Here is a 57,671-nt window from a genome sequence, read left to right on the forward strand (position 1 = left end):
GTGAATAGAAATCTTCAAAAGCCACCGAAGCGTTCTCGTGCAGTGCCCGATGGAATTCACGCTCAAAAGTGCTGCCGACGGCCTCTTTGAATTCCTCCCAGACATTCTTGCCGAGAAGAATGGAACGGTTCTGCTCCAATAGCGTTTCGGCTTCTTTATTGAGATAGGTAAAGCGCCACTCGCGGTCGAGGGTGAAAAAAGCGTCGGTAATACTTTCCAGGATTCTTTGAGTGCGTTGCTTTGAGTTGGAAAGCTCCAGGGTTGCAGCCTGCTGATCTTTAATTGCGGATAGCAATTCTTTATTTGCCTGCCTTATAGCGTCGATCTTTTCCCTGTTTACCGCGAGCATAAATACAACCATGGCAGTCAGAATGCTTACCACAATCCCGCCGAGCAATACGAGCCAAGGTTCCTGGCTGGCGACGGCATGCTCAAACTGGGGACGCGAGGTGACGTCGATCGTCCATGTCTGGCCATAAACCGGAATGGTGATTGTTTTTCTGAATTGCGGTATGGAACTTTGCACGGGCTGATTCTTGCTACTATCGAAAAGCGGAAAATCCTGTGCAACTGATTGGGTGTCAAAGATTCTTATGTCAAGATCATCAAGTTCGGCGCGAAGAACGGCTCCTATGAAATCATCCATCCTGAACGGCGCATAGACATAGCCAACAAGCGACGCGCGCCTTTGTTCAAGCGTTTCCGGCAAATTTCCGCGCCCATAGTAGGGCGTATACATAAGAACCCCTTCCTGTCCATCCGCTTCGGTTTCCTGCACAAGTCTTATCTTGCCGGAGAGCGTGGTCTCTCCGGAATCGCGTGCACGCGACATGGCAGCACGCCGGACGGGATGTGAATACATGTCATATCCCAGTGCCCGCATATTCTTGCCGGAGAACGGTTCCAGATAAACGATAGAGGTGTACTCTTCTCGAGGTGACTCGGGCCAAACCCTGTACGTGGGAAAGCCTTCCGCGCGAATGGAGGCAAGATGCGCGTGCATTTCATCTGGACGAATGGATTTCGCAAACCCGAGACCCAGAATTGCCGGATTATTCCCTAAACGTAATGTACTCACATACTTGCGCCATTCATCGCGAGTAACGAATTCAGAAGCGAGCAGGTGCCCCAAGGCGCCTTTCAGTACTTGATCATAGCTTGAGAAGCTGGTCTGGATCTGTGAGATAACATCGGCCAGCCGGTTATCAAACCGATTGTTTGCATCGCGCTCCTGTAAATCCCTGACAACCGACCAACTCACTAGCGTGAGGGACAAAAAGACCGCGAATGTCAAAGCGGCAACTATGGTCCGTGACGGGAGGCTGTAGGAAGGAAAATTATGCTTGTAAGTAGTAATTTTGCGTCTCCAATTAAGCGAGCGCAGCATTATCAGCCTGTAAATTTTTGTATGCGCGGCAGGCAGCTCATAGCTTATATCGCCGTTGTCAGCAGTGACTTCTATGGATAAGCATTGATCGTGATCTTAACTCCGCTCCGCAAAATTTTCCGCGGAGCAGAGCCCCATTTTTGCTAATGCAGGGCTTATTCCCATATGGCGGGCAGCAAAGTAACGAACCTCCCTATAATAAACAATTCGTTTAATAAAATAAACATATTGTTTATTTCGTTTACTATAAGAGATGAAAAGAGAGAAAGACAGAAAGCAGATCAAAGTTATTTGATGCGCCGGATGGAATGTTCGATTGCGCGAAGTCTTTATGGTAAAAGCAGGTATCAGCGTCGCTTCGTTTCTTGGTACCCTAATATTCCGAATCAACGAGTTATGATGCTCATACAGGCTGAGCGCAAAGTATGTGATAGAATTTTTCGCAAGCACCAAGCATTTATCATTATCAGATTCTGCTACGCGTTGGTGCCAACTGCTAAAATGCCGGTAGTTAATAAGACGCGAGGCAGTCTATCCAGTAAAAGTAAATCAAAGCGCCCGGATGGTGAAATTGGTAGACACAAGGGACTTAAAATCCCTCGGGCTTAATCGCCCATGCCGGTTCGATTCCGGCTCCGGGCACCAAAACAGCATTTCAATAAGTCTCAAGACATACCAAAAACCCAGTAAATATGGGGATAAGCGTTAATAGTTAGTGTCAAGTCGTATCAAATAATATCTTGACATACCGTCACCATTGGCGGTATCTTTGACGGTAGAGCACATACCGACAGACTTAGATACCGTCATGCCTCTTTCTGATCCTGCTGTACGCAATGCAAAGCTAGCCGTCAAGCCATATAAGTTAACCGATGGCGAAGGGCTCTATTTGCTTATCAATAATGTGGGAAAGTATTGGCGGTATGACTATCGCTTCCAAGGTAAGCGAAAGACCCTCGCATTTGGAGTGTACCCGGTCATTACCTTGGCCGACGCGAGAGATAGAAGGAACCAAGCGCGTAAATTAGTTGCGAATGGCGGCGATCCGGCAGCGATCAAACAGGCAAAAAAGCTGAAGGAAAAACAACTCGCGGCCAGTACCTTCGAGGCCGTAGCGCGGGAATGGCACGAAAAGCAGTCCGTCAAATGGGTACCCAAGAATTCCGCCAGAACAATCAGCGTACTCGAGCGGAATATCTTTCCCTATATCGGCAGCACTCCAATATCGCAAGTGACGGCAGCAACTTTGCTGAGCGCAGTTCAGAAAATAGAAAAGCGCGGCAACATCGAAACCGCTCATAGAGCGATGCAGATTTCTGGCCAGATATTCCGTTATGCCATTGCTACTGGCCGGGCTCAAGCTGACTTAAGTCTGGTATTAAAAGGCGCACTCACGCCCGTAAGAGAAACCCACCACGCCAGCATTACTGATCCCAAAAAGATAAGAGATTTACTGCTCGCTCTCGAAGGCTATAGCGGATCGTTTATTACGCTATCAGCACTTAAATTAGCGCCATTGCTTTTTGTACGTCCCGGAGAGCTCCGTCATGCTGAATGGTCAGAGATAGATTTAAACGCAGCTGAGTGGCGTATAGCGGCCGGCAAGATGAAAATGAAAGCCGTTCACTTAGTGCCATTGTGTAAACAGGCTTTGGCCGTATTGCGGGAGTTGAAACCTCTGACAGGGGAGGGCAGGTACGTTTTTCCGGGTGTTAGAAGCTATGCCAGACCAATGAGTGAAAACACGGTTAACGCAGCTCTACGGCGCCTTGGCTACGAGAAAACCGAAATGACAGGGCATGGATTCAGAAGCATGGCCTCGACGATCCTACATGAGCAGGGCTGGCCGCATGAGGCAATAGAAAGGCAACTGGCGCATGCTGAGCGCAACAAGGTAAGCGCAGCTTATAACTACGCCGAGCATTTACCAAAACGCAGAGAGATGATGCAGGCTTGGGCCGATTATTTGGATGGGCTCAAGGCTGGAAGGAGTAACACCGTGGCCTGACGGACTTCAGGCAATAGCGGGGTGTAAAGTGTTACGAGCACCAAACACCCCTCACCACAACGCAACCTATACAGGAGGTACACATCATGGCTAAGGCCAATTCTACAGCACTGCCCGTCCTAAAACCAATACGCAACTTAATGCCCATAAGTCTATGGGCTGGCTCTGGCGGCCTGAACTATGCTTTTGAAGACACTGAAGAGGCGATACGCAGCTCCGGTCTTGTCCCATCGTGGATGCCATTCCCCAACGCAGGCGTACGCTCATGCGTTAGGAGAAATAAGCCCTACTTCGTAAAGTTGTCAAGACTGAAGGAAAACCGAATTAGGCTATGGATTTCAGCAGATTTGGTTACTTCTTCAGACAAGGGATTTCGTAATTTTCTTGGATCATTGCTGGCCGATACCCGCCTTACTCTGGTGAAGGGAGAGTCAGTATGAAACCCGCACTCAAAGGCGCACCCACGCCAACTGCAACTGAAAACGAAACAGCAATGAAGGATGCCGATCGGGGCCTAATTGCATTAGAGGCCACTTGGAGAATCTCTGCTTTAGTGACATTGATGAGAAGTGCGCTCGACAATGATGAATGTACCGACGACGTCGTGTGGGCAACCAAAGAGGTATTGAAGGGAGTCGCACAACTCAATAACGTAATTATGACTGCAATTGACGATCCTAATGAAACCAATGAGGACCTGAGGGCAAGAGTAAATTAACCCAGAAATAACCGCCTCGGTTTCAAGCCACCCCTAGCCCGGCCAAGCGAAAAGCGGAAACCTTCACCGCCTGGGGTGGCAGCTTATTGAAGGACGCTTCGAAGGAGCGCTTATGAAATATCCGGATTGGGTACCAGCGGCTGTTGTGGAAATGCATTCTGATTTATGTAAATCCAGAGATCATTTTCGGTCTCAAGATCATGATAGAGAGGATCTGGAGAGTTACGCCAAAAGTGATAGATATGGATGTTGGGCAGACTATGAAAAATCTTTGACACTACAAATCGCCGTTCTCGAAAGGATATTAACTCGTCCAGAAATGAAATCAGTTTGGGAATGGATCAATGAAAAAAATTGCTCACTCCCACTCGAAACTCGCGAAGGAATTGTGGGTGGGTTCTTGATGGATATTCAAGCATGGGATAAATCATCAAAGGCTCCGGCAACAGATAGAGATGCAGAATTTAAAGAAATTGCAAATCACGCAAGAAAACTTTCTCGGTTGCTACGGAAATACCGTGGTGAGGGTGGGCCAACTTTTAATTATTTCAGCGCTTTGATTCCCAGGAAATACGACAAAGGATTAAAACAAATATTGCATCCAGATTTAGCAGCAAAGACTGAAGATAAACCGGAAATGCTTCGATTCCTTTGGCACCACTTATTACCGCCAATCGATGAAGTAATCAGCGGTATTTCTCGGTCCATAAAGGAAGGCGATAGCAAACTATCGCGTAATTTTCCCAGAAAGATAGCGGCACCCACAGCCTTTAGAACATATCTGATTTATGGCGTTATTGATCGTTTTTATGGGCAAACAGGCGAGATTCCACTAACCCTTATTGCAACCTTTATGAGTGCTGCACTCGATGATGATTCAATCACGGTCGACACAATCAGCAAGAGCGAAGCCATGAAGAAAATAAAGCGGGGGAAGATTCTAGGAAAATATCACTGAAATGTTCCAATAAATTTATTAATTAACTAGTTAAAGTCGTTTCTTGGCAACTAACGAGCAATCAGAACACACCAGGTCACTTCATAAGGAAAGACAGAGATGATTAAGAATAATTCCTCGAACTTTGGAAAACTACCAGCCTCTGGCTACATCCGCCAGTCGCAACTAATACCGGCCATTGTGCCATTTTCTTCCGCTACCCTCTGGCGCAAAGTCAAAAAAGGCGAGTTTCCAAGGCCTGTAAAACTATCTGAACGCATCACGGCATGGGACGTGAATTCTATCCGTGCCTGGCTTGAATCAAAATCAGCGCGAGGGGATTGATGGCTACAAAACAAAACGCCCCGGCGGCAACCGAGGCGATAGGTAAAACAAAACTGAACCCGAATTATAAACGAATTCCCGCTTACGGAAAACAGTTTATGGAAATGCGGCGATCGGGAAAAGTCCCTTCCAAGCGTGTCATGGTTACCTTCGATTGGGATCTGGCACAAGCCTATCCACGCATCGTACTTGCAGACGATACGCCGGCAGATCAGTTGAACTTCAGCTATCTCGCCGGCCTGCCGGTGCAAGTGATCTACCGCCGCAAGGACTCACATCGTGTAAGCGGTGTGATCGATTCAATCCTTCAGGTTAACCCTTCCTGCCTCGCCACCTTTGCCATTGATCTGGTAGGAACCGGCGACGCGGTAACGCTCATAAAAGCTTACGAGCGCACTCACACAGAGGTGGCCGCATGAGTTTAGACCCCTATCAATCCATTGACGCAACTCCTGAGGCGCAAGCGGCTTTTAATGAAGCTATGCAGGATAGCGTGCCTGATGAAAGCGAAGCGGACGTAATCAAACGACTTGCGACCATGAACCCGCTGGACTATGACAGGGCCCGGAAGAGTTGCGCTGAGAAATTAGGGGTAAAAGAAACCGCACTTGATAAAGCTGTATCCATGGCTCGCAAGGAAAAGGATGGGCAGCCGGCGATGTTCAACGAGGTAGAGCCGTGGCATAGCACCGTTGACGCAGATGAAGTGTTATCTGAACTTTCCGATGCCTTCCAGCGCTATGCCGTGTTGCCTCCGCACGCAGCTGATGCGCTGGCCTTGTGGTGCGCTTTCACGTGGTTTTGTGAGGTTTCGCATATCGCTCCGTTACTGGTACTTCGCAGTCCGGAAAAAGGCTGCGGGAAATCCACCGTGCTGAGCATCGTTAAAAGGCTTGTCTTCAGACCATGGGTTCTATCGGGAATTAGTGCTGCTGTGCTGTATAGGGTGGCGGATAAATATCGCCCCACCGTACTGATAGACGAAGGGGACACATTCCTGAATGCCGAGAACCAAGAGTTACACGGCATTATCAATAGCGGTTACAGCCAGGATGCTCCTTATTTCTGGCGATGCGTAGGAGACGATCACGAACCGAAGGGGTTTTATGTATTCAGTCCCAAAGCAATAGCGTTTATTGGACATACCCGGGATACCCTGCACGACCGTGCGGTTGAAATCGAGTTACGCAGAAAGTTGGGGCATGAAAAGGTGGCCCGATTACGTCATGCAGATGGCGGCGAACTCGATATCCTGGCTCAAAAATTAGCCCGGCTGTCTGCAGATCATCTTTACGCTTACGCGGCTATCCGTCCCACAATGCCGGAAAGCCTGCCAGACAGACAAGCAGACAATTGGGAGCCCCTGACAGCCATTGCGCACCTTGCCGGAAGCGAGTGGGTGCAGCGCGCTACAGCAGCTGCTTTGACCCTGACCGGCACGAAACAGGAATCCGCCCAGGCCTCAGTAGGTGTTGAATTGCTTGCTGATATTCAGAACGTATTTCAGAGCAAGCGCATAGACAAGATCCGCACGACCGAACTGGTCAACGAGCTCTGTAACGATCCGGAAGCCGGATGGTCGACATATAACCGCGGCAAGCAGATCAGCCCGCGTCAGGTTGCGAAACGACTATCCGAGTTTTCAATAAACCCTAAACCCATCCGTTTCGCTTACGGCGAAGTACAAAAAGGATACGCCAAAGAGCAATTCACGGATGCGTTTTCCCGCTACCTTTCCCACCCTCTGGAAAATGCCATTTTAGCGGTTACAGAGTTACAGCCCAATAATGACGCGGTTCTTAGCGTAACCGATAAAAATGATGTAACCGTTACACAAATCCCATCGGTTACAGCTACATCCAGCATTGACACGGGTTGTAACCGTGTAACCGATAAAACAGGGGATAGAGGCACACGCATAGTGAAAGGGCTAATTAACGAAAAAGCGGAGGTGACGATATGAGCCCTGCAGAAATGATCGATCAGGCAACTTCGGAAGGGTTGAGCCTGACAATTTCCCCTGACGGAAATATCAGGGTCGTCGGCGACCAAAACATCATTGATATATGGAAACCGCTTATCCGGGAACGTAAAGCCGAGATTGTTGAGCTACTCAGGAAGGATTTAAGTAAGCAGCGGGTATTGGAAATGCTCGGAACCGATGCAGGTAAAAAGTATGCGTTTTTGGTAGACGATGCGACGACCGATCCGGTAGGGGTAACGGTAGCGATAAGAGGCATTGCGTTATTCGAGATGCACATCCCGCACGCTCATTACGATGGCCTGGCCCTCCTCCAGGTAATTGAGCAACACAGCATGGAGAAAACGACTTGCGCCAATACCACCCCCTCACCCGAGGCAAAAGAACTCAGCCATGTTCCTGGTGAGCTGAAAAGGAAGGCCGCGTGAACTCACAGCACAGAATTAACACAACACCGCTCAAAAGCGGAAAGGAAAAATAGTATGTTCAACTCACTGGTTCGCATCGAATTGGAAAGTCTTCGATTCCGTCAAGCGCGGCTCAAGGATCTGTTTCAACGTGGAGCCGCCACTGCAGCGGAATTGCGGCAGGTTGAAAAGGACATTGAGAAAATAAAAACTGACGCGGCAAAAGAGACGTCAGCGGCAATTGTGCGTGAGGCCAACCATACGGCCGTGCAATATCACTTTTACAGCGATCCACCCTCTCCCTGGATAGTGAAGAAATGACGAGCCACTGTGGCCAGCCCCTATTCACCCGCCAATGCCAATCCGGAGTTCACTATGACGCAGCAATATATTAGAAAAGCCAGCCTTATCATAGGCGCTGGCTCCGATGCACTTGACCTGTCAAAAATGCAGTTTACTTTCAACGTTCAGGCTGCGGTGATCAGCACGCCAACAACCGCTTTCATCCGCGTATTCAACCTGTCAGGGAAAACCGCCCGCCGCGTCACCGAAGAGGGTGAGCTCATAATCCTCTCTGCTGGCTACGGAGGTAATTTCAATACCATATTCCAAGGCCAGATTACCCAGGCCAGAATCGGGCGCGAGAATGGCACAGATACTTATCTTGATATCACTGCTGCCGATGGGGATCAGATTTATAACTTCGCGGTAGTCAATTTCAGCGTAGCAGCGGGTTCCAATGCTATCGGAAGGCTTCGCATGTTAGCCACTGCAGCTGGTATGCCAGAGGGAACGATCCAGGCGCCAGAGAACGGACCAAAGCTGAGCCGCGGTGTCGTCTACTTCGGCTTGGTGCGTGACTGCCTCCGGCAGGAGTGCGCCTCCATCGGAACGAACTGGTCCATCAATGATGGGAAGCTGGATGTGATTGCGGAGGGCGGCTACAAGGAAGGGGAAATACCGGTTATCACCTCTGCAACCGGGATGATCGGGGTACCAGAACAGAACGGGCTGGGTATTTCCTTCAAGTGTTTACTGAACCCCCACCTGCGGAAAGATGAGCGAGTCCAGATCGATAACGCACTCATCCGTCAATTCGGCTACACGACTTCCAATCTGGAAATAGCTAAGCAGTTCGCATCCATTCCCACATTAACTACCGATGGCATTTATAAAATCCTCTATGTGAATCACTACGGGGACACGCGTGGGAATGACTGGTATTCGGATGTGGTTGCTTCTTCGGATATCAAGAATAAAGCGCAACTTCAATTTATGCCTAAGATTTCATAAAACCACCAAAAGGAATCAATGATGAGACAACATATCACCGCAGCACAAACCAAACTGCAAGAACTTCAAGACCGCCATACCGCTGCTACCGAATTGGCACAGACCACGCTTGATAAAGCAACACGGGTCAAGCGGGAAGCATACGAGCGCCTGCTTCGTGCCCGAGCGAGCGGAGCGGCAGATGTATCCGAGTTGCACATTGCACATGAGAAGGCCACCACTGCCCTGCAGGCCGCCCAGCTTGAAGCCGATACCTCCAGCACAGTTGCGGCAATGCTGGAGCCGCAACTCGAGGACGCCAAGGCTGAATTGACGCAGGCTGAATCTGATCACGCAGCCGCCAGGTTGGATGCTCTAAAGGAAGCTCAACGCGTAGAAAGGGAGCGTTACGCCAAAGCGCAGGAAGAAATGATGGATGCGGATCTTAAGGGGGTGGTTATTCATAACAGACTGGCAAGGTTATTGAGGACAAAAGATGGTTTCTACGACCACGTCTATCACCCCATCTCTTTTGACCGAGAGATGCTCTTAACAAAGGGGAAAATTATTTCCCGTTATGAAGCGGAAATTGAGGTGATCGGAGAATGATGATGAAGCGAAAACACTACTTTAAAGACGCCACAGCACTGCGTTACCTGGAACCACTAAAGCAAACAGTCATAGTGCGCGCAATGGATGCGGTAACTGCCAAAGGTGAATTATTGAAAGCCAATATCGCGAAGATGCGTGAAGCGCGTAAAGGAAAATTTTAATAAGAAAACCAGGTAACTATTCTTCCGGCAGGTGCTCCGCATTGCACCCCGTTAGTCATGAGTGGGTAAACCGTGACAGCCAGTGATAGCGTCAGGATCCTTCGCTGCGTGCTGGTAGCAGACCGAAACCCTCAGCCTCAAAAGCTGGGGGTTTTTCTGCCGAATAAGTACGCAGTTTATGAACACGCAAACCTAGCAACCACGAGGGATAGAGTGCCATTGTGACCGAGTTTCCGTGCAATTTGTACGAACTCGCAGAGATAACGAACTATTTTTGAAAGGGGTATTTATGGCACGTACCTGGACAGCTGAACAGAAAGCCCGGCAGTCGGCTTTAATCCAATCCTGGAAACCTTGGGAAAGCTCTACAGGGCCAAAGACAGACGAGGGCAAGGTAACGGCTTCACAGAACCGCCAGCGCTCGTTAGAGCGTGCCAGACAGGGAGTAATAGAGGCTAGGGAAACGTTACAATCCGCGCAGGCGAGGCTTCAAAAATTAACCCGGCGATGAGCCGTGTCTCACGTCGATGGATGGCATGTCGGCATATTTTCCACAATATTTTTACGGCCTTATGGATGTACTTGAGTAAAAAGACAATCCTCTTGTGGCCCGATATTTGCTTTACAGATCAGGGGCTAGCTCAGGGTCGGCCTCCATCAAGAATCATGCCGTTATGAACGACTATACGACAGTCCCACTTTTGCTAGAAGCACGGTAGCAGCGCTTGATAGACTTCCTGAAAGAACGAGTCGGGGAATTAAAAGGACAGGGATAGTTGGAAATATGAGAAAAACGATAGTCTCTTTATGGTTCATGCTAACCTGCGGCTCAGCGCAGGCAGTTAATGTTTTCTACGCTCCAGTGCCAGATCCCGATACCAATGAAACTCATGTGTTGTATTTAACGAATGAGCATAGCAAAGCATGCCAGGACCCTTATTTTGTAACCCGCCTTGAGACAGTTGACGGGAAACCACTTAAAAGCCAGATCGTTTGCTGGGAATTCGACATTCATACATGGATGCGCATCATCACCGCTGATGGAGAAGTGATAAACATTATGGATATCACAAAGGTGATTCCTGGATCCGAGGGTGAGGCCAATGCAATTCAGAACGCATCTTTAAAGCGATATCAAAATATGCAGATGGAGAGTGCAAATGCAATTCTTATGGAACAAAAAAGAAAAAAAGACATGGTGCGATCTTTGGAAAATGCCAACATTCACCGCTGATTCCGAAAACCACGAACGTCTAAGCAATACCACCCCGCCCTCACCCTACCTTAAACACCTCAATAGCCGTTAAAATTCATGATATTCTCCGGTAATAGTCAATGAGTGACGGTATTTTTGACGGTATTATGTTTATAAGTCAATTAATAAATATATAATTAACATGTGGTTAGATCGTTAATTCGGATGAGGCTCCGGCACCAGAAGATGAATATATAAACATCTATATTCAATAAGTTAAGCGCATTATTGCTTCCCTGTGGTGGTACTTTTGTGGTACTATCCATGAAACTATCGCTTGGGAGCATATTCAAAGTGTCTATCCGCTACGTCTATCAACGGGGTGACACCTACTATTACCAGAGAAAAATACCCCTCGACCTCATAGAGCGTTATGGTGGTACTCAGCTCATCAAGGTAAATCTCAAGACCGCCGATTTAAAGCAGGTAGCGAAACAAGTCGGTGCGCTCAATAAACAGTACGAATCAATTTGGGCCTCACTTCGGGTTAATCACAGCCTGAAGCCCCTGGGTATCCATCAAGCAGCCATTAAGCTACTCTCACAGTATGGCCTGAAGCCCCAGCCAGCCAGCAATGAAGAACCCAATCTTGACCAGTTTATTGATGCCCTTCAACAAAAGCATGAGGGATATGTTCAAGATGATTATGGTAATTGGCAGGAGGTCCCCCCGGAGGATTTCCTAGACCCGGTATCGTTAGAAGCCCTTAGGTTAATCAATGAGGGCTCCACATTCCGGCTCAGTGATGCTCTCAAAGTTTACCTTGATGGTCACAAGAAGAAGAACGATAAGAAATTCAGAGTCTATGTCAGCCGTGTGTGGGATAGGCTCATAGCCATATTAGGTGACAAGGATTTTGAGCAAGTAACACGGGCAGATGCTAATGGGTTTGTTGCCAAGGGCATTGCTGAAGGCTCCAAGACCACCACTGTCGAGCGGCAAGTTAGCGCGATTAGGGCTGTATTCAATGTGGTTATTATTGAAAGAGAGATAGCTAAAGTTAACCCCTTTCTCAGTTTGAGGATAGCTAGTCTCGGCGAGGACTCAAAGGTGAGGGGAACATTCGATAGCAACCAGCTGGCAACCCTGATACGTGAATGTAAGAACAAGGATGATGATGTACGTTGGCTACTCGCTCTACAGATTGACCTGGGGTGCCGCCTTGCTGAAACTACTGGACTTGCGCTATCTGACCTACACCTGAATGAAAGCGTTCCTTACGTTTCCTTTAGGCCCCACCCGTGGAGGTCACTAAAGACCGCATCTAGTAAAAGGAATATTCCACTTGTCGGTGTTTCCCTATGGGCCGCGCAAAGGGTTGTGCAGTCAGCTAAGAAGGGACAACTCTATGCTTTCCCCCGCTACACCAGTGAAACCGAATGTAAGGCTAACAATTCTTCCGCAACTCTCAATAAGTGGATTGGTTCACTAGGCATCGACAAGACCACCCATGAGCTACGTCACACAATGAGGGATAGGCTACGCCATGCACACGCCCCCAAGCCTATCCAGGATGCTGTGGGAGGATGGGGGAGGGAGGATGTAGGTGACACCTATGGCTTGGGTTACGGGCTCGTACACCTCAAGGAGTGGCTTGATAAAGTAGCGTCGGTTGTTATTTAACTGTAACCAAACAACTTAATAAAATACTTGAGTTAATCAATTCAAGGCTATGATCTAAGGCTTGGAATGTGGATAGTTGTTGGTATTATCGTGGTCGTAGTGGTTCTCTACTTCATCCTCTCAGGCAACAAGAAGGGGAAGCACAGAAGTCAGGGGTTAAGCACCCCGCCACCTAAGGAAGCAGCCCAGCTACCTAAGGCTGAGACATCAGATGTTATAGGCTTACTCCTCCCCGTTGAAGAAAGTGATAAACAGGTCTTGAGGTTCTTCAAGGTACCCATCAAGGGCCTCAACCAGACAACAGCAAGGGCAGAGGTAGCCAAACTACAGGCTGACCCTGAGAAGGCAGCAGCATGGGACCAGAGGCCAGCGGAAGCCATACAGAAGGAGTTCTACAAGTTCTTCGGGGTCAAGGTCCCTCGCGGTTTAACCCATATAGCTGCTGCTGATTATATCGGCAAGCACCAGCAGACCCTAGATTCTCAACAGCTTGATGATTGGAGTTCGTACCGGTCCATCCTTGGTGACCTATTAGACAAGGACACCCGTGATTGCTATTACATCAAGAAGCCTTCTGTAGCCACGATTAGGGCAGCGATTGAGGCACTGAGGCAGTCAGGGATGTCCTTAAGTGACTTGGAGGGCGACCTAGAAATTGTCACCCAGAAGCTAATTGAGCTACAGCCAGAATTGGAAAGGTAGTATTAAGGTGCTGGTGTTATGGGGAACCACTAGGGACCAAGTAGTTTTACCACAAATTTACGAGAGGGTACCCTACACGGTTCCGCTAGAGGTTTTCCCCCGTGCCACCAAGCGAGTCCATGAGCTACACTCGAAAACCCCATCGATTCTGCTAGAAGCAGGCAGGAGCACATAATGCCACAGCCTGTTACTGAGCGGTTATCAACCACTGAACTATGGGCCTCCCCTGTTCTATGCTGGTCCCAATGAGCCTCATAATCTGGTCCACATGCACAACATCCTTGCTTCTGTCCCATAGTGCCTTCCAAACTGTCATTACCTTAGAGTAACCTGCCTTATCTTTTGCGTCGTTCCCCGGGTCAGCACTAGAGGCTGTTCTAAACCCCTCGTGAAAAGCGTTAGTTATCGCGCTACCACCGCTTATAGGATAATCACGAATCCCCTCTTCAATAATAGAAAGATGGCGAAGTAGGAACTCTCTCACCAAGGGTGAAAAGGATGAGTCTTCAATTTCTTTTCTAGCTTCCATTACCAAATCCAGCAAGATTTCCAAATCACTGGTGGGGAGTGCAGCCTCTGGTGGAATAATCTCAACACAAAATCTCAGTGAAAGGAGAGTTTCATTTGGTAGTCGGTTTCTATAATTGCCCCACGCAGCATCTAGGTTGGAGACAGAGACGATTCTCCTTATGTTTTCCAGGTGTGGTATGTATAACCCCTTTGAGAAAGGTTTATCAGCCATTAGTCTCTGAATAAGGTTAATCTCATTCCGAATTAATCCTAACTTCTCTTGGACTTCGTGGGGGTCGTCCTTAGATATCTCTATATCAAGCCCAAGTACGGTGGACCAGGCTTGAACCATTGGCATTGACTCAGGGATGGTCTGAATTTTTTCGATAATCACCTGGAGTCTTCTTGCAGAATTCGTATACTCGTCCATTTTCTCTCACAGTAGGGCGTTTCTTGACGGCTTATAAAAGTTACTTTGATATATTTACACAACGGTATATTGCGACTTCACCCTGCGTACCACTGCTGCGACACTAAATAGTTTTGCCATAAATTTATCGAGAGGTACCTTACGTCATGGCGGTGGAGCTTTCCCCCCTTGCCTCCCATTTGAGTCCGTGAACAGCACCAGGACGACCTGCCGCTCATTGCATCCACTATTGAGCAGTTATTAATCATTTATTCTTCAGTGTAATCTTCCATCTTTGCATCTAATGGGAATGTGGCCCTAATGGTTGCTTTCAATTGTTTAACAGCTTCTTCTAATCTGCCGTGTTCCCACAGGACCGTTAGGTGATGATTAGCGTCGAAGTGGGTTGATTCCGTCTTGTTATTGAACACGCTTTTCTCACAGGTATAAATCACAGGCTTTCCTAGACCTTCAGCATGCCCCGCCTCCCAATAGGCGCCATTGTTGTGGTGTGTAAGGTCGGCAATGATGAATCTAGCTTTACGTATTCGGACTCTGAGGTGGTCGTCGATTAACCCTGCTGGCTGACCCTCATCTAGCCGCGTCAGTTCGAAGCCTGTGTTTTTAACTGCTTCTTTGAAATGGTTGAGGTAGATATCATCCAAAACAGGCTCATTAAACTTCATCGCCATGAAAGCGTGTTTGCTATCTGTTTTCCCTTTCTTCAAGTCTAAGTAGGCAGCCCACCCATCAATTGTTAATCTAGCATTGTTAATTGCGACGTAAACATCTTGACCATCAGAGAGAATGCGCCCATCAATGAGGCCGCGATTATGTGCCGCCCCGGCAATGAACCCGAGGTTATTCAAGCTTCTAGCTCCGATTAGAGCGATATGCTCATCACCCAATCCCATATGCTGCCCAGGGGGAAGTGAGTCTCCGAGAAAAAGGATTAAATTATCTAGTTGCTCGGGGGGAGTGGGAAGGTTTGTTTGTGAAACTATTGCCGGAAGGTTATCAGTATTTAAAAGGAAGGCTGGATTTTTACTTGACCTCGTCCTAAGGGCATAGCTCAACTTACTTGAGGCATCTTCATCTTTCGCGAAAATTCCATCAAGGCTATCCAATGCAGAGCTGGTAACTCTATATATGCCGCATCTATTACATGTAACCTGTGATATGGCACCGGATTCTATAACAGCCGCTACTCCCTTACATATTGAGCATTGAGACATGGGAATCCTTATTTTCTGATAGTTGTTTAGCGTGCGATTATCTACCTTATTGCTGAGCTATGCTAGGTTCGCTACAAAGCGGCTTGATAATAAATGGGGGCCCCGCCTATGGTCCTTTGTCCACTTAGGGTATACCCTGCCCTGACTATCGAAAAGCCTCCGAATAGCGTCAGAACAGGATTGTATATTTTCAACTTGACATGAGTTGTGTGAAGGTCTTAGAATTCGTTCTGACACTTTCGCACACTTCAGGAGCTGGTCATGAAAACCCAAAGGATTGGATATACCCGTGTAAGTAGCCTTGATCAAAACGCAGAGAGGCAATTGGACGGGATAGAGCTGGACATTACATTCACTGACAAGGCATCCGGGAAGGACACCAAAAGACCCCAACTTCAGGCTGCACTGAAACACGCTCGTCTAGGGGATACTCTAATAGCGCACTCTATGGATCGGCTAGCGCGCAACTGTGAGGACATGCTGCGGATAGTGCGCGAGTTGAACGATAAGGGCGTATCCGTGGAATTCGTAAAAGAGAATATGACTTTTGCGGCAGGCAAGGACGACCCTCGCAGCACCTTAATGTTTACAATGCTGTCTGCTTTCTCCCAATTTGAACGTTCAATGATTAAGGAAAGGCAGCGCGAGGGGATAGCCATAGCCAAAAGCAAGGGGGTTTACAAAGGAGGGAAACCTAAGTTGACTCAAGAGCAGGTCACGATACTACGTGAGAAAGCAGCAGCAGAAGGTGCTAATAAATCAGAGCTGGCAAAAGAGCTAGGAATAAGCCGTGAAACTCTTTATCAATACCTGAGACAGGAACAAATCTCTGGCGCTTTGTGAATGGAGAATAGCCTAACGGTATTGGACGGTTGCAGGAGCTTTGGAAGTGCTGAGGAATGCCGATTATGAGGTGTGAAACAGGATGAAATAACGCTCGGTGTTTCACGGGATGAGGCAGGCTGATTCAGCAATGGTTACATAGGGTTACAGCAATAAGTGCCTCTATAACCTCACTTACGCAGAAGCCAACAGGGGTGAAGTATATAGATAGTGATACTTATAGTGTAACTACTAGTGCAACCAGTAGTGTAACTACTAGTTAACCTTATGTGAGCTGTGGTGGGTAGTAATGTGATGATAGGTATATCAGTACCCCTACAGTATCCCTATGCAGTACCTCTGGTCCTCCTAAGCTGTCTCTCGCAGGCTGTACCAGAGGAAAGTCATAGAGGACGTGTAGTGCCCCCAAGACTACTACCTACATAGTTACAACCCAACAGAGTTAAACCCCTACAGTTTCCCTACAGAGAGCTGCCTCTGGTCCAACACCCAGTGCCCGCCGTGGAGCACCTAGAGCTAGCCAGAGGGATACTGTAGGCTTGAAAGTCCTCTCTGCCAAGGGGCCACTAGGCTTTGATCCACCCTAGTGTGTAGTGGTGCAGCGGTTATTATTAGTCTCCCGTTTTATATTCATAGTAAGAAGTAACCATCATTCCCTGTGGGGGTTGATTGTTTGGCCTGAGGGCTAATAGCGTTCCCTGTACCACCCTCAGCTTCACAATCAGCCCCCTAGTAAAGCAAGCAGCTACCAGTGTGTGTCTCCTGGCCTGTCTTTCTTACTAGGGGGTTTTTGGTCCACCTTGGGATAGTCACTGCTGAGGTTCTCAGAAGTCTTAAAGGGGTCATAAGACTCATCAGGAAGCCCCAGGTTGACCCATTAGTTAAAGTCTATGGATAGGTAGCCAAGCTCATCCATAATGCACTGTGATGCGCTATAGGTATCTTTCTGTGGATTACCCTCATTCCACGCTGTATAGCCCGTTATCCCCATTGTGTTACTTGAGCAGTGGAGCTATAGTGGGGCTCCTAACGACTAGGGATAAGAATAAGACAATGGATACACCTATTGCACAGCCTAAGCCCCAAGAGCTAAGAGACCTCCTCAAGCGACACTCCCTGGCACGTCATGAAGCCGCGACCCTACTTTATGTGTCTACTTCAGCGTGGCATAAGTGGACCTCAACAGGGGTAGAGCATAGGCAAATCCCCACGGCTATCTATGAGCTACTCCTCCTCAAGCTGGGGGAGCACCCTACTAAGAAACTCGTTGACAAGTAACACAATGGGGTATATTGTGCATCTCACTGGCGCGCATTGGGTGCCCAGATAAACCTCTGGAGGTTATACATCATGACAGTCTCTTTCACTATCGGTAAGTTCATCACCACCTTTGAATGCTGGGGCTTCTCATCTGTTTATGTTCGTGTAGGGTCATTCGAGAGATATTGGGATAGAGACGAACTGTTCTCCCATTAGCCTTCAAACGAAGGGGCGTATAGGGTCACAGGCTTAAGCCTCTAGGTTCTACGCTCCTTTTACTACTGCCCCACCTTCAGTCAAGGGGCCAGTTTTCTCTCCCAGTCCCACGTAGTTCACTTCCTCCCACTCCTGTTTGATTAGCGCCCTCATGCATAGGCTGCATCATGTAGCTATTGCTTCGTTACGTCTATTCACTACAGTCCTCAACTATTTCCTCTTGCTCATTTCACCCCTACGGATGCTCAGATATTGTTGATTACACACGGCACGCTATTACCTTACCCCAAGACTCCCAAAAGTATTTTCATTCACAGTTATCAAAAGTAAACTAATAGGTATCCATTCAATGTCAATTGCAATGACAGCTCTCTCCTCTGCCCTCTCAGCCTTCAAAGAGTTCACTGGGGACCCGGACGTACAGGTCCAAGCAATTCAAACTTTCCTGAAGGTTGCAACAACCTCCAATCCCAGCGTAGACAATATAGCGCGGACTATTGGTCTCAGCCAGTCCACAGCTAGTCGCAATGTTCTGAAACTCTCTGCTGGACCAAGAGCACAGGATGGCTATGGCCTAATCACGGTTGAGCTTGACCCTTACGATGGCCGTAAGCGAATAATCAAACTGAGCGCTAGAGGCCATGAGCTGGTGCGGTTTATTGAAGAAAGGACAATGCCCAAGCTGCGGTCCCACTTCATTCACGAACTACTATTAAATGCATGAGTATCAAGAAAGTAGGTCCTAAGGGTATCTACTGGTGCAGCTTCTATCCTGCGCCAGGGGAGAAACGTGTACGCCAGTCACTCCGTACTACGGACAAGAGAGAAGCGCGGGAACTGGAAGCAAGGCTTATATTGGATGCTAAGGCATGTGCTAAGGCCAAGCGCAAGGATGGTACTACCTTGGCTGAAGCATACCGCCATGCTATGAGAGTACGGGATGACTGGAGGTCCGCTAAGAGACCCGATTCCATTCAGAATGTCTACAATGCTGTAGCTAGTCACTTCGGAGAGAATTGCCCCTTGTCTAAGCTGGATGACGACGCGGTGCTGGATTACGGGGAGGAGCTTTTCGAGGAGGGTCTAGCGCCGAGTACCATCAACAAAAGGTTTTCAATAATCTCCGTACTCTTTGACGAGACCATCAAACGAGACAACTCTAGGGAGGGTATCAGGAGTAGTCTCAGAAGGCCTTACATATCTTATTACAAGGTGAACAATAAGCGTAAGCGGCTAATCACAGTGGAGGAGGAAACACAGGTTATTCAGATATTGAAGGCAAGCGACAGCCCATATGAAACAGCTATGGCTGACCTTGTAGCAGTCCTAGCGGATACCGGGATGCGCCTATCTGAGGCACTCAACCTGAAGCCAGTAGATGTTAACCAGGAACATAAAGCAGTACTGGTAACCAAGACTAAGAATGATGAAGATAGGGCTATACCGCTCACAGCGAGGGCATTTGATATCTTGGTAAGGAGAATCTCTTGTGACCCCATTTTCCACCCCCTAACAAAGAGCGCAGCCTCTCACATATGGCGTAGGGTACGTGCCAAGATGGGATTAGCCAATGAGCCAGAGTTCGTGCTACATGGCTTCAGGCACACCTTCGGGTCCACCCTTGCAAACGCTGGAGTTGATGCTTTCCGTATCCAGAAGGTGATGGGGCATAAAAGCCTGACCACCACCCAGGGGTACGTAAAGGTAACTATGGCTGGCTTAGTGGGCCTCTCAGATATCATGGAGAATCGCACCAAGGGTAAACACTTTGAATCACCCCCGAAGAGTTCATGAAGTAACCAGAATAAGCTCGCTTGCATTGCCCTAGACCGTCTTCTGTCCCCTCGCGTCGCCCCACAGCATCACCCCAGCACCATCCACACTTCCACCATATCCGAGGATACCCCTTAATGCCCCAGCACGTCCGCACCCAAGTAACCACCAGACCAGTACTTAACCCCCTCTCTGCACCCCAGACGCAACAGGTGGTAGCACGACCTACAGACCAGCTAGCAGCACCCATTCAAGACCCTGAGCTACTCGGCCTAGTGCGTGGATTGTCCACGTTCCACCCCGCACTCCAGCAGTACGCTGTAGTCTCCGGTCAAGCAAATGCGGACAGAGATATAAAGGCGGGAGCAGCCGCTAAGCAACAAGGAAAACCGGTAGAGGAGGGTTCGTCCGACTGGTACCGCCACGGGTACCTAATGATGGACGGACAGGTTAAAGGGGACCTAGATGGGAAAGAAGTAACCCAGGCTTACGAAACTGAGTTCGACAAAGACACAGGGAACATTGATGACTTCGTTAGAGACCAGTTCCAGAAGCGCACTAATGGCTTGACGGACCAATCAGCGCTTGAGGGGTATAACCAGACCATTATTCCTCACCTCCAGAAGATTCGTGATGCGCACCTGGAGTATCAAAAAGAAGCTGTGTCCCAGAAGGTGGAGTCTAATGCGTTAGCCAAGCTTGATAATTACATTAGGCCATTCGCCGAGAACGGAGAGCCAATTCCTGATGAGGGGATAGACCAGTTGCGCGGGGACCTTGGTAAATTCTTTGGTGTCACGGGTAAGCGCTACAATGACTTACTCTTCAGTGCCCTAGACCGGTTAGGCAAGGAGGGGAATTACTCCGTGTATGATTCCCTCAAGAAGACCAAGCCAGACGGTACTCCTGGTATGTACTTTATACCGGCTTGGAAGGAGCGAATTGATGCAGCTCAGATTCACTCTCAGAACGTCTACCTAGCCAAGCGTAGTGCCGCAGATGCAGCCCTGAAGAAAGAGAGAGAGGACCGCCAGGATACTGCGTTATATGATGTGTTTATCAAAATGGACACAGACCCCGCAGCCGCCAAAGTGGAATATGCGAGGCTTCGCAGTGAGGGATTATTCAGTCGTGCCTCTGATGTGATTAATTGGGACACCAAGTTTAATGCAGCCTCAAAACGGGAAGCTTCAGCAGAACAGCAGGACCAAGAGGTAACGCTACAGCAGGGCATCTATACGGGAAAGGTTCGTCCTCAACAGATTGTCCAGGCAGACATCACCCCGGCGCAGAAGCGCAGCTTGATTGCCGAGTGGTACCGCGTAAAGAATGATAACCGGCAAGCAGCCGCAGCAGGGCAAACCTCTGCTGATGCCATTTACCGCACTCAGGACTTCCGATCAGGGGAAAGCTATATAGAAACCGTGCTGCGTCCCCAAGCCTCTCCCCTGGACCCTATGGGAATCGGGACGGAATTTGCTCGACAACAAATGGCAGCAGCACGGAGGGAGTTTACTATCCGGTCCCGTGATGTAAAGGCCCCGTATGAGTTGCAGGGGTTGGCCCAAGAAATAGCGACCCGTTACCTGGACCGCAGGAAGGACCCGCGTATTCAGCAGGAGTTGGATATGGCGGGTACCTTGAGGTATTCAACTGTTCAGGAACTTATGGATGCTAGGAAGGCTGGTCTCATAACCGACCACGTAGAGCTTGAGAACCACATAAGATATTTCAAGGCTGTCCAGGCACAGCAAACCAGCAAGTAAAATAGATAGACTAGTATCAGTAATATTTTTGGGGTCTCCAGGTTTTCCTGCATATGCGGAAAGTTTGAGGGACCCCTTTTTTTGCGTACTTCGTATTTCCTCATGGTAGAGTTTCAGGTAGACACGTGGGGGCCTCTCAGGAGGGCTATGGCTGAGTTATCTCTAGTGCACCTAGGGCAGAGTAGCCAAATCTTAAGTGAATCGACTGGAGGGCATTGTAATGGCTTTTCTGAGGATTCGCATAAAATCACCTCTAAAAAGTAGCTATTTGTTACCCTTCCCGAGTAGCATAGTTAATAAATAGGTTGTATATCAAGAGCTAATATAAAAAGGACTAACAATAATGAAAACCTTATCTCTCTTCCTTATCCCTTTCGCACTCCTTTCCCCATCCCTTGCCGTGTCCCAAGTCAACTGCACAACTTTTATTGGCGGTGAAGTCACTTGTACGGGTCTTGGCGGGTATCAGGCCCAAGGGAGACAATACTTAGGAGGAGTGGAGAGCTGGTATGACAATAGGGGGGCTACTGCGGCTGTTCGGCATGGTCCGTTTGGTAGCACCAGCATTGATACCACTAATTCGAGTGCCGCCGTATTGATCAATGCACGTCCTGGTCCGTTGTTATCCTCCACAAAGGGGGTCCACACCAGTGAAGCACTAAGGAGGTCAATCAGTAGTCACACACTCCCTCCCGCTAGTGATACCTACGGCCATGGGCATTCCGAGCCAGTACCAGACAAAGCTAGTCTCCCTAAAACGCCGGAAGAGTATAGGTTAAGTGTTCTCTGGATGAAGGCTGTGAGTGACAAGAACTTTGAGAAGGCTGAAACACTAAAGAAACTTCTGTGGGATGAACAATTTGCAAATGCTTCCCCAGTCGGTAGAGTGGAAATGTTTGAGAAGGCAAGGGTGGAGGAGAGATTAGAAGCACTTGCCGCTATGGATAGATTAGAGAAACGTTTAAGAGCAGATGGTAGCCCTGTAAAACTCGCAAACCTAATTAGATTTAAAGAAATAGCCCGTAAGTCTCATGCGGAAGAAGATGCTAAGCTGGACGAAGCCCTCAAGCTGCTAAAGCAAAGAGCTGAAGCTGACCGAACGCTAGCAATCCTTGATGATGAGTTAGGCCGTATGTTGGCAGAAGAAGGTATCCAAGCTAAAGGTAAGGCAAAATGAAAGCCCCCGCACTGATACTCTATTCACTACTGCTAGCTTCCCCAGTGGCGCTATCACAGCAGACCAACTGCACCAAGCATATAGGTGGAGTTATCTCCTGCACGGGACCCAATGGTTACCGAGCGGAAGCCCGTGAGCACATCAATGGGCAGGCCAGCTACTACGACTCAACTGGGGCTGTGGGCACTGTGACTAAGATTACCAACGGTGGAGTCAATGTGAGTCCATCAGTGGTGGGTAGGAGTGCACCTCCTCCTGGGGTTATGCCATACGTGGCACCTGATGGTGGTCTCAATGTAGGGTCCCGCATGGTGGAGCCTAGTCATGCCCTTAGGGGACTTGGGTTCTAACGACTATTAACCACCAGTATTCCAAGCTAGATGCCCCAGCGTACAAATGATTTCCAGCAGTTAATTGCAATGATTTACAGCCTGATTGTTGCGGACAACGGCACAGTAACGGAATCTGCCATGGTGCTCGATAAAGATTCGGAGACATTACGAGAGGTAGACATTCTCATTGCACACCGCCATGCAAATCATGACTTTCGGGTGATGATTGAGTGCCGTGATCGAAGTAGAAAAGACACCGTTGCATGGATCGATGAACTAATTGGTAAAGCGAACTCTTTACAGGTTGACAAAGTGGTAGCAGTCTCCAAAGAGGGGTTCACCATAAGTGCTACAAAGAAAGCAGCTAAGAATGGTATTGTGACATTATCACTCGAAGACGCTTTAGAAACGGATTGGTCTGAATTTCCGATCAAGCCCGGGATAGCAGCAGTGAGTGTTGAAACCTTCGTGCTTCAAGAACTCTATTATTTCGCACAAACGGAGTTTCGTTCGCTAAAGGAGATTGGCTTAGAATCGACAGCAATCCAAGCGGGAATAGAGTGGGGTTCAGTTAAAGAATTCTGCATCGCACTTTTCCAGCAACAAGCCTCGCACCTTCAAGCGCAAGTTAATAATAGGCGCGCTACTTTATTTAAAACCTTAGAGGATATTAAAAAGGTCTTACTATTAGAATTTGAGGTTGAGACACCTGATTTATTAGTTAAAGGGGCGACAGGAGAACAAATAAGAATTCCACGATTGAAGTTTGTTGTAACTGGCACAAGAGAAGTTGTTGACATGGCTCGTAAGCATCAGAAGTTTAATGGGCTTATGATTTCTACCTGTGAACACGTCTTCCCGGAGGGTTCAGCTATCAAATTGTGTATGGCCCAAGACCCAGAAACTAAACAGCTTCGCGGGCGTTGGCAAATGATTCCAAGCCTCAATAATAACAAGAAAGTAGGCAGTTTCTAGGATTATTTGGCCCCTACATCTGGCACCTACAGGCACCCTGTAACTCGCATGGATGCTAGTGAAAAAGCTGTAGGTATAGCCTCCATCAGCCATCCAATCTAATGCATTTCCCCAAATAGTTTGAAAGCAAATCCCGTGCGGGTTCGGTTCCCACTTTTGTACATCGCCATATCTCGACACTCAACCTACTTGGGACAGAAGGCAAAGCCAGTTTGTGGTACTCTTGTGGTACTTTCTTTAACCTACCACCATAGGAACTAAGATTGGCGCGGCTTTGCGGTGCAAGTTTGAATGCCTTATTCCGGCTCCGGGCACCAGAAGACGGATATATAAACATTTATATCCAATAAGTTAAGCGCATTATTGCTTTCCCCGTGGCGATACTTCTGTGGTACCGCACATGAAAACTGGGTCAACTCCACCCCCGTTGTCGAGCGCGTCAAGAACTACCAGATCATCTTCAGCCTGAGTGAGGCTGATGTCAGGGTTCAGCGTGCGCGCTGCATGGACTGCGGTACGCCATTCTGCAATAGCGGTGGCCCGGTCAATCACATCGTCCCGGACTTCAACGACCCGGTTTATAGAGCCGACTGGAAGAACGGCTGGGCCGTGCTCGACTCCACCAACAATTTCCCCGAGTTCACAGGCCGTATTTGCCCTGCGCCTTGTGAAGCCGCATGCCCGCTCAATATCATGACGCCCGGTGGGGCATCAAAAGTATCGAGCGCGCCATCATCGATCGTGCTTGGGCCGGTGGCCGCGAAAATTAGAGGAGTCTATGAGCTGGTATCGAACTCCATAGCAGCAATGTTCTCAATAGAAAATTCCTTGCGCCAATAAAAGTAATCTATAAATCTGATTTTTTCGTAATTCTCACCTATAGTTTTCTATAAGGAGATTTAAGTGTTGCGCTGAGACTCCTCATGAGGATATCGCGCTTGCCGGGCAGCAAAGTCAACCGCAAATCTCCGGGGCGGCAAGTAACCATATGCGCGGTGATGACGCCTGGATCCGGTTGGATTCGAAATTCGGCAGGTTGGCAGGTACCCTGACGCGACTGTCTAGGCGTTACATAATAATAGTAGATTCATTGACAATTCTTGATCGAAACGGGGAGGTTCCATGAAAAAATATTTCATCAACTGGGTTGCGCTCGCCGCGCTAATCATCGGGTCTTCATATCCGGTGCACGCACAGAATCCAGCTATCGGTCATAGTAAGGCCCCGCTTTTCTCCACTAAGGAGAAAATCGTTTTCAATCTAAATACCAACTTTACGGATTTGTGGAAACATCGAGCAATTCCGAACCGGGAAGTGCCGGAAGATATCAGGGATTTTGAGGCACCCGGGCGTCTTTCATGGACGGATAGCACTGGAAGGCATGATCTTCCTGTAAAGGTGGAGTTGCGAGGAAATACCAGTCAGTCCGCATCCGAGTGCCCGTTCCCGAAAATGAGTCTGAGTTTCGAAAAAAATCAGGCGACGGGTGAAAGAGTTTCAAAGGGAACGCTCTTTGACGGGTTGAGTTCCATTGGAATAGGCACGCATTGCGGCGGCAAGCCGGGGTCCTCGCTGAGGTTCCGCCGGGTTTGGGGAGGCTTGTCGCCGCATCGAGAGGCACTGATCTACAAAGTTCAGGAACATCTTTCCATCCCGGGTTTTCAAGTTTTTCCGGCGAGCTTCAGCTACATTGATACCAGCACCGGCAAAGGACCCGTCGAGCCCCAGCCAAGCGGCTTTGTCGTGAACCGGCCCATGCCGGGCTTTTTTCTGGAGGACATCAAAACATTTGTAAAGCAGGCGGATGGGAAAGAGATTCGTGGGGCGGATGCTCCTTTTCAGGATTCAGATAAGCCCTATATCTTCACAAACATTACCGATGCCCAAAAGGACGCGCGGGCAGCAGGTTCGGTGATTGAGCCGATTGATGCTAAGAGTATTATTCGCATCATGTTTTTTCAATCGCTTGTCGGAAACCGGGACTGGATCATTCGTATCTCCCCGGATGATCTCAGCGCGTCGAGAGGTCTCTGGAATATGAAAGTTGTCGAGGCCGATGGTAAGTGGATTGTTTTTCCCTATGATTACGATTTGGCTGGCTGGGTAAAATCCGAGAATTTCTTTTCGGGATTGCCGGGCTTGGCTGATGCTGATTTCTATAAGCCTGCCGATATTTCTCAGGTTGTGGCCGAACTGAAACAGAAACGTCCCGGCATTGAGGCTTTGGTGGATGAGTTGGCCAGTGAGGACAGGGATGGAGCAAGCAGGATAAAAGAGCATATCAAGGCTTTTTATAATGCATTGGATCGAAGATTTCATTGATTGATGCCATCCGTGCATAAATCATTATGATCACCATTGCGCCGCGAACAATATTGACGAAATCCTGATTTTAGAGGATCGTGTATTTGGGTCGTGGCGCCATGGGTTTAAACGGTTCGCCGTTTGATTTTTTGAGTCACGTAATATTCCGCTAGAATATTTGGAGTCAGAGGTCGAGAATGAGGTCCCAGTTCGATGGAAATTGAGAGATTGCTCGGGCCAATTGCGCCAGATTCGCCTTGTGGACCTGATCTTGAGTATGATCCGGATTTCATGGCACTTGAACAAATAAGCCAGGGCAAGCCAGAGCGGCAGACGGGTGAAGTTATTGTTGCCGCGGAAGAACCCAACTGGATTGACGTCAGACAGCGCGCCGAGGCGCTTTTGTTCCGGACTAAAGATTTGCGGGTGGCCGTGCTGTTGACGCGAGCCCTTACTCATAGCGATGGCATGGGCGGACTTGCCTCCGGTTTGGAGTTGTTGCACGGCCTCTTGACTAATTACTGGGAGAATGTTCATCCTGGTATCGATCCCGATGAAGGCCCAATCGCACGTCTTAATGTGCTTGGGTCGCTGGGGAAGTCGCTGCGGGATCCAGATACATTGCTTCGTGATGTTCGTAGCGTGAATTTCGTCAGCACCGGTAGCCATGCACGGCTGTCGGTACGGGACGTTTTGATAATTCAAGGCAAGTTTGACGCCGCGAGCAATGAAGGAGTGCCGACTCAAGCCGAGGCTGAGGAAGTCCTGCGTCTTCCGGAAAACACTTCGTCTGTACAGGCTATGCGCGATGCGCTGGTATCCCTGAATGGGATATATACTTTTCTGAGTGAGAAAGTGGGCTACGATCTCATCCCAGATTTGCAATCGCTACAGGATATGCTCAACACAGTAGTGCAGTTGTGCAGAAGCAATTTGGAAACGAGGGACAGGCTCATGGATGTGGATGGAAGAGCTGTTGCTTCAGCAGACGGGAAAATCGGTAATCCCGTACCGGTGATATCCGGAGAGATTCATAGCCGCGAGGACGTTGTGCGGATGCTGGAAAAGATTTGCGAGTTCATCGAGCGGACTGAACCCGCCAATCCGGCACCTCTATTTATCCGGCGAGGGCAGCGCCTTATGACCAAGAATTTCGTTGAAATTATCCAGGATCTTGCGCCGGACAGTTTGAGCCAGATCAAGCAGATTACCGGCTTTGAACCGAAGAAAGCGTGAATAGCTGCGAAAGAGTCAGCCCAAAATAAAAAAAACGAATTTAAAATGGGTTGGCGGCTTGCATATTGATCAGCAGCGTCTAGAGTTAAAACCATGGTACAGTAAAACTCAGAAAAGAATATGATGCATCGGGGAGTATCAGCATAGTTCTCAATCATCTTTCGAAAGGGGAGTAGGGTTATGGCACAAAGCAGTCAAAAGTTCATCGCGCGTAACCGCGCACCTCGTGTTCAAATCGAGTACGACGTAGAACTCTACGGTGCGGAAAAGAAGATTCAGCTTCCGTTTGTCATGGGCGTTTTCGCCGATTTGTCCGGCAAGCCGGTGGAGCCCTTGCCACCAGTGGCCGACCGAAAATTCCTCGATATTGATGTCGACAACTTCGATGACCGCATGAAGGCCATCAAGCCGCGTGTTGCCTTTCAGATCCCCAATACCCTCACTGGAGAGGGAAATCTCAGCGTCGATATCTCCTTCGAAAGTATGGATGATTTTTCCCCTGCCGCGGTGGCCCGCAAGGTCGATGCCCTCAACAAATTACTCCAGGCACGCCAGCAACTTTCCAATCTTGTCACTTACATGGATGGCAAAACCGGTGCCGAGGAACTGATAGCGAAAGTTCTGAATGATCCCGCCTTGCTCCAGACGCTGGCGGCCAGCAAGAAGCCAGCGGACGAAAGTGGCGCATCCTGAAACTGATTCAACGAGTCCAAGGAAATAGAGGAGAAGATAATGGCGGAAACGCAACAACAGGCCCCAGAGGTCGAAGTCCCAAAGCTGGAGGAAAGCGAGTTTGCTTCATTGTTGCAGAAGGAGTTCAGGCCTAAATCCGAGGAGGCGAAAGGTGCCGTCGAACAGGCCGTCCGTACTCTTGCCGAACAAGCACTTGCGCAGACCCAGCTCATTGGCCGCGATGTGGTCAAGTCGATCGAAGCCATTATTGCCGAGCTTGACCGGAAACTTTCCGAACAGGTGAATCTGATCATTCACCACCAGGATTTTCAGAAGTTGGAGGGCGCATGGCGGGGACTCCACTACCTGATCAACAACACTGAAACCGATGAGATGCTGAAGATACGTTTCATGAACATCTCAAAAAACGATCTGGGCAAGACGCTTAAGCGCTACAAAGGGACCAGTTGGGATCAAAGCCCTCTGTTCAAGAAGATCTATGAAGCGGAGTATGGCCAGTTTGGTGGCGAACCTTTTGGTTGCATGGTGGGTGACTACGCGTTCGACCATAGTCCACCTGACGTCGAACTGCTGGGCGAAATGTCCAAGATCTCGGCGGCGGCCCATATGCCGTTTATCGCTGGCGCGAGCCCAACGCTGATGCAGATGGATTCCTGGCAGGAACTGGCCAATCCACGTGACTTGACCAAAATTTTCACTACGCCGGAGTATGCCTCCTGGCGTTCGCTCCGCGAGTCGGAGGACTCTCGCTACCTGGGCCTTGCCATGCCCCGATTTCTTGCGCGCATTCCCTATGGAGCAAAAACCAGTCCGGTCGAAGAGTTCGATTTCGAGGAAGACACGGGTGCCGCCGATCACAGCAGATATACCTGGGCCAACGCCGCTTACGCCATGGCTGTCAATATCAACCGTTCATTCAAGTTTTACGGCTGGTGTTCACGCATTCGGGGGGTCGAGTCCGGTGGCGCGGTGGAGGGACTGCCCGTGCATACTTTTCCCACTGATGATGGCGGGGTGGACATGAAGTGTCCCACTGAAATCGCCATCAGCGACCGCCGGGAAGCTGAACTTGCGAAAAACGGCTTCATGCCGCTCCTGCATCGCAAGAATTCCGATTTTGCCGCTTTTATCGGCGCCCAGTCGTTGCAAAAGCCGTTCGAGTATGACGACCCGGATGCCACCGCCAACGCCAATTTATCCGCACGGTTACCCTATTTATTCGCTTGTTGCCGTTTTGCGCATTATTTGAAATGTATCGTGCGCGACAAAATCGGATCGTTCAAGGAACGCGCTGATATGCAGATATGGCTACAGAAATGGATCATGAACTACGTGGATGGCGACCCTGCTCATTCGTCGGAAAGCACCAAGGCGCGCAAGCCGCTCGCTGCGGCTGAAGTTGTCGTGGAAGAGGTCGAAGGTAATCCGGGTTATTACACGTCAAAATTTTACCTGCGGCCCCATTACCAGCTTGAAGGACTGACAGTATCGCTACGCCTGGTATCCAAACTGCCCTCCGCAAAGAAGGCTTAACGTTTGAAGTCTCAAGTTATCTGTTTGTTGCCGCAGGTCTTGGGCAGATTAAGCGAACAGCAAGAAAGACGGGTTCTTTTACAAGGAGATAATCATGGCCGTTGACATGTTTCTGAAGCTGGATGATGTAAAGGGTGAGTCCACCGATGACAAGCATAAGGATGAGACTGACGTACTGGCGTGGAGTTGGGGAATGAGCCAATCGGGGACCACGCATATGGGTAGTGGTGGTGGCGCCGGCAAAGTGAGCGTGAACGATTTGTCCATTACCAAGTACGTAGACAAGGGTACTCCGACACTCATCATTTCCTGCTGTAACGGCAAGCACTTCAAGGAGGGCTTGCTGACCGTGCGCAAGGCGGGTGAGACGGCGCTTGAATACCTTAAAATTACAATGAAGGAAGTCCTCATCTCGTCAGTATCGACCGGCGGCAGTGGTGGCGAAGACCGGCTCACCGAAAATGTTACGCTTAATTTTGCCGAATTTAAGATCGAATACACACCCCAGAAAGAGGATGGAAGTGGCGATGCAGCTGTCGAGGCGGGTTGGAAAATCGCAGCCAACGTCAAGGCATAGATCGCAACGCCGCCAAGTAGCGTTTAGCAGATTGCCGGCTGACGTTGGTCGCAATGAACGCCTTGGCTTCAAAATAGGGGAAGCAGGCTTTGTGTCTGTGCGTGGTTTTATGCAGCTTCGTTAGCGGCATCCAAACAAAGCCTGGACGGAGAGTCTTTGCTTAACCCAATCCTTAGATCAATCATCGGATGAAATATCATGGCCCAGGGTGACATGTTTCTGAAGATTGAAAGTGCCCGCCAGGGCGCGATCAAGGGCGAGGCGCAAGATGAGAATCACAAGGATGAGATCGATGTAAATGATTGGTCCTGGGGCATGCAGGCGAAGACAACGCTGAGCGGAGGCGGGGCCAGTCCGAAAGCCACCTTGAACGAGCTGAACATTGTCAAGCAAGTGGATAGCGCATCGACAGGCTTGATGTCGGCAATGCGCAATAACGACCTGATCAAGAAAGCCGTGCTTACCGTGCGCAAGGCTGGTGGGACTCCGCACGAGTACTTCAAGATCAGCATTGAAAAGGGACGAATCACGGCCCTGGATGTGGATACCAGCAACTTCTCGTCGAGTGGCGACCTTTCCGAAAGACTTAGTCTGGCATTTCAAAAAATCAGTGTGGAATATGTTCCGCAGGGACCCGATGGGCTGCCACAGGGCAGCATGCTTTTCGATGCCGAGATATCCTGATGCGTTTCACTTAAACAAGGGAAGTCTGCCATGAATCCGGCCAGTGCCGCAGAGCAAAGTTTACGTGATGGGGATCCCCTCAGTGCTTTGGCGCAGCTTCAGGACGCAGTCCGCGTCAAGCCAGATGACTCCAAGCTGCGAATTTTCCTGTTCCAGCTCCTTTCCGTAATGGGACAGTGGGAACGAGCGCTAAACCAGTTAAATGTTGTGGCTGAGCTTGATGCCGGAGCTCTGGCAATGGTGCAGACTTATCGTGAAGCGTTGCATTGCGAGGTATTGCGCGCCCAGGTGTTCAAAGGGAAAAAGACCCCAATGGTTTTTGGTCAGCCCGATCGATGGCTCGCGTTGCTGATTGAATCCCTGCTGTGTAGTGGGCAAGGAAAACACCGGGAAGCCGGGGAATTGCGCACTGCGGCATTTGATGAAGCCAGTGAGACCAGCGGTATTCTGGATGGACAGTCATTCACCTGGATTATCGATGCCGACAGCCGCCTGGGACCGGTATGCGAGGCCATCATCAACGGACGGTATTACTGGGTGCCTTTTTCCCGTCTTAGGAGAGTTTTCATTGATGCACCTGAGGATCTTAGGGATGTGGTGTGGATGCCTGCACATTTTGAGTTCGATAATGGCGGCGAGAGTGTGGCACTGATTCCTACCCGCTATGCGGGGTCGGAAACAAGTGACGACGGACAACTCCTGCTTGCGCGCAAAACAGTCTGGATCGAAGCCGCGCCTGATGTTTATCATGGATTAGGGCAGCGAATGCTCGCAACGGATGCGGGAGAAAGCCCGCTTATGGATATTCGCAAGATCATGCTCGGACCCGTAGAGGCAGAGTCCGGAGAACCGGCTGCCGCCTCACAGCATGGTTGATCTGACCCCCCAGGAACGGTTGCAACCGGCGCTGCTTGATCGCCTCGCCGATAATGAGCCGGACAAAAAACTGGAGTTGCGCGGGGAGCGCGTCATGACTAAAGCCCGATTGCGTGAGGCTGTCCTGCGCGATCTCGCATGGTTGTTCAATACCACGAGACTGGGTAATAGCAAGGATTTCACCGGCTTTCCATTTGCCGAGCGCTCCGTCATTAATTTCGGTCTTCCGGCACTCTCCGGCGAAACTGCCTCCACACTGGATATCATCGAATTGGAGCATTCGATCAGGCAGGCGATAATCGACTTTGAGCCCCGCATTACGCCCTCCAGCCTGCAAGTTGAGGCGATGGTGAGTGATTTGCAGCTCGAACGTCACAACGTGATCAGCGTGCAGATTCGGGGGGATTTATGGGCATACCCGGTACCATTGGAATTGCTGCTGCGGACCGATGTGGATCTTGAGACGGGGCAGGTGGAAATTCGTGATCTGGGGCGGTCAGAGCTGTAAATCCTGGCGGTGGATGCATGCCCTCCAGCTCTGGAGAAACAGGGGCGCATAGATGAAAGAATTCTTTGATTCCAATTCTCCCACTGGCTTCGGGATGTTGCGGTCAAAGCAAAGATTTTTATATTGCTGTTACTGTGAGCACCAATAAATGGATCCCCGCCTGCTGCGCCATTACAATCGGGAACTCGCCTATATGCGCGAGATGGGTGCCGAATTTGCCGCGCAGTTTCCCAAGATTGCTGGCCGCCTTGGCATGGATGGCATTGAAGTCGCCGATCCATATGTCGAAAGACTCATGGAAGGCGTGGCGTTTCTGGCGGCGCGGGTGCAACTCAAACTTGACGCCGAGTTTCCGCGTTTTACCCAGCGCCTGCTGGAGATTGTCTATCCTAATTATCTGGCACCCACCCCTGCGATGCTGGTCGCCCAGTTCCGCCCGCAACTCTCCGAAACCAATCTTGCGCAGGGGTTCCCCATTCCTTGCGGCAGTTCCATGCGCAGCCAGCTGGGAAAAAACGATACCACGGCGTGCGAGTTCCGCACGGCACAGGATATTACGCTTTGGCCGCTTGAAGTCACCCATGCGGAATACTTCACTTTTGCGCCGGATTTGCCGCTCAACAAATTGCCGCTGGCCAAACCTGTAAAGGGTGGAATTCGTCTCAGGATCAAGACCACCGCAGGGTTGAAATTCAATCAGGTGAGTCTCGATCGGCTGCGTATATTCTTGTCGGGTGGTGATGAGGTTGCCTACAAGCTGCATGAACTATGTCTAGGTGCGCCACTGGGCGTGGCGGTGGCCCCGGCGGTTCAGCCTTGGCCCTGGCATCAATTTCTGCCGGCGCACAACATTCAGCCGGTAGGATATGGTGATGAGCAAGCGCTTCTACCCGTCAGCCTGCGCGGCTTCCAGGGTTATCGGCTGTTGCAGGAATATTTTGCGTTTCCGCAGCGTTTCCTGTTTATCGATATAGATGGATTGGGAACAGCGGTACGAAAACATGCGGGGGATGAGCTGGAAATTGTCCTGTTGTTTTCGCGTGGTGATGCGGTGCTGGAGAACGTGGTCGATCAGGCGAATTTCTCCCTTTTTTGCACGCCTGCGATCAATCTCTTCCGCAAGCGTGCCGACCGTATCCATCTCACCGATAATACATATGAATATCATGTTGTCGCGGATCGTACGCAGCCGATGGATTTCGAGATCTTCGAAGTCAGCAGCGTAACAGGATACGGCGTAGGCAGTGACAGTGAACAGGTGTTTCTCCCATTCTATGCGGCCTATCATACTGAATCACAGGAGCGGCAGGCCTATTTTACCGTGCAGCGCGAGCCACGCCTGTTATCGTCCGGGCAAAAGCGTACCGGTACCCGGGCCAGTTATATTGGCAGCGAAGTTTTCCTTTCGCTGGTCGACCCTGAAGAGGCGCCTTACTCCGGGGATCTTCGGCAATTGGCGATCACCACGCTATGCACCAATCGCGATCTGCCCCTGCTGATGCCGCTGGGCGCGGGTAAGACGGATTTCACCCTGGACAGTGCTGCGCCGCTGGAGACTATTCGCTGTGTCAAAGGGCCTTCCAAACCCTATTCGCCAATATGGAACGGAGGAATTGCCTGGCAATTCGTCAGCCATCTGTCGCTCAACTATCTTTCCCTGATGAATACCGGGGAGCGTGAAGGTGCGGCAGCGTTGCGCGAAATGCTGGAACTGTATGCCATGAGTTCCGAAGCGGCCATAAAAAAACAGATCGAAGGGGTTCGAAAGGTGTCGGTCAAACCCTTGGTGCGCCGGTTGCCCATGCCGGGTCCGATCACGTTCGGCCGTGGGCTGGAGGTTGAACTGCATCTGGAAGAGCTCGCTTTCCAAGGTGGCAGCGCATTCCTCTTCGGCAGCGTAATGGAGCAGTTTTTTGCCCGTCATGTTTCCCTCAATTCATTCACGGAGACCGTTCTTTCTTCTGTCGAGCGGGCTGAAATCATGCGCTGGAGGCCGCGATGCGGAGCACGCTCGATCCTATGACCTATTACCAGGCCTTGGCGGATAAGCCTTTCAGCTTCGATTTTTTCCAGGCGTTGCGGCGCATCGAGTGCCTGCATCCAGACAAGCCGAGGCTGGGCACGGCGTTGCGGCCCGTTGACGAGGCCGTAAGGCTTGCTCAGGAGCCTTCGATGATATTTGCACCTTCTTCACTTTCATCGTTTTACCTGCCTGCCGACGGGCGATCGGGGCGGGTGGAGGTTCGTTTTTTTGGTCTTCTTGGACCCAACGGCCCGCTGCCCCTGCACCTCACGGAGTATGCCCGCGCGCGGCTGTTAAACGCGGGGGATGCCACCTTCGTGCGTTTTCTGGATATGCTCAACCATCGCTTTCTGATGCTCTTCTATCGTGCTTGGGCACAAGCACGGCCGACGGTCAGTCTGGACAGGCCACGCGAGGATCGATTTACGGTTTATGTAGGTGCGCTCGGCGGTCTGGCTGGGAGCGGGATGCGTGGACGTGACGAGATCGGCGATTTCGCCAAGCTGTTCTTCGCCGGTTTGCTGGGCCGGCAGGTGCGCAACCGCGACGGAATCGTTGCACTGCTTGCATCCTACTTCCGCGTGCCGGTAGGGATAGACGAGTTCGCCGGCCACTGGATGCGGATCCCGGCGAGTGATCAAACCCGGCTATCCGTCGGCCATACCGGGGATGCAAGCGCGCAATTGGGGGTTGGGACTGTGCTTGGTGCTCGAATCTGGGATCGGCAGCATAAATTCAGAATCCGGCTGGGTCCGCTTGCTCTGAGCCAATACGAGAGCTTCCTGCCGGGCGGAAAGGCGATCGGACGGCTTGTGGCCTGGGTACGACAATATTTTTGTTTTGAGTTGGAGTGGGATGTGCAGCTCATACTCGCACACGACGAAGTGCCAAAGGTCTGCCTGGGCCAGTTTGGACGGTTGGGCTGGACCACCTGGCTGGGCACCCGTTCGACCGCTACGGATGCAGCCGATTTGAAGCTGGATGCGGAGCGGCTGATTTCGCGGTAGTGCGAAATTGCCGGTCCAGGCCGACTAAGACAATAAAAGGGAAGGGGAGGCAGCATGAGTGAAATCAGTCGTGTCGCGCTGTTCGGCAAGCTGAACAGCCTGGCCTACAAGGCAATCGAGGGTGCCACGGTCTTCTGCAAGCTGCGCGGCAACCCTTATGTCGAGCTGGAACACTGGCTGCAGCAGATCCTCGGTAATCAGGATTCGGACCTGCATCGCATCTTCAAGCATTTCGAACTGGATAACTCGCGCTTTGCCAAAGACATCACCGATGCACTCGACCGGCTACCGCGCGGCGCCACGTCAATCTCCGATCTGTCGGAACATATTGAATACGCGGTTGAGCGTGGCTGGGTCTATGGCACGCTGATGTTCGGTGAAGGACAGGTGAGGACCGGTCACCTTCTGGTTGGCATGCTCAAAACCTCCAGTTTGCGTAATGCGTTGTTCAACATCTCGCGCCAGTTCGAGCGTGTCCGCCCAGATACGCTGGCTGATGAGTTCACAAAAATTGTCGCTGGTTCGCCGGAAGAGCATTTACGCGCAACCGATGGCTCAGGTAGTGCGCCGGGGGAGGCGAGTGGCGCGATAGCACCAGCACAGATGGGCAAGCAGGAGGCGCTGAAGAAGTTTTCGGTGGATCTGATCGCCAGAGCGCGCAAAGGCGAAATCGATCCCGTAACAGGCCGGGATGAGGAAATCCGTCAGATCGTCGATATCCTCATGCGCCGCCGGCAGAACAACCCCATCCTTACCGGCGAAGCCGGGGTAGGCAAGACGGCGGTGGTGGAAGGTTTTGCGCTACGGATTGCGAAGGGCGATGTGCCGCCTCCCCTGAAGGATGTTTCGCTGCTTACGCTGGATATCGGTCTCTTGCAGGCGGGTGCCAGCATGAAGGGTGAATTCGAAAATCGTTTGCGGCAGGTAATCGACGAGGTTCAGGCATCTCCCAAGCCGATCATTCTCTTTATTGACGAAGCACACACGCTGATCGGTGCGGGCGGGCCTGCAGGCACGGGGGATGCGGCCAATTTGCTGAAACCTGCCCTTGCGCGCGGCACACTACGCACCATCGGCGCCACCACTTGGGCGGAGTACCGGAAATATTTCGAGAAAGACCCGGCGCTCACCCGCCGTTTCCAGGTTGTGCAGATACTTGAGCCGACAGAAGAGAAAGCTATCCTGATGGTGCGCGGTGTCGCCTCGACGCTGGAAAAACATCACCGCGTGCAATTGCTCGACGAGGCGCTGGAAGCAGCTGTCAAATTGTCGCACCGTTACATTCCCGCTCGCCAGTTGCCGGACAAGGCTGTGAGCCTGCTCGATACGACTTGCGCACGGGTGGCCATCAGCCAATATGCCACCCCGGCCGAGGTGGAGGATTGCCAGCGCCGTATGGAGGCGTTGCAGACGGAGCTGGAGATCATTGGCCGTGAAGAAGAGATCGGATTCGATGTTGGTGCAAGGCGGAGCGATGTGGAGCAGAAGCTAGCTGTGGAAAAAGAACGCTTGGCGGGTCTCGACGCACGCTGGCAGGAAGAAAAAGGGCTTGTCGATCGCATACTCGAATTGCGCGGTAAGCTGCGTGCGGGTGGCAAGCCCGTGGATGTGAAAGTGCCGGGTGCCACCCCCCCGAGTACGAACACGCCGGAAGTCCCCGCCATGAATCCCAACCCCAATCCCACGCCCCCGGCGCTGGACAAGAAGTTGGAAGCCCCCGCGCAGGCGGCATCGCAAGACGCAGCACCCGTGATACCGCAACCCACCGGATCTGCGGAAGCCTCGGTACCCGCCACTCCGTCTGCGGATGAAGCCGGGCTGAGCGCGGAAGAGCGCCATAAGCTGCTGGCTGAGTTGCATGACCTCCAGACGAAACTGGATGCACTCCAGGGTGAGACCCCTCTCATCATGCCCACGGTGGATGCCCAGGTGGTCTCCTCGGTGGTTGCCGATTGGACCGGTATTCCGGTTGGCCGCATGGTGAAGAACGAGGTCGAGGCAGTACTCAAGCTTGCCGACACCTTGAATCAGCGAATCATAGGCCAGCGCCACGCTCTTGAAATGATCGCTAGGCGCATCCAGACTTCGCGCGCGAAGCTGGATAATCCCAACAAGCCGATTGGGGTATTCATGCTCTGCGGCCCTTCCGGCGTGGGCAAAACGGAAACCGCCTTGGCATTGGCCGAATCGCTCTACGGCGGCGAGCAGAACGTTATCACCATCAACATGAGCGAGTTCCAGGAAGCTCACACCGTTTCGACTTTGAAGGGCGCTCCACCGGGTTACGTTGGCTACGGTGAGGGCGGCGTTCTCACTGAGGCCGTGCGGCGGCGCCCATATAGCGTGGTGCTACTGGACGAAATGGAAAAGGCCCACCCGGACGTGCACGAAATCTTTTTCCAGGTATTCGACAAGGGTTGGATGGAAGACGGCGAAGGGCGCCACATCAACTTCAAAAACACCATTATTCTGCTCACCACCAATGTCGGCACCGATCTTATCATGAGCATGTGTCGCGACCCCGAATTGATGCCCGACCCAGATTCACTCGGCAAGGCGCTGCGCGAGCCACTGCTGAAGGTGTTCCCGCCCGCGCTGCTGGGCCGGTTGGTGACAATTCCATACTATCCGCTGAATGACGAGATGATCGGCACCATCGCCCGGCTGCAACTGGGCCGAATCAAGAAACGTATCATGGAGAACCACAAAATTCCTTTCGCCTACGATGACGAGACAGTGAAACTCATCGTCAGCCGCTGCACGGAGCTGGAAAGTGGCGGGCGGATGATCGATGCCATTCTTACCAATACTGTGCTGCCACGCATCAGCGAGGAATTCCTCAAGCACATGGTTGAGGGCAGGCCGGTGACGCGGGTGCAGGTGAGCGTGAAGGATGGGGAGTTTGGATATGGGTTTGATTGATTTTGGGGGAGCAAGCCGCCCCTTTCTCTTATTTTCAACGTCGCAATATTAAAAATTTATGGAGATGCAGTAATGGTATATGAAGGAGAGATTCGTATTCGTGCGGATTTATCCTAAAAAACGCAGCTACTCGATTACATTCGCATGATTTGAGAGGAATCGATGGCTTTGGGGCGGTCCGAACCCGGCAAGGACATATTTGAGATGGTCGCAAACGAGGTTTCAGACGATCGGATTTTCAGTCTGCTACCCCAAACCCACCAGCTTTAGCTGGTTATCGTTGAACTGCTCACAAAGGAGGAAAAAAATTATGAAAATGGATGATGCCACCATCAAACAATATCCAAAATTCCATTACTACGTTAGGGTTAACATGCCTGATGTTGCCAACGTCAAAGCGATAATCTCGCAAATTCGGAAATTATCCGGTGCTACGAGTCGGAACACGATTATGAACGCGTTGAAATGGGGAAAAAATCCGGCGATAAAAGTAGTGCCCAATCTTGTATGTGCTGGTGTAAAAGCATATGGCTGCTATTCTTGGGGTTCTGATGAGTTACAAATAGATGAAGATTTGGTAAAAGATTTTGAGGCTGGGAAAGGAATTGTAAAGAATGCGTCTGGTAAACGAGTCTATTTAGTAGGAGCTACATTGTTACATGAATTGACGCATTGGGCTGATGCACAAGACGGGGGGGTGGATGATCCTGTGCCGGGAGATCCAACTAACGAAGAAGGCAATGCTTATGAAAAGGGTGTATATGGAAAAATATTACCATAACATACTGAAAAATAAACTCAAAAACCCAATAGTAACGTTACTATTATTGATTTTTGTTTCTATAACCGAGTCCTCGGTCGCCAGTACGCTAAACCAATGTGATGCTCAAGCAAAATTACCAAAACACTTATCTCACATCACCTTTAAAGGGAACGGTGATATTGGGTGCAATAATCCTATTATTATTGAAAATGCTAAAAATACGGCGGAAGGTATTGCTGCCGAAAAAATTTGGATCAAGACCTGTTACCCATCTTCACGAATCATAGTTAAGGTACTGAGTCATCGAGAAAATAAAATATACGAAATTATTGAAGTCACTCAAACAGATAACACTTCAAAGCAGGTGTGCTTTGATATTACGAAATTCTTTGGTTCTTGGTAGCTCTCGGTAAAAATGATCTGATAAGAAATATGTGGCTACCCGCTGAGTAAGTTTTCATGTTCAGTTTGATTTGGAGGCAGCTGTGAAGAAGCGTTTTAACAAAGAGCGGGTCATTGATATTGGGCGAAGGCGGAACTGATGGTGGTTATCCATGACATTTGTCGCAAATACAATATTACTGAGCAGACGTGTTTCGTTTGTGTAAGAAATTGGCGACGGTATGTTGAATCGCTGGGGTGAGTCGGCTCATTGGCAGTTATGAACTCAGCAGCCTGACAGAGATGATGCTACTACCACTGCCTCATGGTCAATCATTAAGCCTGGGTCACGATCTTCCCTGGATTTTGTCGTCGATTAATGCTTGGAGTCCTCATTTTTGCCTGATCTCCTAGTTAAATTATACGATTTACCCGACAAGGAACCGAATTTAGGGAACGGTGGAAAACATTTCCGCCGTGCCATGGCCTATGAAAAGCATCAGATCGTCAATTGGGTTCGTGAGCATTTCAATATGGGATGGGCGAGTGAATGCGACGTCGCATTCGCTAACCAGCCGATCTCGTGCCATATCGCGATAGAGGACGGCGCAATCCTGGGTTTTGCCTGTTACGATAGCACCAGCCGTGGGATGTTTGGTCCCATTGGCGTGATTGACTCCGCACGCGGACAGGGCATCGGACGCGGCCTGTTACTTTCTAGTCTATACTCAATGATGATTGCTGGTTATGCATATGCCGTGATAGGCGGGGCCAGTTCCTTGGAGTTCTATCAACGAGTTGTAAACGTCATTGAAATTCCGGATTCCAGTCCTGGGATTTACATCGACAGATTGGCCGAATAAAGAGCCGGCATGGATAGGGATATGACTTAAGCAAGAGAGTTTTATCTCTTTCTGATTCCTATCCTACGGAAAACCATATAGCGGTGTATACCTTTATGCATCCTGACGTTCAGAACGAAGTCGAGAGTGAGCGGGAGACCATTTCGGAGCTGAGTCTCCCCGATGCGCTAGCGCTTGCCTTGCAGATTCACCGTCGCGGGCACTTGACCGAGGCGGAAACCCTCTACCGGAAGGTTCTAGATATCGCACCGGACTCTGCGGATGCGCAACACTTTCTAGGCGTACTCTTACATCAGGGGGGCGATAGCGACTTGGGGATCGAGCTTATCCGTAAATCCATTGCGTTAAATCCCTTCGAACCCAATTATTACAACAATTTTGGCAACGTGCTGGTGGAAATGGAGCGGCTGGCCGAAGCTACTGATGCATATAAAAAAGTCATCGCACTGGCTCCCGATCATGCCAACGCCCACAATAACCTCGGTGCCTTGTCGAAGGCTTTTGGGCGATTTGATGAAGCTGCCACAGCCTATCAGAAGGCGATCGAGTTAAATCCGGATCACGTCGATGCCCACAACAACATGGGCAAGCTGCTGTCGGCTCAAGGCAGAACCAAAGAGGCAATCGCCTGGTACTGCAAGGCGATCACCTTGATGCGTCACAATCCGGATTCGCGAAAGCTGCTCGGCATCGCCTATTACACCTTGGGGCAGACGGAGAAAGCGGCTGAAGTCTACCGGCAATGGCTCGCTGAAGAACCGGAAAGTCCGGTGGCAAAACACATGCTATCAGCATGCTCGGGACAAAATGTACCTCCACGCGCTTCAGACGAGTATGTCGAATCCACCTTCGATCGTTTCGCCGACAGTTTCGATGCCAAGCTGGAAAAGCTTGCCTACCGTGCTCCTGATCTGATTGCCGAGGCGTTGGCCAGCGCTTGTGGAGTGCCCGAGAAACGCCTTATGGCTCTTGATGCAGGTTGCGGAACTGGCTTGTGCGGTCCCTTGATTGCTCCCTATGTTCGCCGACTGGTTGGCGTGGATTTGTCGTCAGGCATGCTTGCCAAGGCGCATGGCAGGAATACCTACGATGAGTTGACGAGATCAGAATTAACCGCCTGGCTGCTTGATCATCCGTTGACCTATGATCTGATTGTTTCGGCGGACACCCTATGCTACTTCGGGTCTCTTGCAGTTCCGCTTGTTGCAGCATATAGCGCGCTTAAGGAGGAGGGATTACTCATATTCACGGTCGAAGAGGCAACGGGTGAAACCGAGCGGGACGGTTACCGCATAGAGCCTCACGGTAGATATAGTCATAGCCGGATGTACCTGAACCAAATGCTAACCGCCGCACGATTTTCGGTTTTTATCATAGAGGCAGCAGTATTGCGGATGGAAGGAGGCAAGCCTGTAGACGGGATTGTTGTTGCCGCACGCAAAGGCAGCGAGGCGTAGATGGCGGGGAGCAGATATCCAGGACCGGTAAGTGGAACCACGCTGGTTAATTCCGAGCAGGGTACCACTGCACGGTCGATTAGTCAGTCTCCAGGTCCAATGATTTCGTGTCCCGGTATCGATGATGGTCTTTCGTGGAATATACGCAAAACCCTCAAATGGAAAATATTGCCCACATGGCTTGGTGGTGACCCGGGCATTCTTAAACGCTATAAAGATCTATGGGTTGAAGCTCATGCTGCAATCATAAAGCGTTTTGCTCGGCGCGACGGTTTGCCCCCCGTCCTTTTGGCTGGCGTGGTATGGATTGAAGTGGGTGGTGACCCTGATTTTATAGATAGCCTGGCTTATTTGATAAGAAAATTTGATCACCTGGCTGATCCAATTCTTGAACCGTTGACGGTTACCAAAAAACCGGAGATGACATCTTTTGGAGAAATCAGTATCCAGCTCAGGCGGGCAGCAGAGACTCTGGGGTTCGACCCGAATAATCTTTCGTCCGAGAAATATGAAGAACTTGGTCACTGTCTGGAAAGCAATGAAAGCTTTAATATAGAAATCGTGTCACGACACCTCGCGCAGCTAAAGCGCCTAGACTTCCCGCATATAGTGGCGAACGAAGATACAGTCATTAGAATTACCGGAACAAGATACAACAGAGGGCCGCAACTCAGTAGAGCTGAGATTGAGCGGAACACGAGCTACGGTGATTTTATCCTGGGGAGAAAAGCTGCACTGGCTAGATTGTTAGCATATGAGCAATAGAATGTTTGGGATTACCGCACTGTGCCTGTTCTATGTTCTAGGAACAATGGCACTCGTGCTTATGATCACAGCGCCGGAAAATAAGTATGAATGGATGATCGAGGCCGACCCTTCCATATCACGATCCGGTCTGCCAGAGGATCTGGACGCTGACATGCGAACATTCCTTCTCTGTATGCCGGCTGTGATATTCTCGCTGATGAATTTTATTTTATCGAAGTGGGTTTTTAAGAATAGGAAGGCGCGTAATCTGTCTATGCTCATCGGCGTATTCACGCTCCTATCTGTTGCAGTAAAGGTATTATGATTATGCCTCCCCAGAGCCTGACAGAGGATACGCTGCAATGCCACGTGTAATGGAGATCGTAACCCCCCTTGGCGGGAGTAATCTGCTGTTTCACAGCATGACTGCCAGTGAATCGCTTGGCCGCCTCTTTGAGTACAACATTAATGTCTTGTCGGTAAAGAATGACATTGATCCCGACAAGCTTCTCGGTAAAAATGTAACCGTGAAACTTGAGTTGCCGCAGGGCGGATTTCGTTTTTTTGATGCTTACGTTACACGCTTTGGACTGGTCGGAATGCATGAGGGATTTTACCGCTATCAGATAGTGGGGCGGCCATGGCTGTGGCTGCTTACCCGTACTTCCGATTGCCGTATTTTCCAGGCAAAGAAGGTTCCTGAGGTGATCAAGGAAATATTCAACAAGTACCCGGGCGCCGTTATCGAAGATCATTTGACGGGTACTTATCAGCCTTGGACTTATTGCGTTCAATACCGAGAAACCGACTTTAATTTTGTGAGCCGGTTGATGGAGCAGGAGGGAATTTATTACTATTTTAAACATAATGAGAACAAGCATACGCTGGTACTGGCCGATTCCTACAGCGCGCATTCACCGTTCAAAAATTACGCACAGATACCCTATATTGGTCCGGGACGGCCGATGCGCGTTGAGCAGGAGTGCATCAATGACTGGTTGTTCACATGCGAGATTCAACCGGGTGCTTACGTAATTGATGATTATGACTTTGAGCGTCCGAGCGTCGAGCTTCAACAAAAACGAAAGATCAAACGAAATTTTGCTGAAGCGGAACACGAATACTTTGACTACCCCGGCGAATATGTATTGGCAAGCGAGGGCGAACATTACGTACAGACCCGGCTTGAAGAGCTTCAGTCTCAATACGAACTCGCCAACGGGGGGACCAATGCCCGTGGAATGGCGGTGGGGCATCTTTTCAAGTTGACTGGCCAGCCTCGCGATGACCAGAATCGTGAATATCTTGTTGTTTCAGCAAGTTATGATTTTGCCACGGACGAATATGAAGCTACAGCGGGAGAAGGAGCTAGTTACAATTGCAGGTTTATGGCGCTTGCCAGCAAAGAGCCTTTCCGATCATCGCGTATTACGCCCAAGCCTATTGTCCAAGGTCCCCAAACAGCTATTGTAGTTGGGCCGGCGGGTGACGAAATCTATACCGACAAGTATGGGCGAGTGAAAGCTCAATTCCATTGGGATCGCTACGGCAAGAGAGACGAGAATAGTTCCTGCTGGATGCGTGTGTCACATCCCTGGGCTGGAAAAGGCTGGGGATCGGTGTCCGTCCCTCGCATTGGTCAGGAGGTCATTGTAGATTTCCTTGAGGGCGACCCGGATCAGCCCATCATCACCGGCCGCGTCTATAACGCCGAGAGTATGCCACCCTATTCATTACCCGGAGATGGGATGGTCAGCGGACTGAAGTCTAACAGCACGCCCGGTGGCGGAGGTTATAACGAAATTTCCGCAAACGACACAAAAGGTAAGGAGAAGATCACAATTCATGGTCAGTATGACATGAATACCACGGTGGAACATGATCAGACTACTACCGTGCATAACAACCGGACTGACACGGTCGATGTCGATGATTCCGAAACGATTGGAAACAATCAGAAGTTGCATGTGGGGGTGAACCGAACCGAAACCGTCGGCGGGGCGGAAAACATTATGATTACAGGCCATCGCACTGAAACGGTCAATGGCGGAGAAACTGTCACGATTAATGGCGTACGGGGCCATACGGTAAATGGAGCTCAAACCACAACCATATCACTGGCGGAAATGCACTCTGTGGGGGCGGGCCGCATGCACAATGTCGGCGCAGCTGAGGCTGTTACCGTGGGGGGCGCGCAGATGGTAAGCGTGGGCGGTGCCCAGATGGTGAGCGTGGGTGGTGTGCAAAAGACGAATGTGGGTGCCTTGCAGTCATTCTCAGTAGGTGGACCGCATAAATTGAGCGCAGCAGTTATCAGCCAGACCTCAAAAGGTCCATTCAAGATCAAAGCCGGGGCAACCTTGCTGGCCGAGGCTCCCACTATCATTCTCAAGGCAGGGGGTAGCAAAATTATCATGAATTCCAGTGGCATCACGATCAAGGGAGCCAAACTTACCCTCAAGGCGGATGGCAGCGCATCTTTCAAGGCAGGCGGCTCCATCAAAATCAAGGGCTCCAATCTGGGAGAGGACTGACCATGGATCATACCGATCTTCAAAGTGTACGAACTCTCCTGACCGATGTTGCCGGTGGGGCAAAGCTGACAGGGGAGGGTGTATCGATCGCTACCTTCGCCGGCTTCAATGGCGATGGGCAATTCCTGGTTATATTGAGTGATGAACTGGAACCAGTCAGGGCGCTTTCGACGATTGGATTTACGGAAAGCGAAGTGGGCACAAAAATTGTGGTGGCGTTCGAGAAAGGCAATGTCCGCTCGCCCATTATCATTGGCCGCGCCCACGAGCGGGCAGTATCGGTAGCGATGCCAAATTTCAAGGTCGACGGCGAGCGTGTTGTGCTAAGGGCCGAACGCGAAATCGAGTTGCGCTGCGGGGATGCCAGTATAGTTTTGACACGTGCCGGAAAGATCCTCATCCGCGGTAACTATGTGCTCACCCGTTCGCGCGGGGCGAACAAGATTAAGGGCGCGTTCGTCGATATCAACTAGAGCTATCTTCGCGTATTGATATGTGGCAACTCGACAACCGCACACCATTCGCCGCCGAGCGTACCTGGGTCAGGGATCGCGACGGTGCCGAAGTATGGCTTGTCGCGGTGAAATGCACGTTCGACATCAAGCCCGATGGCAGTACTGAGGTTGCCAAGGAGCAGCCACCGGTTGTCATGGCGCCCGAATACATGAATCCCTCGGAACCCGCAAAGTCGAGCTTGAAGTACGACATGGATCTTGTTCGCACCAAGACCACGACAGATGTTGTTGTGCTGGGGCACGCCCACGCACCCCATGGTGAGCCGGTAACGGAGTTGGACATCGGGTTTCGCGTTGGTTCCGTCATCAAGCGCTTGCTTGTTAGTGGTGATCGGGTATGGCACGGTGGTTCCCCATCAAAACCAGAGTCCTTCGTAAAGATGCCGATTATGTATGAGCGCGGATATGGCGGCTTCGATCCGGAAAGTAAGGATACACAGGGTCCGCAATGGGATATGCGAAATCCGCTCGGCACCGGGTTTGCGCTATCCTCATCGGGAATTGATGGTGTCAAACTCCCCAATATCGAGTATCCGGATCAACTCATACGTCAATGGGATGACCGCCCGATACCCGCCGGATTTGGCCCCATTTGTGCGCATTGGGACCCGCGCGCGCGCCTTGCGGGAACGTACGATGAAAAATGGCAACAGAACCGGTTTCCGCTTCTTCCGGAAGACTTCGACGATCGCCATTACCAATGTGCGCCATTAGATCAGCAGGCGCCGCAATTCCTGAGCGGTGGCGAGCCCGTTACGTTAATCAATCTTACGCCGGGAGAACCGTTACGCTTCGAATTGCCGCGCATGTTCCTGGGTTTTGAAACATTCTTCTACACGGGTGAGCGGCAACTACATGAGCGACCCAGGTTGCATACCGTTATTATCGAACCTGATTCTCCTCGTGTTTCCCTTGTCTGGCATACAACCCTCCCTTGCCATAGCAAGGGCAAAAAACTTAATGAGACTCGGATTACCCAGAAACGGGTGGTTAAAGGGCGCTCAGATAAACAAGTAGTTGAGGACGGCGTTACGTGAAGCTGGTGATGTCAAACTTGCAGGTCATCGGCCTTGGCGCATCTACCCCTATTGGACGCAATATCTGGTCAAGCGCCGCCGCCGCAAGGGCTGGCATCTGCGGTTTTTCGGAACATCCGTTTATGATTGACACAGCCGGGGAGCCTATGCGCATTGCATGCGCACCTTGGCTGGGTATGAGTGTGGAAGGCGTAGTACGTTACTGTGCACTACTTTTTCCGGCGATCGATGAAGCGCTCGCACCAGTATTACAGGAATTGGGCCGACGCTCTTTTAAGGTTGGCCTTGCTCTGGGCCTTCCATCTTCGCGTCCTGGTCAGCAACCGGATCTGGCTGAGCAGATGCTGAATGAAGTTGTCCGAAAATATGCTCGCGTATTTAGTCATACTGAATCTTTCGAAGATGGGCATGCTGCGGGTCATCTTGCGTTGGATGCTGCGCTTAAAAGGTGCGTAAGTGAATCAATTGACGTGTGGGTGGTAGCCGGGGTCGATTCATATCTTATACCCGAAACGCTGGAATGGGTCGAGAATTGCGATCAGCTCCATGGTGGTGGGCCGCTCAACAATGCATGGGGATTCATTCCCGGTGAAGCGGCGGGCGTGCTGCTCCTATCTACTGAAGAGTTTACCCGCCAGATCGACATGGAAAGTTTCGGGGAGATTATCAGTGTGGGTCTCGGCCGCGAAACCAAGCTCATCAAGACGGATGAAGTCTGCATCGGTGAAGGTCTAACCCAAGCGTTTCTTGCCGCATTGAATGGATTAGTTCCCGGCGAGCAAATTCATAATGTATTCTGCGACCTCAACGGCGAGACCTACCGGGCGGATGAGTATGGCTTCACCGCGCTGCGCACTAAAGAGCGCTTTCGTGCTGTGACCGACTTTATTGCCCCCGCAGACTGCTGGGGCGATGTCGGCGCCGCAGGCGCCCTGCTTCATTCCGCTCTCGCGGTTATTTGCCACCGCAAACGTTACGGTAAAGGTCCTTTGTCCATGGTTTGGGCAAGTTCGGAAACGGGTGGGCGGGGTGCGGCGGTAATCCGCAGCCTGGATCCTCGTGGAGATTAGCGTCGATGCCTGTCACGATCAAGGTCAACGGTACAAATCTGTCTCTGGTTCACAAATTCAGCAACGGTATTTCAACGGCTACTATTCCTGATGTTTGCAAGACACCGACCCCCGGTGGACCCGTGCCCATACCTTATCCGAACATTGCCCAGTCGATTACCCTGTCGAACGGCACGACGACCGTTAAGGGCGACAAGGCCATGGCGGCGAATAAGGGTTCCAAGTTCGCCTTATCAAATGGGGATCAGGCCGGTACGATTGGTGGAGTGAAATCGAACGTCTTCATGAAGGAGGCAACGTGGATTCTTTATTCCTTCGATGTAAAGATGGATGGGAAGAACGCTCAACGACTCAGCGATAAGATGTTCCACAATGCCGAGAATACGGCAAACATGCAAGGTGAAATTCAAGTTCCTGCGGCGGCTGCCGCGGCTGAAGAGTTTCTGAAGGAACAGTTGTGCGCCGAAGTGTGCGCTATCATTAGAGCCAACTTCGATAAGGTAACTGGACCGAGAGGCGGCCAAAGTTGGGTAAAGAAACCTGGCGTACCCACGACCAACTGGTCTCAACAGCTTGAGCGTACGCTTGGTGCACAGACAAGCCGCTGGAACCGATTCGCTCAGGGGGCCGCCCATACTTTGAAAGGTAGATTGGCTGGTCAAACAGTCAACGTTGCTTTTAATGCAACCCGTGGAACACCGCCTTGGGTGGCGATATTTGATTGTCTACTGGAGATTGGAGGCCAACCGTATAGGAGCTTCGATTTTAAATTCCCTGGCGACTCGTTTCGCCCAGACAGACTTGGTCGCCCTGATCAATTCAACCGACAGTATGTCATTACTGGCAAGGAGCCGCGAAAGATTGGGCCAAAAGAAGAGGGTGGTGAATGTGACTGCGGATAACCGATGAATCAGCTTTCCCAAAGAATCACAAGTAACCCGCAACTTAAGATATGCACCGACGTGTGTGCTTATTGGTCCGGTTCGATGTATGACCGTCGGGAAGCTATTAGGAACTTTTATGCTGTTAGTATTAAACTAATTGGACCTCACGTGAAGTGGTATCAGACCGAGACCATGTCGCGCCCCCATGCACGAATTGAAGAAACCTTATCACTTGTTGATTTCTGGATTGATGATGCAAGATCGAGGCGACAGATCATTACTTTGGAACTTGAAAGTAGTGAGGCCCCGGGACTTCCTTCTGACAGAGCGTTCACGCTCGAGGCCATTGAGACGGAGCATTTATGTGCTGGCGCATGTCACTTGATCTTGCCCCTTGACGTTGGATTGGTCTCACCGGCTAAACTATTAGCGTTTGCTAACGATTTGTTCGCTATTGACGGATTTACTTACGGGATAGGTGGCTTTGCCATTAACTGGAACCCAAGAATGAAAGCGGCTACCTTAGTTAAGAATGAATTCCCATATTTAGCCAAAAGATATCCCGGAATAGATATTCCTTATTTGATAGCGACGCTTCTTACTGTCAACCAAGGAATCAAAAGTATCAATTGGCTTACAATGTTAAGTAAAGAGCTCTGGGGATCACTGGAGTTATCGGAGATCTCGTCGATACGTAGTTCGCCTAGTGTAAAGATTCATGGGATTGCTGCTGGTGGCTCCATAATACAGGCGGGGCCAAGGCCACTTCTTGGCGATACGTACAGCCGAGAGACAATGACCGACTATTTGGTGGTGGGGCGGGCTCTCAGTTCCATCAGATGCAGAACCCATCCTGCTATTATTCCGGGGGACGACGAGTTCACTAGCATCGCGCGGACCGAGGAGTGGCTAGCCCGTTTTGATGGCTGACAACAGTGTGAACAATGCGCAATCTTAAATTAGGCAACAGGCGATTTTGCACGCAGGTTAAGGTGCCGAGTGATTTTCAATCGGTATTATTGCGAGGCCGGTTGGCGGGGCTGGCATTAGACGAATACGATATTTTAGTAAGGCTCCTGAAGGGGTTCGAAGCCGCAGTGAAGCTGGGGATGTTCTCTGATGTGGACACCGTGCGTGAAGGGGCGACTTCGGAAATACTATCCTATAGCGCAGCTCCTCCGTCATTCCAGTTCGAGCTCAATCTATGTTGTCAACATCCATCGGCGCTGCGAGTGCTTATTAATATGTTCTATCATGCGCTTGGTTCCAAGGGAGGCGACATTGTTCACATTTCTCTCGATAGTGGTATCGACGTTGTATCAGCATACTTTACCGAATACGAAGTCATGAAAGCTGAGTATATATCGCTCTACAATCATCTTCCCTTCAAAGTGATATTTGCCTCAGAAGAGTGCATGGCGGTGGATCCTGTGATACGAGTAATTTTTGCCGCCGCCGTATTGCCTGAAACCTTCGTTCATTTTCGAGATGCGATAAAGATATGGGATTTCATACTGCTATACGGTGGATATAACAACCAAAGTGACAAATTGATTGATCTTCCATTAAGCGAAGCGGAGATCTATCTACTATCCCCGACGATTTTAGAGCACCCAATATTTAACATATTGCAATCAAGCGCGTACTTTTCGAGTTTTTGCAGGATATGCGCTCGTATTGCTCGAATCTCTCAGCCTATCCGAGCAATAGAGATTCAATAGAACGGGAATTCTATGCTTGAGAACCTCAATGAAGTATTGGAGGAGCATGTTGAAGAAGCCTCCTTTCTCTGGCTCCAGCGTACTCACGCTGTCTCCGCACCTAACTACTCACCCCAGCAATTTACTGATCTCGATGAACGCTTAGCTGCCCATATCGATGGATTGCGCGTCGCAGGGAATGAGGGCTGGAAACTTGCCGAGGCAGCTCTGGATAACGAAGGTCCGGAAGATTTTTTCCCAGCCGCCGTGCTGGCTATCGAGGCCCAGGATGCACGGTTTGATACCCTGCTCGAGAGAACAAAGCGTGCCCCGGAAGCGCTACCTGGCTTGATTTCCGCTCTGGGCTGGGTATCGTCGCAGTTCCTCGGCGGACGGGTAAAGGCTTTGCTTGAGGATGCCATGCTACTCAAGCAAAAATTGGGCATTGCCACCTGCGCCTTGCATCGCAAGGATCCCGGTCAGGTGCTTGACCGTTACCTGAAATCACCTGCGGACAGCGTGCGGATTCGTGCGCTCCGCGCGGCGGGGGAACTGGGGCGCAAGGATCTTTTGCCACAATGCCACACCGCACTCATCGACGCGAAGCCGGAGGTTCGGTTTTGGGGCGCGTGGTCAGCGGTGCTGCTGGGCGACCGCACGAAGGCACTGGAAACGCTTGGCGGATTTGCCCTCAAGAGTGGGCAGCGTCAGACACGGGCTTTGCAGCTTGCACTCCATGCCATGGATCTAAAAGCTGGGCACAATTTATTGTTGCAGCTCGGCGATATACCCGATGCCCCGCGATTAAGAATCATTGGGTCGGGCTTCATTGGCGACCCGCGGTATGTGCCGTGGCTGATTGAACAAATGGAGCAACCGGCGCATGCGCGCGTCGCTGCCGAAGCATTTGTGAATATCACGGGTGCCGACTTCAATCTCGATCAGTTGGAAACGCTCCCGCCGGATGAGTTCGAGGAGGGGCCGAGCGAGGATCCCGATGATGAGAATGTCGAGTTGCCGGAAGATATTGCTCTTCCTTGGCCCAACACGGAGCGCATTCAGCAGTGGTGGACCGATCATCAAAGTCAATTTCAAAGCGGTGCCCGCTGTTTTCTTGGGCAGCCTGTCACCCGCGAGCACTGTATCCATGTGCTTAAAGAAGGCTACCAGCGCCAGCGCATCGCGGCTGCGCTGTATCTGTGCCTGTTGGATCCCGGCACACAACTATTCCCTACCAGCGCCCCTGCCTGGCGGCAGCTGCGCGGCCTGGCGACGATGGATTGAATATGGATATTCGCATCGTGACCGCAATTTTGGACGAACGTCACCGATTTAGGATAGTTTGCGGAACCACTGGTCACGATGCTGGAACGGCCTCCTTTACCGCACTGCACTGAGTCTCATTTGGTGGAGAGAGGGAGGGCGCATGGCTTCAGCGAATAATGCCACCTCTTCCGGGGGAATAATATGGCATCATTGTGCGAACGGTGGACAAGGCGGGTCCACTGAGTAGTTCAGAGGAAGCGGCAACACAGGGGGAGGCGGAATATGGCAAAGACTGTCGAATTTGTATCCCAGATGGAGGATTTGTCCACCGAGAAGGGTTATCAATTCACGTTCCACTGCGACAAGTGCCACAGAGGTTACACGTCCAGTTACCACGCGACACCGCTAGGCATTGCCGCCGATCTTCTAGGCACCGCAGGTGGCGTGTTCGAGAGCTTCGGGTCCATTTTCGGAAAAGGCAAGGAGGCCGCCAAAGGAGTGCAGGAGGCATTAGGCGGTAAAACGCACAGCGACGCCTACGCCGAGGCTGTGGAGGAGGTCAAGCCCCAGTTCAAGCATTGTTCCCGCTGCGGCCATTGGGTGTGTGTGGATGCTTGCTGGAACGTAAATGCAGGTCTGTGCGATGAGTGCGCACCTAATGTCAAGGAGGAGCTCGTTTTCAAACAGACTCACCTTACGGTCGAACAACTCGGACAAAGGCTGAGTGAGCAGGATCTTACCAAGGGCATGGATCTGACGACACCCGCTCAAGTGGTCACCTGTGCGAAATGCGGGGCTGACATCGCTGCGGGAGCGAAATTCTGTAGCGGTTGCGGTGAACCCGTCCGCAGCGTCAAGGGTGCTTTTTGCTCGGAATGTGGCGCCAGGCTGAGCGGTGGGAAATTCTGTCCTTCATGCGGCAAGCCGGTACAGTAACCGGCGCAATCCAGTCGGGAATGCGACCCCAAGAGATTGAACCCGGGTTAAAACTCTAATGCATTATAGCGGCCGAGTAATCTGTTCCTGATCGAAATCGGCGCACAACTATTTCCTGCTATCGATCCGGCGAGAAAACTGTACAAACATCATACCGGTGGAAGCGGGTTCCGGTAGCGTTCAAAGCCTTCCAAGTTGATTTGGACGGCATTCCGGGTCAAGCCCGGAATGATGAAAATCATGGTATGGTCTCGCCGGAGCAATAGCGCCCTTGTCTAGCGAAGATGGCAATTGAATCAATCTCGTATAACAAAATTGTGCCATGGTATTAACCATAAGATACACTAAATATTTTGTATATCATTTGGAGGGAATAGTGGCATGCAAGTATCAAAATGAGGGAACAGTCTGGCCGTGCGGCTACCCGCTTCTGTCGTCGAAGTGCTGGGATTAAAGGAGGGGGACGACATAGAAATTCATATTGTGGAGGCGCATACGCTGGCGATCAGAAAAACGCCTGAAGCGCGAGAGCTTCTCGCTCGCCTGCGAAAATATCGCGGGCGGCTGCCGGCAGATTTCAAGTTTGACCGCCTTGAGGCTCATGAACGAGGGTAGGGTTTTTTTCGATACGGATGTACTTTTCTATCTATTGTCCGGGGACGAGTTGAAAGCCGGGCGGGCAGAGGAAACCATTGCTGGCAGCGGTATCATCAGCGTTCAGGTGCTCAATGAATTTGCGAGTGTGGCGACACGAAAGCTGGGAATGTCATGGCGCGAAATTCAAGAGATACTCAATCAAGTGCGCGCAGTATGTTCAGTCAAGCGTATCACCATCGAGGTTCATGATCGTGGTTTGCAGCTTGCAGAATGCTATGGTTTTTCGATTTATGATGCCATGATTATAGCGTCTGCATTATTGGCGGACTGTACGCTTTATTCCGAGGACATGCAGAATGGTCAAGTGATCGATGGTCAAATGACCATCCAGAATCCATTTTTGTAAGGTACTTTCATAAATCCCAATTAAAATTTTCCTGATTATATGGATGCGGATGCCCGGGATTATCTCTTTGGGCCAGAGTCAAACGTATTGAAGTTAAAGAAATGTCAACGACTTGCTGCATAAAGATATTGCATTAATTGAAGGGATCAACTAAAAATAAAATAAGAGTGGGTGAATTTGCCGCGTTAATTGATAAGTATTCTACTATCGCAGTCCATCGTCGCCATCCAGAGTAAGAGTAAAAAGATTCAGAGCTGCTGAACAACGATAACAAAAACGTCAGGGGGAGACTTTGATGCTGGAAAATATCGGTCGCTTCAAGATTCTTGGAGAATTAGGCAGGGGCGGCATGGCGGTCGTTTATAAAGCTTACGACCCCAATATCAACCGTCCTTTAGCCATCAAGGTTCTGCTGGAAGAACGCTGCGCAAATAAAGAGTATCGCTCCCGATTCCTGGCGGAAGCTAAAGCCGCCGGTCTTTTATCTCATCCGAATATTGTCACTATCTTCGATATCGGCGAGATAAATGACCGGCCGTATATCGTCATGGAGCTCCTGGAGGGCGATCCCCTCGACGAGTACATGAAGTCGACGCCTGATCGCTCGCTGCGCGAAGATCTCGCTATAGGCATCCAGCTTGCAAAAGCGCTGCATTACGCTCATAGCAAAGGTATCGTACATCGCGACATCAAGCCGAGTAATATTATTCGTGTCAAGGGTGGCAACAATATAAAGATTACAGACTTCGGTATTGCGCATGTCGAAGACCCGGAGCAGACACGGCAGACCCAGATGGGCGAAGTGCTTGGGACGCCTCAGTACATGTCGCCGGAACAAGCGCTGGGCAGGCACGTTGACGCACGGTCCGATCTTTATTCTGTTGGCGTTGTGCTTTACCAGTTAATGACGGGAAAGAAGCCTTTTGAGGGCGGCACCATCGCTACGTTGCTGCTGCAAATCACCACGACCGAACCGGCGCCAATTGATCAAATTGTTCCCGGAATTCCAAGATCAGTGAAGCTCATTGTTGAGCGTCTACTCAAGAAGGATCCCGAGAAGCGGTTTCAAAGCGGCCAGGATCTGGCGAATGCCTTGATTGATGCCGTCGAGGAAATTCGTCAGGATGAAATGCAGCGCGCGAAACCAAAAGTATTACCGATTCGCGTAAGATGGACTTTTATCATGATCGCCATTGTCTCGATCACGATGATCATCGGCGCCACCTGGCTATACAAGCGTCAGTATGCCAGTATAGTACAGCAGGCGACGGAATATGGCAGCTCCATGGTTCGTTTCATGGCGGCGGAAAGCGCCGAGAAGGTATTCAATGAAGATTGGATTTTTCTTGAAGTATTTATTCAAGATGCGATGACCGGACAACGCTTCGGCTATCTTAGCCTGGTGGATAGCCATGGCCTCGTCAGGGGAAGCAGTGTTCCCGACAAGATTGGGAAACCCTATCAGAAAATAGAAAATGGCGAACTGATTGGCAGGATTGGCGATGTTTCCATACAGCGCTATGATGTATCAAAATCGTCCTCAATGATGGATTTCGATGCTCCTGTTATATTTCGCGACAAGGAGATAGGCCGTATTCATCTGGGGATGCAATGGGATCCACTCGAAGAACTGAGCAAGCAGATTGTATTTACAATGTTGTTGCTCATGATAGTCACGGTTGCAGCGGCATCAGTCGTGGCTTATGCGCTTGCAAGCGCGATTTCCAGTCCGATAAAGACATTACGAAAGTCATTTGAAGAAATGAAAAAGGGAAATTTGAGCTATCGGATTGCCCAGACCAGAAAAGATGAATTTGGCGAGCTCTTTCAATCGTTTGATGAGATGGCCGAAACACTACAAAAGAGCAACGAGGATATGATTGACGCGCATACGCAAAAAAATAATGAGAAAGAGACCGACACCCATGGCGCTGGTTAAGTACCGCTTAACGTGCTTTTTACTGATCCTCCTGGCAGGGTGTGCGGGCATACCGGTTGAGCCTGGCGGCAAACCCGGTGTCATTCGGGGAGAGGAGTATGTCATACACCCCGCCGCATCTGGCGACACCTGGGCTTCGCTCGCTGATACTTATCTAAGGGATAAGAGCAAAGGGTGGCTGATTGCCGATTTCAATAAATCCGATGAAATTGTAGCCGGCCAACAAATTGTCATTCCTCTCGTTCATCCGAATCCAGTCGGTGTTTACTCATCCGGGTATCAAACCGTGATGGTTCTTTGTTATCACAGATTTGGTCCAAATAAATCAAAAATGGTGATCACCCCCGGGGATTTCGACGCGCAGATGGCGTATCTTAGAAAACATGACTATAGGGTAATTCCCCTTTCCAGCATTCATTCGTTCTTAAAGGGGGAAGCCGCGCTTCCTCAGCGTGCGGTGGTGATTACGATAGATGACGGGTATCGGTCTTCATACGATATTGCCTATCCCATCCTTAAAAAATATAACTTTCCCGTTACCTTGTTTGTTTATTCGGATTTTTTGGGCTCTCGAGATGCGTTAGGCTGGAGTGAAATGAAGGAAATGATCGGATCTGGTCTCGTTGATATCCAGCCCCATTCAAAAACACATGCTTCCATGGCCAAGCGTCTGGCTAATGAAAGTGACGAAGCTTATCGCAGGAGAGTTGATGAAGAAATCAGAATTCCCAGTCAACAAATCAAGAAAGGGCTGCGGCTGCCCCTCCATACGTTTGCTTATCCCTTTGGCGAAAGTAATGAATTCATGATTTCCCAACTCAAGAGCGCTGACTATAATGCCGGGGTTACTGTCGTTGCAGGGGGCAACCCTGCTTTTGCCTATCCATTCAAGCTGAGAAGAACCATGATTTATGGCGACCGCGATATGGCTTCTTTTGTCAGGAGTCTGCGAGTGTTTACCACGGAAAATCTAAAATGAGCTGCTCCCGGTCATATCGACTGACCGTCATAATGGTTATCGTCGCCGGGTTGTCTGGCTTGAGCGGTTGTGCCCAGCCTCCGGAGAGGCGTGTCTCTGAACCCGTTTTGACTACGGTCAATCGGGAAAAATTGGCACTGCGCTTGAAGGAAAGGGGGGATTTGGCGGAAGCGCTTGTCCAATGGAAGATTCTCGCGATCATTGAGCCTTCCAATACGAATTACGAAACGCAGATCGACATCACAAAACAGCTTATCGACAAGAAATCAAAGTATTTCATTGATGAGGGTATTACAAGCTTGCGCCAGGGAGATCGGGAAGCCGCAAGATTATCCTTTTTAAAGGCACTTGCATTAAATCCAAAAAATAATCAGGCTTTCAATTACTTACGGCAATTGACAATACAATATCCCGCTATTGGGCAAAATAGCGGCAGGCCGGATGGCATGTGTTGCATGAACTATAATGCCAATGTGGAAGTAAAAGAATAGCATACGGTATCTGGCTTTGGCTTATCAGCCGTGTGTGCGGGTTTTGGGGGTGTTACGCCACGCTTTATCTATCCTGCACAGATTTCATCTATTTACGCCGCGGCCCGGATTGTTCTCGTTCCAGGATCGCCTTTATCTCAGCGCGATTTGACTTTGCCAGTTCATGATTGGGATCGATTTCCAATAATCTATCCAGACTGTCAATTGCCTCGGTAAAGTTCTGACGCCTGCGGGCACGTACGGAATCGGCGTAGTAAGCTTCCACAACCTGGGGTTTGATTCTTGCCAGCGCGGCTTTCGCGCCCGCATGGTCCGGTTCCAGTTTCAATGTATTGGCGTAAGCCACATAAGCTTTGGTCAATTGGCCACTGCTTTGCCACTGATTGCCCTCCGCATAAGTTTGTTCAGCGTTACGATACACGCCGATTTGATCACTCTGCTTTCTTAATCGCTCGTTACCTGGGTAGGTGTTTAGTGCTTTGGATAGTAGTTTATCTGCTTCAGCAAATCGGCCGGAACCTGTTAATTTCTTTGCGTAAGCCACATATACCGTAATCAAGAAATCGCTTACCTCAGGGTTGCCGCCCCCTTCCGACTCTATGTGTTCCAAGGTGTTGATTGAATCCGTAAACCGGCCATCCGAATACAGTTTTTTAGCTTCGGCTAGCCTTAGATTGGATATGTCCGATGTATCGGCCTGTTCGACAGGGATTGGGGCGGTTACTTTACTCGGTGGGGGTTTTTTTCCGGGAATTTTTATCGATCGTCCTGCTTCCAGATTATCAGAAATGATAATGTCATTATATCTGGCGAGGATATAGAACTTGAAGTGATCACCA

54 protein-coding genes, 1 tRNA gene and 1 pseudogene (2 of these 56 only partly in view) are annotated in these 57,671 nt (G+C 50.4%); 52 read left to right on the top strand and 4 right to left on the bottom strand.

All coding sequences use genetic code 11. The features are described from left to right. On the bottom strand, nt 1-1,294 hold the 5' portion of the coding sequence (locus tag EBAPG3_RS09305; RefSeq protein ID WP_161493786.1) for a bifunctional diguanylate cyclase/phosphodiesterase. Its footprint begins 2,192 nt before the window's first position; only the first 1,294 of its 3,486 coding nucleotides appear in the window; its start codon is at nt 1,292-1,294; the stop codon falls past the left edge of the window. A 649-nt stretch (nt 1,295-1,943) separates the two neighbouring features. On the opposite strand from EBAPG3_RS09305, the gene EBAPG3_RS09310 reads away from it, so the two are divergent. From EBAPG3_RS09310 to EBAPG3_RS09375, 15 genes are all read left to right on the top strand, one after another. Next, nucleotides 1,944-2,032, top strand: a tRNA-Leu gene (locus EBAPG3_RS09310). Between the two features lie 163 nt (nt 2,033-2,195). Continuing rightward, the gene (locus EBAPG3_RS09315; RefSeq protein ID WP_004177989.1) at nt 2,196-3,395 is read left to right on the top strand and encodes a tyrosine-type recombinase/integrase; all 1,200 of its coding nucleotides are present in this window, start codon (nt 2,196-2,198) and stop codon (nt 3,393-3,395) included. Between the two features lie 436 nt (nt 3,396-3,831). Further along, complete coding sequence (locus EBAPG3_RS09320; RefSeq protein WP_040852329.1) at nt 3,832-4,113, top strand: hypothetical protein; 282 nt, start codon at nt 3,832-3,834, stop codon at nt 4,111-4,113. Nucleotides 4,114-4,225: 112 nt separating this feature from the next. Further along, on the top strand, nt 4,226-5,071 hold the full coding sequence (locus EBAPG3_RS09325; RefSeq protein ID WP_151898914.1) for a hypothetical protein: 846 nt from the start codon (nt 4,226-4,228) through the stop codon (nt 5,069-5,071). Between the two features lie 99 nt (nt 5,072-5,170). Continuing rightward, on the top strand, nt 5,171-5,395 hold the full coding sequence (locus tag EBAPG3_RS09330) for a helix-turn-helix transcriptional regulator (protein ID WP_004177982.1): 225 nt from the start codon (nt 5,171-5,173) through the stop codon (nt 5,393-5,395). Continuing rightward, on the top strand, nt 5,395-5,814 hold the full coding sequence (locus tag EBAPG3_RS09335) for a hypothetical protein (protein ID WP_051049009.1): 420 nt from the start codon (nt 5,395-5,397) through the stop codon (nt 5,812-5,814). The genes EBAPG3_RS09330 and EBAPG3_RS09335 overlap by 1 nt, the downstream gene beginning before the upstream one ends. Then, nucleotides 5,811-7,358 (top strand): DUF3631 domain-containing protein, encoded by a 1,548-nt coding sequence (locus EBAPG3_RS09340; protein ID WP_004177979.1) that lies wholly within the window; start codon nt 5,811-5,813, stop codon nt 7,356-7,358. The genes EBAPG3_RS09335 and EBAPG3_RS09340 overlap by 4 nt, the downstream gene beginning before the upstream one ends. After that, nucleotides 7,355-7,804, top strand: coding sequence for a hypothetical protein (locus tag EBAPG3_RS09345; RefSeq protein ID WP_004177978.1), 450 nt, complete (start codon nt 7,355-7,357; stop codon nt 7,802-7,804). The genes EBAPG3_RS09340 and EBAPG3_RS09345 overlap by 4 nt, the downstream gene beginning before the upstream one ends. A gap of 54 nt (nt 7,805-7,858) precedes the next feature. Continuing rightward, nucleotides 7,859-8,104: a hypothetical protein gene (locus EBAPG3_RS09350; RefSeq protein ID WP_004177976.1), complete on the top strand. Its 246-nt coding sequence runs from the start codon at nt 7,859-7,861 to the stop codon at nt 8,102-8,104. 9 nt (nt 8,105-8,113) lie between these two features. Beyond that, on the top strand, nt 8,114-9,076 hold the full coding sequence (locus EBAPG3_RS09355; protein WP_151898915.1) for a phage protein: 963 nt from the start codon (nt 8,114-8,116) through the stop codon (nt 9,074-9,076). Nucleotides 9,077-9,094: 18 nt separating this feature from the next. After that, complete coding sequence (locus EBAPG3_RS09360) at nt 9,095-9,664, top strand: hypothetical protein (RefSeq protein WP_151898916.1); 570 nt, start codon at nt 9,095-9,097, stop codon at nt 9,662-9,664. Continuing rightward, on the top strand, nt 9,661-9,828 hold the full coding sequence (locus EBAPG3_RS15195; protein ID WP_161493787.1) for a hypothetical protein: 168 nt from the start codon (nt 9,661-9,663) through the stop codon (nt 9,826-9,828). The genes EBAPG3_RS09360 and EBAPG3_RS15195 overlap by 4 nt, the downstream gene beginning before the upstream one ends. A 784-nt stretch (nt 9,829-10,612) precedes the next feature. Continuing rightward, nucleotides 10,613-11,062, top strand: a complete 450-nt coding sequence (locus EBAPG3_RS09365; RefSeq protein WP_151898917.1) for a hypothetical protein — start codon at nt 10,613-10,615, stop codon at nt 11,060-11,062. 285 nt (nt 11,063-11,347) lie between these two features. Next, on the top strand, nt 11,348-12,706 hold the full coding sequence (locus EBAPG3_RS09370) for a DUF6538 domain-containing protein (RefSeq protein ID WP_004177965.1): 1,359 nt from the start codon (nt 11,348-11,350) through the stop codon (nt 12,704-12,706). A 66-nt stretch (nt 12,707-12,772) separates the two neighbouring features. Next, nucleotides 12,773-13,408: a hypothetical protein gene (locus tag EBAPG3_RS09375; RefSeq protein WP_040852323.1), complete on the top strand. Its 636-nt coding sequence runs from the start codon at nt 12,773-12,775 to the stop codon at nt 13,406-13,408. Between the two features lie 187 nt (nt 13,409-13,595). On the opposite strand, the gene EBAPG3_RS09380 is transcribed toward EBAPG3_RS09375, so the two are convergent. Then, nucleotides 13,596-14,348 (bottom strand): hypothetical protein, encoded by a 753-nt coding sequence (locus EBAPG3_RS09380; protein ID WP_040852322.1) that lies wholly within the window; start codon nt 14,346-14,348, stop codon nt 13,596-13,598. A 248-nt stretch (nt 14,349-14,596) separates the two neighbouring features. After that, a complete protein-coding gene (locus tag EBAPG3_RS09385; RefSeq protein WP_040852318.1) occupies nt 14,597-15,454 on the bottom strand; it encodes a hypothetical protein in 858 nt (285 codons plus the stop codon). Between the two features lie 369 nt (nt 15,455-15,823). On the opposite strand from EBAPG3_RS09385, the gene EBAPG3_RS09390 reads away from it, so the two are divergent. The 37 genes and pseudogenes from EBAPG3_RS09390 to EBAPG3_RS09580 all read left to right on the top strand — a co-directional run bounded on the left by EBAPG3_RS09390 (nt 15,824) and on the right by EBAPG3_RS09580 (nt 56,832). Beyond that, the gene (locus tag EBAPG3_RS09390) at nt 15,824-16,405 is read left to right on the top strand and encodes a recombinase family protein (protein WP_040852315.1); all 582 of its coding nucleotides are present in this window, start codon (nt 15,824-15,826) and stop codon (nt 16,403-16,405) included. 2,196 nt (nt 16,406-18,601) lie between these two features. Then, nucleotides 18,602-19,675, top strand: coding sequence for a tyrosine-type recombinase/integrase (locus tag EBAPG3_RS09405; protein WP_004177962.1), 1,074 nt, complete (start codon nt 18,602-18,604; stop codon nt 19,673-19,675). Between the two features lie 116 nt (nt 19,676-19,791). Further along, the gene (locus EBAPG3_RS09410; RefSeq protein WP_004177960.1) at nt 19,792-21,420 is read left to right on the top strand and encodes a hypothetical protein; all 1,629 of its coding nucleotides are present in this window, start codon (nt 19,792-19,794) and stop codon (nt 21,418-21,420) included. A gap of 799 nt (nt 21,421-22,219) precedes the next feature. Further along, nucleotides 22,220-22,597, top strand: coding sequence for a hypothetical protein (locus EBAPG3_RS09415; RefSeq protein WP_151898918.1), 378 nt, complete (start codon nt 22,220-22,222; stop codon nt 22,595-22,597). A gap of 380 nt (nt 22,598-22,977) precedes the next feature. Then, nucleotides 22,978-23,904, top strand: coding sequence for a restriction endonuclease (locus tag EBAPG3_RS09420; RefSeq protein ID WP_040852306.1), 927 nt, complete (start codon nt 22,978-22,980; stop codon nt 23,902-23,904). 363 nt (nt 23,905-24,267) lie between these two features. Then, a pseudogene (locus tag EBAPG3_RS09425) lies at nt 24,268-24,662 on the top strand (hypothetical protein); the annotation flags it as partial. 997 nt (nt 24,663-25,659) lie between these two features. Then, complete coding sequence (locus tag EBAPG3_RS15015) at nt 25,660-26,226, top strand: hypothetical protein (protein ID WP_151898919.1); 567 nt, start codon at nt 25,660-25,662, stop codon at nt 26,224-26,226. 195 nt (nt 26,227-26,421) lie between these two features. Beyond that, nucleotides 26,422-27,444 (top strand): type VI secretion system protein TssA, encoded by a 1,023-nt coding sequence (gene tssA / locus EBAPG3_RS09435; RefSeq protein WP_040852305.1) that lies wholly within the window; start codon nt 26,422-26,424, stop codon nt 27,442-27,444. A gap of 180 nt (nt 27,445-27,624) precedes the next feature. Then, complete coding sequence (gene tssB, locus EBAPG3_RS09440; protein ID WP_004177947.1) at nt 27,625-28,137, top strand: type VI secretion system contractile sheath small subunit; 513 nt, start codon at nt 27,625-27,627, stop codon at nt 28,135-28,137. Between the two features lie 39 nt (nt 28,138-28,176). After that, a complete protein-coding gene (gene tssC / locus EBAPG3_RS09445; protein ID WP_004177946.1) occupies nt 28,177-29,670 on the top strand; it encodes a type VI secretion system contractile sheath large subunit in 1,494 nt (497 codons plus the stop codon). 94 nt (nt 29,671-29,764) lie between these two features. Then, on the top strand, nt 29,765-30,247 hold the full coding sequence (locus EBAPG3_RS09450) for an Hcp family type VI secretion system effector (RefSeq protein WP_004177943.1): 483 nt from the start codon (nt 29,765-29,767) through the stop codon (nt 30,245-30,247). Nucleotides 30,248-30,445: 198 nt separating this feature from the next. After that, nucleotides 30,446-30,931: an Hcp family type VI secretion system effector gene (locus EBAPG3_RS09455; protein WP_004177942.1), complete on the top strand. Its 486-nt coding sequence runs from the start codon at nt 30,446-30,448 to the stop codon at nt 30,929-30,931. Between the two features lie 30 nt (nt 30,932-30,961). Further along, on the top strand, nt 30,962-31,807 hold the full coding sequence (locus EBAPG3_RS09460) for a type VI secretion system accessory protein TagJ (RefSeq protein WP_004177941.1): 846 nt from the start codon (nt 30,962-30,964) through the stop codon (nt 31,805-31,807). After that, nucleotides 31,800-32,315, top strand: a complete 516-nt coding sequence (tssE, locus tag EBAPG3_RS09465) for a type VI secretion system baseplate subunit TssE (RefSeq protein WP_004177939.1) — start codon at nt 31,800-31,802, stop codon at nt 32,313-32,315. Before EBAPG3_RS09460 ends, tssE begins: the two co-directional genes overlap by 8 nt. A gap of 148 nt (nt 32,316-32,463) precedes the next feature. After that, entirely contained in the window at nt 32,464-34,338 is a 1,875-nt protein-coding gene (tssF, locus tag EBAPG3_RS09470) for a type VI secretion system baseplate subunit TssF (RefSeq protein WP_004177938.1), read from the top strand. After that, nucleotides 34,314-35,345: a type VI secretion system baseplate subunit TssG gene (gene tssG / locus EBAPG3_RS09475; RefSeq protein ID WP_004177937.1), complete on the top strand. Its 1,032-nt coding sequence runs from the start codon at nt 34,314-34,316 to the stop codon at nt 35,343-35,345. Before tssF ends, tssG begins: the two co-directional genes overlap by 25 nt. Before the next feature lie 54 nt (nt 35,346-35,399). Further along, a complete protein-coding gene (tssH, locus tag EBAPG3_RS09480) occupies nt 35,400-38,267 on the top strand; it encodes a type VI secretion system ATPase TssH (protein WP_085922008.1) in 2,868 nt (955 codons plus the stop codon). A gap of 310 nt (nt 38,268-38,577) precedes the next feature. Beyond that, entirely contained in the window at nt 38,578-39,048 is a 471-nt protein-coding gene (locus tag EBAPG3_RS09485; protein ID WP_040851397.1) for a hypothetical protein, read from the top strand. After that, the gene (locus tag EBAPG3_RS09490; RefSeq protein ID WP_040851398.1) at nt 39,029-39,433 is read left to right on the top strand and encodes a hypothetical protein; all 405 of its coding nucleotides are present in this window, start codon (nt 39,029-39,031) and stop codon (nt 39,431-39,433) included. The genes EBAPG3_RS09485 and EBAPG3_RS09490 overlap by 20 nt, the downstream gene beginning before the upstream one ends. Before the next feature lie 376 nt (nt 39,434-39,809). Further along, the gene (locus EBAPG3_RS09495) at nt 39,810-40,274 is read left to right on the top strand and encodes a GNAT family N-acetyltransferase (RefSeq protein WP_040851403.1); all 465 of its coding nucleotides are present in this window, start codon (nt 39,810-39,812) and stop codon (nt 40,272-40,274) included. Nucleotides 40,275-40,369: 95 nt separating this feature from the next. After that, nucleotides 40,370-41,731, top strand: coding sequence for a tetratricopeptide repeat protein (locus EBAPG3_RS09500; RefSeq protein ID WP_151898920.1), 1,362 nt, complete (start codon nt 40,370-40,372; stop codon nt 41,729-41,731). A gap of 168 nt (nt 41,732-41,899) precedes the next feature. Further along, nucleotides 41,900-42,496: a hypothetical protein gene (locus EBAPG3_RS09505; protein ID WP_088475151.1), complete on the top strand. Its 597-nt coding sequence runs from the start codon at nt 41,900-41,902 to the stop codon at nt 42,494-42,496. Nucleotide 42,497: 1 nt separating this feature from the next. Then, nucleotides 42,498-42,803 (top strand): hypothetical protein, encoded by a 306-nt coding sequence (locus tag EBAPG3_RS09510; RefSeq protein WP_085922010.1) that lies wholly within the window; start codon nt 42,498-42,500, stop codon nt 42,801-42,803. Nucleotides 42,804-42,840: 37 nt separating this feature from the next. Then, nucleotides 42,841-45,012, top strand: coding sequence for a type VI secretion system Vgr family protein (locus EBAPG3_RS09515; RefSeq protein WP_004175188.1), 2,172 nt, complete (start codon nt 42,841-42,843; stop codon nt 45,010-45,012). A gap of 2 nt (nt 45,013-45,014) precedes the next feature. Beyond that, nucleotides 45,015-45,485 (top strand): DUF6484 domain-containing protein, encoded by a 471-nt coding sequence (locus EBAPG3_RS09520; RefSeq protein ID WP_004175190.1) that lies wholly within the window; start codon nt 45,015-45,017, stop codon nt 45,483-45,485. Between the two features lie 20 nt (nt 45,486-45,505). Beyond that, nucleotides 45,506-46,564, top strand: a complete 1,059-nt coding sequence (locus EBAPG3_RS09525; RefSeq protein WP_004175192.1) for a DUF2169 family type VI secretion system accessory protein — start codon at nt 45,506-45,508, stop codon at nt 46,562-46,564. 8 nt (nt 46,565-46,572) lie between these two features. Next, nucleotides 46,573-47,634 (top strand): hypothetical protein, encoded by a 1,062-nt coding sequence (locus tag EBAPG3_RS09530; RefSeq protein ID WP_151898921.1) that lies wholly within the window; start codon nt 46,573-46,575, stop codon nt 47,632-47,634. Between the two features lie 5 nt (nt 47,635-47,639). After that, on the top strand, nt 47,640-48,536 hold the full coding sequence (locus EBAPG3_RS09535) for a DUF4150 domain-containing protein (RefSeq protein WP_004175197.1): 897 nt from the start codon (nt 47,640-47,642) through the stop codon (nt 48,534-48,536). A 150-nt stretch (nt 48,537-48,686) separates the two neighbouring features. Then, the gene (locus EBAPG3_RS09540; RefSeq protein WP_161493788.1) at nt 48,687-49,448 is read left to right on the top strand and encodes a type VI immunity family protein; all 762 of its coding nucleotides are present in this window, start codon (nt 48,687-48,689) and stop codon (nt 49,446-49,448) included. A gap of 14 nt (nt 49,449-49,462) precedes the next feature. Further along, nucleotides 49,463-50,239 (top strand): hypothetical protein, encoded by a 777-nt coding sequence (locus EBAPG3_RS09545; protein WP_040851401.1) that lies wholly within the window; start codon nt 49,463-49,465, stop codon nt 50,237-50,239. A 12-nt stretch (nt 50,240-50,251) separates the two neighbouring features. After that, nucleotides 50,252-51,502, top strand: a complete 1,251-nt coding sequence (locus tag EBAPG3_RS09550; RefSeq protein WP_004175201.1) for a TIGR02270 family protein — start codon at nt 50,252-50,254, stop codon at nt 51,500-51,502. 264 nt (nt 51,503-51,766) lie between these two features. Beyond that, the gene (locus EBAPG3_RS09555; RefSeq protein WP_004175204.1) at nt 51,767-52,420 is read left to right on the top strand and encodes a zinc ribbon domain-containing protein; all 654 of its coding nucleotides are present in this window, start codon (nt 51,767-51,769) and stop codon (nt 52,418-52,420) included. Between the two features lie 408 nt (nt 52,421-52,828). Further along, the gene (locus tag EBAPG3_RS09560) at nt 52,829-53,035 is read left to right on the top strand and encodes an AbrB/MazE/SpoVT family DNA-binding domain-containing protein (protein ID WP_335582689.1); all 207 of its coding nucleotides are present in this window, start codon (nt 52,829-52,831) and stop codon (nt 53,033-53,035) included. Then, on the top strand, nt 53,022-53,423 hold the full coding sequence (locus EBAPG3_RS09565) for a PIN domain-containing protein (RefSeq protein ID WP_004175208.1): 402 nt from the start codon (nt 53,022-53,024) through the stop codon (nt 53,421-53,423). Before EBAPG3_RS09560 ends, EBAPG3_RS09565 begins: the two co-directional genes overlap by 14 nt. 295 nt (nt 53,424-53,718) lie before the next feature. Further along, nucleotides 53,719-55,362, top strand: a complete 1,644-nt coding sequence (locus EBAPG3_RS09570) for a protein kinase domain-containing protein (RefSeq protein WP_004175212.1) — start codon at nt 53,719-53,721, stop codon at nt 55,360-55,362. Continuing rightward, nucleotides 55,349-56,341, top strand: a complete 993-nt coding sequence (locus EBAPG3_RS09575) for a polysaccharide deacetylase family protein (RefSeq protein ID WP_051048917.1) — start codon at nt 55,349-55,351, stop codon at nt 56,339-56,341. The genes EBAPG3_RS09570 and EBAPG3_RS09575 overlap by 14 nt, the downstream gene beginning before the upstream one ends. Continuing rightward, the gene (locus tag EBAPG3_RS09580; protein ID WP_040851402.1) at nt 56,338-56,832 is read left to right on the top strand and encodes a tetratricopeptide repeat protein; all 495 of its coding nucleotides are present in this window, start codon (nt 56,338-56,340) and stop codon (nt 56,830-56,832) included. Before EBAPG3_RS09575 ends, EBAPG3_RS09580 begins: the two co-directional genes overlap by 4 nt. An 88-nt stretch (nt 56,833-56,920) precedes the next feature. Here the strand turns inward: EBAPG3_RS09580 and EBAPG3_RS09585 are convergent, their stop codons facing one another. After that, a protein-coding gene (locus tag EBAPG3_RS09585; RefSeq protein ID WP_004175216.1) for a LysM peptidoglycan-binding domain-containing protein crosses the window boundary here: on the bottom strand, nt 56,921-57,671 show its 3' portion. It continues 368 nt past the right edge of the window; the window shows 751 of its 1,119 coding nt (coding positions 369-1,119); its start codon lies off the right edge, out of view — the gene reads right to left on this strand; the stop codon is at nt 56,921-56,923.

This window comes from Nitrosospira lacus (assembly GCF_000355765.4).
GTDB lineage: Bacteria > Pseudomonadota > Gammaproteobacteria > Burkholderiales > Nitrosomonadaceae > Nitrosospira > Nitrosospira lacus.

What these genes read in the sequence shown, in the direction of transcription:
- EBAPG3_RS09315 (WP_004177989.1), top strand. Translation starts at nt 2,196, where the DNA reads ATGCCTCTTTCTGATCCTGCTGTACGCAATGCAAAGCTAGCCGTCAAG.
- EBAPG3_RS09320 (WP_040852329.1), top strand. Translation starts at nt 3,832, where the DNA reads ATGAAACCCGCACTCAAAGGCGCACCCACGCCAACTGCAACTGAAAAC.
- EBAPG3_RS09325 (WP_151898914.1), top strand. Translation starts at nt 4,226, where the DNA reads ATGAAATATCCGGATTGGGTACCAGCGGCTGTTGTGGAAATGCATTCT.
- EBAPG3_RS09330 (WP_004177982.1), top strand. Translation starts at nt 5,171, where the DNA reads ATGATTAAGAATAATTCCTCGAACTTTGGAAAACTACCAGCCTCTGGC.
- EBAPG3_RS09335 (WP_051049009.1), top strand. Translation starts at nt 5,395, where the DNA reads ATGGCTACAAAACAAAACGCCCCGGCGGCAACCGAGGCGATAGGTAAA.
- EBAPG3_RS09340 (WP_004177979.1), top strand. Translation starts at nt 5,811, where the DNA reads ATGAGTTTAGACCCCTATCAATCCATTGACGCAACTCCTGAGGCGCAA.
- EBAPG3_RS09345 (WP_004177978.1), top strand. Translation starts at nt 7,355, where the DNA reads ATGAGCCCTGCAGAAATGATCGATCAGGCAACTTCGGAAGGGTTGAGC.
- EBAPG3_RS09350 (WP_004177976.1), top strand. Translation starts at nt 7,859, where the DNA reads ATGTTCAACTCACTGGTTCGCATCGAATTGGAAAGTCTTCGATTCCGT.
- EBAPG3_RS09360 (WP_151898916.1), top strand. Translation starts at nt 9,095, where the DNA reads ATGATGAGACAACATATCACCGCAGCACAAACCAAACTGCAAGAACTT.
- EBAPG3_RS15195 (WP_161493787.1), top strand. Translation starts at nt 9,661, where the DNA reads ATGATGATGAAGCGAAAACACTACTTTAAAGACGCCACAGCACTGCGT.
- EBAPG3_RS09365 (WP_151898917.1), top strand. Translation starts at nt 10,613, where the DNA reads ATGAGAAAAACGATAGTCTCTTTATGGTTCATGCTAACCTGCGGCTCA.
- EBAPG3_RS09370 (WP_004177965.1), top strand. Translation starts at nt 11,348, where the DNA reads ATGAAACTATCGCTTGGGAGCATATTCAAAGTGTCTATCCGCTACGTC.
- EBAPG3_RS09375 (WP_040852323.1), top strand. Translation starts at nt 12,773, where the DNA reads ATGTGGATAGTTGTTGGTATTATCGTGGTCGTAGTGGTTCTCTACTTC.
- EBAPG3_RS09380 (WP_040852322.1), bottom strand. Translation starts at nt 14,348, where the DNA reads ATGGACGAGTATACGAATTCTGCAAGAAGACTCCAGGTGATTATCGAA.
- EBAPG3_RS09390 (WP_040852315.1), top strand. Translation starts at nt 15,824, where the DNA reads ATGAAAACCCAAAGGATTGGATATACCCGTGTAAGTAGCCTTGATCAA.
- EBAPG3_RS09405 (WP_004177962.1), top strand. Translation starts at nt 18,602, where the DNA reads ATGAGTATCAAGAAAGTAGGTCCTAAGGGTATCTACTGGTGCAGCTTC.
- EBAPG3_RS09410 (WP_004177960.1), top strand. Translation starts at nt 19,792, where the DNA reads ATGCCCCAGCACGTCCGCACCCAAGTAACCACCAGACCAGTACTTAAC.
- EBAPG3_RS09420 (WP_040852306.1), top strand. Translation starts at nt 22,978, where the DNA reads ATGCCCCAGCGTACAAATGATTTCCAGCAGTTAATTGCAATGATTTAC.
- EBAPG3_RS15015 (WP_151898919.1), top strand. Translation starts at nt 25,660, where the DNA reads ATGCCGGGCTTTTTTCTGGAGGACATCAAAACATTTGTAAAGCAGGCG.
- tssA (WP_040852305.1), top strand. Translation starts at nt 26,422, where the DNA reads ATGGAAATTGAGAGATTGCTCGGGCCAATTGCGCCAGATTCGCCTTGT.
- tssB (WP_004177947.1), top strand. Translation starts at nt 27,625, where the DNA reads ATGGCACAAAGCAGTCAAAAGTTCATCGCGCGTAACCGCGCACCTCGT.
- tssC (WP_004177946.1), top strand. Translation starts at nt 28,177, where the DNA reads ATGGCGGAAACGCAACAACAGGCCCCAGAGGTCGAAGTCCCAAAGCTG.
- EBAPG3_RS09450 (WP_004177943.1), top strand. Translation starts at nt 29,765, where the DNA reads ATGGCCGTTGACATGTTTCTGAAGCTGGATGATGTAAAGGGTGAGTCC.
- EBAPG3_RS09455 (WP_004177942.1), top strand. Translation starts at nt 30,446, where the DNA reads ATGGCCCAGGGTGACATGTTTCTGAAGATTGAAAGTGCCCGCCAGGGC.
- EBAPG3_RS09460 (WP_004177941.1), top strand. Translation starts at nt 30,962, where the DNA reads ATGAATCCGGCCAGTGCCGCAGAGCAAAGTTTACGTGATGGGGATCCC.
- tssE (WP_004177939.1), top strand. Translation starts at nt 31,800, where the DNA reads ATGGTTGATCTGACCCCCCAGGAACGGTTGCAACCGGCGCTGCTTGAT.
- tssF (WP_004177938.1), top strand. Translation starts at nt 32,464, where the DNA reads ATGGATCCCCGCCTGCTGCGCCATTACAATCGGGAACTCGCCTATATG.
- tssG (WP_004177937.1), top strand. Translation starts at nt 34,314, where the DNA reads ATGCGGAGCACGCTCGATCCTATGACCTATTACCAGGCCTTGGCGGAT.
- tssH (WP_085922008.1), top strand. Translation starts at nt 35,400, where the DNA reads ATGAGTGAAATCAGTCGTGTCGCGCTGTTCGGCAAGCTGAACAGCCTG.
- EBAPG3_RS09485 (WP_040851397.1), top strand. Translation starts at nt 38,578, where the DNA reads ATGAAAATGGATGATGCCACCATCAAACAATATCCAAAATTCCATTAC.
- EBAPG3_RS09490 (WP_040851398.1), top strand. Translation starts at nt 39,029, where the DNA reads ATGGAAAAATATTACCATAACATACTGAAAAATAAACTCAAAAACCCA.
- EBAPG3_RS09500 (WP_151898920.1), top strand. Translation starts at nt 40,370, where the DNA reads ATGCATCCTGACGTTCAGAACGAAGTCGAGAGTGAGCGGGAGACCATT.
- EBAPG3_RS09510 (WP_085922010.1), top strand. Translation starts at nt 42,498, where the DNA reads ATGTTTGGGATTACCGCACTGTGCCTGTTCTATGTTCTAGGAACAATG.
- EBAPG3_RS09515 (WP_004175188.1), top strand. Translation starts at nt 42,841, where the DNA reads ATGCCACGTGTAATGGAGATCGTAACCCCCCTTGGCGGGAGTAATCTG.
- EBAPG3_RS09520 (WP_004175190.1), top strand. Translation starts at nt 45,015, where the DNA reads ATGGATCATACCGATCTTCAAAGTGTACGAACTCTCCTGACCGATGTT.
- EBAPG3_RS09525 (WP_004175192.1), top strand. Translation starts at nt 45,506, where the DNA reads ATGTGGCAACTCGACAACCGCACACCATTCGCCGCCGAGCGTACCTGG.
- EBAPG3_RS09530 (WP_151898921.1), top strand. Translation starts at nt 46,573, where the DNA reads ATGTCAAACTTGCAGGTCATCGGCCTTGGCGCATCTACCCCTATTGGA.
- EBAPG3_RS09535 (WP_004175197.1), top strand. Translation starts at nt 47,640, where the DNA reads ATGCCTGTCACGATCAAGGTCAACGGTACAAATCTGTCTCTGGTTCAC.
- EBAPG3_RS09545 (WP_040851401.1), top strand. Translation starts at nt 49,463, where the DNA reads ATGCGCAATCTTAAATTAGGCAACAGGCGATTTTGCACGCAGGTTAAG.
- EBAPG3_RS09550 (WP_004175201.1), top strand. Translation starts at nt 50,252, where the DNA reads ATGCTTGAGAACCTCAATGAAGTATTGGAGGAGCATGTTGAAGAAGCC.
- EBAPG3_RS09555 (WP_004175204.1), top strand. Translation starts at nt 51,767, where the DNA reads ATGGCAAAGACTGTCGAATTTGTATCCCAGATGGAGGATTTGTCCACC.
- EBAPG3_RS09565 (WP_004175208.1), top strand. Translation starts at nt 53,022, where the DNA reads ATGAACGAGGGTAGGGTTTTTTTCGATACGGATGTACTTTTCTATCTA.
- EBAPG3_RS09570 (WP_004175212.1), top strand. Translation starts at nt 53,719, where the DNA reads ATGCTGGAAAATATCGGTCGCTTCAAGATTCTTGGAGAATTAGGCAGG.
- EBAPG3_RS09575 (WP_051048917.1), top strand. Translation starts at nt 55,349, where the DNA reads ATGGCGCTGGTTAAGTACCGCTTAACGTGCTTTTTACTGATCCTCCTG.
- EBAPG3_RS09580 (WP_040851402.1), top strand. Translation starts at nt 56,338, where the DNA reads ATGAGCTGCTCCCGGTCATATCGACTGACCGTCATAATGGTTATCGTC.